The sequence below is a fragment of the Brevibacterium sp. LAARM2_SD2 genome, from assembly GCF_057364785.1.
Map to the genome: position 1 here is coordinate 1 of NZ_JBNFOM010000026.1, position 57,671 is coordinate 57,671.

The window sequence follows — 57,671 nt, forward strand, 5'->3', positions numbered from 1 at the left end:
GTAGGTCCCGCCGTCTATGACACGGGGTTCTCGTGGGAAGACGGGATCGGTATCCAGTCAGGATGGGGCGGACGACGTCGGTGACACACCCGGCACGGACACACTTTTTGGCCTATAACCCGCAGCCGGGCACGCAGAAGCCCCTGCGATCCGCTCAGACAAACGGATCGCAGGGGCTTCTCACAAACGCGGAGCCGGTGGGATTTGAACCCACGGTCCCCAGTTCAAGGGACTTCACCTTAGCAGGGTGATGCTTTCGGCCGCTCAGCCACGACTCCAGATTCTCGCCTCGGGGCGACACGCTCGACGCATGCCCCGAAACCACAGTTGACACTGCGAAGACCAGCCTATGCGAAAGGAACCTCCCAGAGCAAAGTTCACTGCGGCAGAGTGGGCTTGATCATAGTCGCTGGTACGAGGATCGTCGCATTTGCTGATGTTAGGGCGGTTTCGCAGGCGCATATCCGCGCGAATTCCAGCATTCGTCAATGTAGGGGCGTAAAATCGACCTGATGTGACCCGTGGTTCGCGCTCCGATACGCCCCCAACGACGGACATTGCGGGAGACATCTGCGCCGAAGACGAGGCGTCAACGGCCCGACACGCGGCGCACGAGATGAGCAACGAGGAGTTAAGAACTTGCCAGAGTTTCCCCCTGACAAGAGAGGACCTCAGGGGAGCGACCCCGATTCTCCATCTGCAGGCCGCCGCCTCCGCGCGTCATCCCGCCCCCGCTTCCGCGGCGAGGCCGCCGCCAGCTCGACCGAGAACCACACCGATGCACCGCCGCAGTCCCCGCGCGGCGCCGACTCGACCCGCCGGGCCTCCGAACCGGCCCCACCGTCTGCCGCCCACCAGCCTCCGCGTCCGTCCGGCTCCGATTCCCGCGGGGACTACTCCCTCAACAGCTCTCGCCGAGGCGGCTCCACCTCCGATTCGTCCGACGAGCAGTCGCCCCGGTCCAAAGCCCCGACCCCGCGTCCCGTCGCACCCCGCACCCGCCGTGAGGCAGGATGCTCCGCGCGGCTGCCGCCGGCGGGGCGAGCGCTGCCGGCGTCGCCGCAGCCGCCGGCAACGTTGACCGCGGGGCGCTCCTCCGCACCTGAGTCCCGAACCGCCTCGGCGCGGGCCGACGATTCCCGCGCAGATCAGGATCAGCGCTCCTCCCGGGACTCCGACTCCGGCCGTCGCCGCTCGCAGCGCGCAGCCGCGGCGGCGGCTCCGACAGCCGCAGCGGCAGCACCGGCAACCGCCGTCAGCGCCGGCTCCCCCGCCCCGGGCAACAGCTCCGGCTCCGGCTACAGCTCCGGCAACAACGGCAACGGTGACGGTGACAAGCCCGCCTCCGGCGGTCCCGAGCGCGCCCGCCGTCATTCCTCCCGCCTCGGCGAGGCCTTCCCCAGCCTTGTCGGATGGACGTCGCTGAGCACCCTGCTTCCGGGCATCGGACTCCTGCGCACGCGGTTCCGTCCGCTCGGCCTCATCGTCTTCGGCGGGTTCGTCCTCACGATCCTCTTCGTCATCGGCTACCTCCTCATCAAGGGACCCGTCCACGCGATCGGCACGATCATCGCGAGCCCCTCCCTGGTCAACTTCATCGCGTTCGCCGCCGTCGCCGTCGGTCTCATCTGGATCATCGTCGTCGTCCTCTCCTACCTCGGACTCCGGCGCGGGCATCGCTACCTGCCCTGGCAGAACCGCCTCTCCGGTGTGCTCATCGTCTCCCTCGTCCTCATCATCGGGATCCCCTTCGGCATCGGCTCCGTCTACGCCCGCGTCCAGAGCGACACGATCGCGAGCCTCTTCGGCGAGAGCACTGGAAAGACGGTCGACGCCAAGGAGCTGTGGAAGGACAAGCCCTACATCAACGTCTTCCTCATCGGCCGCGACAACGGCGACGACCGTCAGGGCACCCGCCCGGATACTATGCTCGTCGCCTCGATCGACACGAAGACCGGCAACGCCGCCCTCATCTCCGTGCCGCGCAACCTCGCGTTCCCGATCTTCCCCGAAGGCAGCCCCGAGGCCGAGGTCTGGCCCAACGGGTTCCGTCCCACCGGGGACTCCTCGGAGGACCTCATCAACGCCGTGTGGCAGTGGGGCGAGCAGAATCCCGACGCCGTTGGCGAAACGAACGGCCTCGAACCGGGGATGACGGCGACGATGGCCGCGGTCGAAGGATCACTCGGCCTCAATCTCGACTACTGGGCTTCGGTCGACATGGCCGGGTTCGAGGACGTCGTCGACGCCATCGGCGGAGTGAACATCGACGTCGAACGCCCCATCCCGATGGGCGGCGGCAAGTCGATGTCCGGAGTGCCGAACCGGGTCTTCGGCTGGATCGACCCCGGTCAGCAGAACCTCAAGGGCAAGAAGGCCCTGTGGTACGTCCGCTCCCGTGAGGGCAGCGACAACTACGACCGCATGTGCCGTCAGCAGCGGATGCTCAAGACGACGCTCGAGCAGATCGACCCGCAGGAGCTCGCCGCGGCCTACCCGAAGCTCGCCGGGTCGGCGACGAAGAACATCGCGACCTCGATCCCCCAGAACGAGATCCCGGCCTTCATCGAACTCGCCGTGGCCATGCAGAAGGGCGACGTGACGACGGTCCAGATCAACAACGACGTCACCCCCACCTACAACCCCGACTTCGATGTCCTCCACAAGTGGATCCAGGGCGAGATCAAGGGTGCCTCCGACGGCGCCGAATCGCCGCGCCCGACGAACGACCCGTCGAAGACTGACGGAGCCACCGACTCCGGTGACTCTTCAGAGTCCTCGGAGTCCTCGGAGGACCAGGGCCAGCAGGACCACAGCCAGGACGTCGAGACCGGCACCGATGCCCCGAGCGGCGACGGTGCGGGAACCTCGACCGATGACTCGGGTGTGCCCGGCGAACCCAACGCCGAGGGCAAGTGCTACCCCAAGGACTACCAGCCCGGTGACCCCTGGCCCGGCTACCCCGGCCCGGGCGCCGGAGACCAGGAGTGAGCGCCGACCACTCCGTCGCGATCATCGGGGTCGGCCCACGCGGGCTGAGCGTCCTCGAGCGACTCGTCGCCCTCGGTGCCCGCCGCTGGGATCCCGCGCGCGGACCGATCGTCATCCACCTCGTCGACCCGTACCCACCGGGTGCGGGCATCGTCTGGCGCACCGACCAGCCGACGAGCCTGCTCATGAACACGACGATCGGCGAACAGACGATCTTCCCCGACGGCAGCTGCTCCTTCCTCGCCGAGGCGATCGATGCCGGTGACGCGGCCCGCCCCGACGACCGCACCCCCGGGTCCACCGACAGCTCCTCCGTGGCGTCCGCCTCCTCCACCGGGGCGGCGGTCCCCTCCCCCGATGCGGCCGGCCGCTCTCCGTTCGGTCCGTCGATGGCCGAGTGGTACCGCGCATCCGGCGGCACCGAGCCCGTCGATTCGACGTTCCCCAGCCGCACCCTCTACGGGGAGTACCTCAGCGACGCCTACGCCCGGATCCGCGACTCCGCCCCCGATTTCATCCAGATCGTCGAACACCGCACCCGCGCCGAGTCGGTCATCGACCTTCCCGCCGTCGACCTTCCCGGTGACCCCGCCGAGGCGGTTCCCCCTCAGCTCATCCGGTGCGAGGACGGAACGACGATCATCGCCGCAGCCGTCGTCCTCGCCGTCGGCCACATCCCCAGCACTCCGACCGAGGAGCGTGCCCGTCTCGCCGCCTTCGCCCAGCGCTCAGGCGGGATCTACATCCCCCAGAGCCTCCCGGCCGAAGCCCCGCTCGACGAGATCCCCGCCCACGCGCGCGTCCTCGTCCGGGGCATGGGGCTCAACTACTTCGACGTCCAGACGCTGCTGACGATCGAGCGCGGCGGCAGCTTCGTCGACGCCGGCACGTCAGATGGCGCCGGCACGTCGGACGCCGGCGCATCCGCCGCGGAGTCCGCCGCGGAGTCCGACGCATGGTCCGATAACTCCGCGACCTCGACCGCCTCCGGGACCGTCCGCTACCTCCCGAGCGGGAAGGAACCCGCCCTCTTCCTCGGCTCCCGGCGCGGCATCCCCTACCGGAGCAAGCCGATCAGCCACGAGCATCCGCGCTCGGCTTGGCCGCTGCGGTACTTCACGAAGGAGAATGTCGCCCTCCTCGCCGGCATCGACGATCTCGAGGGCGAACGCCGGGCCGGGGCCCGCTTCAACGACCAGCTGTGGCCGCTCATCCTCGCCGACCTCCGCTTCGCCTACTACCGCACGCTCGCGCGCACGGATCCCGACGCGTTCGCCGACGATCCCGGGCGCCTGCGCGAAGCCATCGCCGAGGCGGTCTCCCGCCACCTGACCCGCCGCACCTGGCAGGAGACCCACCCGGAGGCCGAGTCGGCGAGCGACTCCTCCCGCCAGGGCCGTGTCACGCGTGAGGCCTTCGCCTGGGCGGAGATCGAAGAGGAGCTCGTCCCCGATCCGGCTCACCGGATGTCGCTCCACGATCTCCTCGACCCGCTCGACGGGCTCGAGTTCTCAAGCCGCGAACCCGGCGAACCGGACTCCCTCCACGACTGGATGCTCGACTTCCTCCGCACCGACCTGCGCGACTCGCTCGCCGGCCCCAAGGACAGCCCGGTCAAAGCGCTGTTCATGGTCCTCTGGCAGTCGAGGCTCCTTCTCAAGGAGCTCATCGCCGCTGGCCACATCGATCCGGTGAGCGTCGACATGGAGATCCGCGGCTGGTTCGAGGGCTTCGTGTCCGGAATCTGCGACGGTCCCCCGCCGAGGCGGATCGCCGAACTCATCGCCCTCGCCGAGGCGGACGTCGTCCGCTTCATCGGCCCCGATATGCACATCGGCGAGAACCCCGAGTACTCGGTGGAGACGGACCCGCAGAGTTCGACCGCACAGGATCCCGCAGCATCGGTGGAATCCGCAGCATCGGTGGACTCCGGTGCTGACGACGATCCTCTCCCGCAGATCTTCGCGGTAACCTCGGCGAGGATGGGAGGAACGATCACGGGAAGCGTCGTCATCGATGCCGCCTCCCCGACGAACTCCCTCGCTCTCGCCGCCGATGTCCTCATCCACGGGATGGTCGACCGCGGTCAGCTCACCCCGGCCCGCCTGACCTTGGACGACGGTCGCGAGAAGCGGCTGAGCGGTCTCGCGGTCACGGAGCGCCCCTACCGCACGATCGACGAGGAGGGTTCGGCCCATCCGCGTCGCTTCGCACTGTCGATCCAGCTCTCCTCGGTCCAGTGGGGTCTTGCGATCGCGGCCAACCCCGACTCCGATGCGACGACTCTCGCGGACTCGCACGCTGCCGCCGAGGCGATCCTCGACCTCATCTGAGGCCCGGGCCGACGAACCCGGTCGCTGCTGGAACAAGCTGATCGCTCCGGCACTCTCGATCCACGCGCAGCCGGGAATCCGCGTCGCGGGCGACGCGGAATCCGTGCCAACTGTGGATCGAGCGGACGGGTGGTTGCAACGAGCGGACGGAAGGCTGGATCGAGCGGGCGGGTGGCAGGCTCCGGCCTACGCCATGGCGAGGGCGGCCTCCGGCTTCGTCGTGCGCGCCCGCACGATCGCGAGCAGCGAGGCCACGAGGCCGATGACCGCCCACGCGAGCAGCCCACCGTACGCCGCGGCCAGTCCCGGGGTGCCCGCGGCGATCGCTGCGAACCCGTTCATCGCCGGGGTCAGCGGCAGCAGCGGGGCGATGAACGTGAAGAACTCGGGCACCGCGCCGATCGTGCGACCGGCGACGGCGAGGACGACCGCGATCACCGAGAGGAATCTGCCCACTCCCCCAAGCCACGCGACGAGCGCGAAGTTGAGGATCATGAACACGATCGCGGAGACGAACGTGAGGACCGCGATGTCGAAGCCCTGGATCGCGTCGATGTCCATGACGGTGACCGCGAGGATCGCGAGCACGAGCGCCTGGACGAGCCCGACGGCGACGCCCGGCACCAGCCCGCGCAGCCACACGAGGACCGAGGACTGCGTCGACAGCAGCGTCGAGGACGGGATGGGCTTGAGCACGGTGTAGGTGACGAGTCCGCCGACCCAGAGGGCGAGCATGATGAGCAGGGCGATCGTCGACCCGGTGAGCAGGTTCGTCACCGAATCCGTGTCCGGTGCCTCGATGTTCGCCGCGGCGACCGTCGACAGCGTGTCCCGTTCCGGGGCCGTGTACGAGGGCACCTCGTCGGCACCGTCCTGGACGCCGTCGGAGAACTCCCCGACGCCGTCGGAGTACTTCTCCGATCCGTCGGCGAGCTGGTCGAGTCCGCCCGCAAGGTCCTGCGATCCCGTCGCCGCCTGGGACACACCCGTCGTGTACTTCCCGACACCGCCGGCGAACTGGTCGGCGCCCTCGGCGAGCTTCCCGGCACCGTCATCGAGCTTCCCGGCACCGTCAGCGGCCTCGGCGATGCCGTCGGTGAGCTTGGGCATCCCGTCGGCGAGCTGCTGGGTGCCGTCACTGAGGTCGGAGGCTCCTTCGGCGAGCTTGGCATTGCCGTCGGCGACCCCGGACGCCCCCTCGCGCAGCCCCTTCGAGGCCTCGAGGAGCTTCGGCGCGTTGTCGGTGATGTCCTTCATCCCCTTCGCGAGGTCACCGAGGCCCTTCTCGAGCCCCTTCGCGAACTCGCTCATCCCCGAGCTGAGTTCGGCGCTGCCGTCCTTGAGGGACGCCGCCCCGCCGAGGAGGGACTGCTTGTCGTCGGTCGAGCCGAGGCCGTCGACGGCTGAGTCCAGCCCACCCGAGGTGCCGTTGAGCAGCCCCTGTGCGTAGGCTTTCTCCATCCCGGCGCAGACCTCGTCGGGGGTGCCCGCCGGGCACAGCTGTGCCCGGATCTGGTCGGCCTCGCCGCTCGAGATCATTCCCGCGCTGACAAGACCGTCGAGGCCCGGGTTCGACTGCGCCAGCTGGTCGGCATCGTCGGCGCCCTTCTGCAGCCCGTCTCGGTACGACCCCAGTCCGTCGGAGAGCCCGCTGGCCCCTTCCGCGACGCCCTGGGCGCCCTTGTCGAGGTCCTTCGCCCCGTCGATGAGGTCGTCGAGGCCGCCCTCACCGGAGCCCGAGCCGCCGGCCCCCGACCCGGAGAGTCCCCTGATGATCTTGTCGATCGAGGTCGTGTACTCGTCGACGCCGTCGGAGAGGTCCCCGGCCCCCTTCGAGAGGTCGTCGGCTCCGGTCGAGAGCTCGTCGGCGCCGTCGGCGAGCTTCTGCGCGTTCTCCGGCAGGTCCTTCGTCTGCGTCTTCATGGTGTCGAGGCCGGTTGCGAGCCCCGAGGTGCCTTCGGCAAGATCGCCCGCGCCCTTCGCGAGGTCCCCGGCAGCCTTGTTCAGCTCACCGCCCGACTCGTCGAGCTGGCCCATTCCGTCGGCAAGCTCTCCGGCGCCGTCGGCGGACTGCCGGGTGCCCGAGGAGAGCTGCTGGGCTCCGTCGTCGAGTTCGCCCGCGGCATCGCCGAGCTTGCGCATCTGCGTGCCGATGTCGTTGAAGCCGAGGTAGATGTTGTCGAGGTAGTTCTCGGTCATCGACGTGTTGAACGTCGTCCGGGCCACCTCGGCGACCGAACGGGAGATGAGCTGGTCGCTGGCCGGGACGACCCCGGAAACGTCGACGTCGAGCTGGGTCTGCGTCGCGGACTTCGCATCCGAGACCGAGGTGACCGCCCGGGAGAACCCCTCGGGGATCGTCAGCCGCGCCGCGTACGTGCCGTCGGCGAGACCCTTCTCCGCGTCCGCCTCGTCGGTGATGACCCAGTGGATGTTGTTCTCCGTCTCGCCGACGAGTCCGCTGGTCAGTTCACGGCCGATGGGCACGGTCTTCCCGTCGACCTCCGCGCCGTCGTCGTTGTTGACGATGGCCGCGTCGATCGTCTCGAGGCGGTCGCTGCTCTTCCACGTGGCGAGGATGAATCCGGCGGCCACGATGATGGGGATGAGCACGAGGCCTGCGAAGGACACCCAGGTCACAGGCCTCTTCGAGTTCGCTCGCTCAAGTCTCATGACTGTACGCCTTCCCTGTTGAAGTCATCGGCGCGCACGCCGGGTCCATCGCCTCTCTCGCCGAGGCGGTCCTCGCCTGCCGTGGGGCTCCCGCCGAGGCGGTCGTCCGGATCGTCGACCGCGGTCGCTTCGCCGTCGGCCGTCGCACCGACAGCGGTCGCATCGCCGTCGGCCGCCGCACCGACGGCGGCGGCCTCGAGATCGAGGTGGAGGTAGTCCGCGTTCGGTGCGAGGATGCCGCGCACGTCCGCGTCCGGCAGGGCGAGGACGAGAGCCGTGCCGTCGGCGGTGAGCTCGGGCAGGGCGTCGGCGAGGTACCGTCCCTGACTGCGCGCGAGCGCCTCGGCGCCGTCGATGACGAGGAGATCCGGTGGATCCGTCCGCAGTCGGGCGATCTCCCCGGCTCCCGGTGCCGGTGTTCCCACCCTGCCGAGGTCGAAGAACGGCACCGTGCGCCTGACCTTGCCCGCGTGTTCGGGGAGGACAAGGGATCCGATCTTCAGTTCGCCTGCGCTCAGGGGCACACGCCCGGTGAGCGCGAGGAGCAGCGCGGTCCGGTCGGTGCCGCTGACGACGAGCGTCTGCCCGGGCAGGAGTGCGAGGTCGACGTGGGAGAAGCCCCTGCCGCCGGCGCTCACCCCGAGACCGCGCCCGTAGATCCGGTAGGGCGAGTTCGGTTCGGGCCAGTCGCGCAGCGCCACCTCGTGGGCGAGCCCCTCCCCTTCGACGTCGAGGCGGGGAAGGATCCGGTCGAGCCACGTCGGCAGCCACCACGCCTTGTCGCCGAGGAGCTGCATGATCGCGGGCACGAGCGACATCCGCACGAGGAAAGCGTCGACGAAGATGCCTGCGGCGAGCGCCAGCGCGATCGATTTGATGATCGGCTCACCGGCGGGGACGAAGGCGGCGAAGACGGAGAACATGATGACGGCGGCGGCGGAGACGACGCGGGCCGAGGACATGAAGCCCGCCCGGATCGCCGCGGTCGCACTCGCCCCGTGGACGTAGGCCTCGCGCATCCCGGAGACGAGGAAGACCTCGTAGTCCATCGCGAGGCCGAAGAGGATGCCCATGAGGATGATCGGCAGGAAGCTGATGACCGGCCCGGTCTGGTCGATCCCGAGGGGGCCGGCGAGGAACCCCTCGTGGAAGACGAGGACGACCGAACCGAAGGAGGCGAAGACCGAGAGGAAGAACCCGCCTGTGGCCTTGAGCGGTACGGCGATCGAGCGGAAGACGATCGTGAGGAGGATGATCGAGAGGCCGACGACGAAGATGCCGAAGGGCACGAGCGCCTTGCCGAGCTGATCGGAGACGTCGATCTGGATGGCCGTGGCCCCGGTGACGGCGGTCTCGAAGCCGTAGTCGTCCTCGATCTGGGTGCTCAGGTCCCGGAGTCGGTTGACGGTGTCGAGGGTCGCCGGGTCGTCCGAGGCGGTCGTCGGGATGATCTGGAAGAGCGCGGAGGTCGCATCCCGGTTCGGTGTGGCGAGCACGACCTCGTCGACGCCGGGGACCGCGGCGATGCGCTCCTCGATGTCCTCGACGTCGCCGAGCGGGTCGTCGGAGGTGACGATCTGGCTCGTCATCACCAGCGGTCCGTTGAAGCCGGGGCCGAAGTGCTCCTCGATGAGGTCGTACGTCGTCCGCGCCGGGCTGCCCTCCTCCTGGCTGCCGGCGGTGGGCAGGGAGAGCTGGAGCTGGGAGGCGGGGATCGCGAAGAGGCTGAGGCCTCCGACGATGAGGACGATCGTCACGATCGGCGCCTTCGTCACCAGGGACAGCCAGCCGGCGAAGAACCGGTCGGTGCGGGTGGCCGGATAGGGCTCGCCCGCCTCGGCGAGGACGGCGGGATCGGTGCGGGGATCGGGTCCCCCGGAGGCGGCGGCCGCCTCGGCGCGGGCCATGGCCTTCCGGTACCGGCGGGAGGGCTTCGGGGTGATCTTCCCCTTCGCGATGCCGAGCAGTGCGGGGACCATCGTCAGGGAGATCATCACGGCAATCGCCACGGCGCCCGAGGCGCCGATGCCCATGACGGTGAGGAACGGGATGCCGGCCAGGGAGAGGCCGAGGAGGGCGATCATCACGGTGAGCCCGGCGAAGACGACGGCGGATCCGGCGGTCGCGGTCGCCCGTCCCGCAGCCTCCTGGGGTTCGAGGCCTTCGGCGAGGAGCGAGCGGGCGCGGGAGACGATGAAGAGCGCGTAGTCGATGCCGACGGCGAGGCCGAGCATGAGGGCGAGCATGATCGACGAGGAGTTCACCGGTCCGAACGCCGTCGAGCCGACGACGAGGAGGACGGAGATGCCGACGCCGATGAGCGCGGTGATGAGCGGCATGCCCGCGGCCCGGAACGAGCCGAGGGTGAGGAGGAGGACGATGAAGGCGATGACGACGCCGACGCCTTCGACCCAGGACACGTGCACCCCGGTGATCTGGAAGAGCTCACCGCCGGCCTCGACCTGGGCGCCGGGCAGGTCCGCGCGGATGGGGTCGAGGGCGGCCGTCAGGGCGTTCGAGGCGGTCTCCCCGCCGACCTCCTGGAGGGTCCCGTCGTATTGGACGGAGATCATCGCCGCCTGCGCGTCGTCGCTGATCGCGCCCTCGACCATATCGTCGAACGGTGAGGTCACGGCGTCGACGTTGGGCAGCTCGCCGAGGTCGTCGACGGCCTGCTCGATCCCGTCCCGGTAGTCGGGGTCGGTGACGGACTGTCCGTCGGGGGCGACGACGATGACCGACGCCGAGGTGCCGGCCGCCTCGGGGAAGGTCGCCTTCATCGCGTCGAGGGCGACCTGCGCCTCCGAGCCCGGGAGCGTGAAGTCGTCATCGAAGTCCTCGGCGAAGGCGGCGACGCCGGCGGCGACGAGGCCGAGGATGACCAGCCAGAGAGCGATGAAGCGCACCGGCTGGCGGAAGGCCCGGCGCCCGAGGGCGTAGAGAAATGTCGACACGAAGACCTCGATACAAAAGTGTATTGGATACAGTCATGTATTCTTGTGGACAACGCCTCTCGAGCGCAAATCAGTATGAGAGAATCGTGTGATTTCCCATGGGATGCCCAGTTTCGGCCGGGCCGTCCCGGCCGGGAGGCGGACCAGCCGGGTGACGAGAGACGGGCGAGACTGACACGCGATGAACACCGAGAACCTCAGCGACCGCAGGCGACGGACCCGGTCCACCCTCGTCGAGGCCGGCGTCTCCGTGTTCGCGGTCAAGGGCATCGAAGGAGCGTCGATCGAGGAGATCTGCGAAGCCGGCGGCCTGACCCGCGGCGCGTTCTACTCGAACTTCTCCAGCCGCGACGACCTCGTCCTCGCGACCCTCGAGATCCGTGCCGCCGAGACCCTCGACCGCCTCGATGCGACGATCCAGCGGTGGAAGGAGCAGCTCGACGACACCGACGCCGCGGAGATCAGGCCGCTGCTCACGCAGTTCGTCGAGGAGATCTTCACCGAGAAGCTCCACACCGTCGCCGATGCGATCGCCGAACAGGAGGTCGAGCTCTACTGCCTGCGGGTCCCGGAGCTCTACGCGCGCTATCAGGAGATCGACGCCGGTCGCCGGGAGAGGCTCGCCCGGCTCGTGCGCACGGCGATCGAGAACGTCGGCGCGGTGCCGACGATCCCGCTCGACAGCCTGCTGACGATCCTCATCTCCCTCTTCACCCACCTCTCGCTGCAGTCCGCCGCCGGACGCGAACTGCGCGACCCCGTCGACATCGACCCGGGCCTCATCGTCGAGGTTCTCCTCCGGTTCCTCGATTTCACCGACTGCGCGACCCCTGAGGCCTGAGCTCCAGCGGCTAAGGTGGAGGGCGTGACTGAACTTCAGCGTGAATACACGGCCTTCATCAACAACATGGACGTCCGCCTCGGCGCGTTCGTGCTCGCGGACCTCCCTCAGTCCGTCGAACAGGAGGACGGCACCCAGGCGCCCTTCCGCAAGGACATGAGCCCGGAGTCCCTGCCTCTCATCGAGCACTTCGTGCTCTCCCGGTTCGCGAACCCCGACGAGGTCGTCTCCCCCGACAACCACCGCTTCGTCGAAGGGCTCATCCGCTACCTCGGCGAGACGTATCTGCGCGCCATCGGCGGGGCGTGGGACCACGATGAGACGACGGGCAACGGGATGCCGTTCATCCGCCCCGACAATGCCGACGGGCCGACCAAGGGCGAGCCGATCCCCCTCGTCGCCGTCGTCCTCACCGCCGTCGACCAGCGCACCGGCGGGATCTTCACTGCCGTGCTCGACCGTGCCCGCCAGGAGCTCGGCGGCGACGGCAGCCCGCGGCGGACCTCGACGGGTCTGTCGATCGGGATGCTCACGTCCGAGAACTCCTCCGAGGAGGAGGTCGAGTTCCTCTCCCGCTTCCTCGGCACCGTCGAGCCGGGCATCGCCTCGTGGACGAAGGAACAGGCCGACCCGCAGTCGTGGGCCCTCGACCGCGACAGTCTCATCCGGCTCGGCAAGCAGCTGAACGTCCGATACGACTCCCGCGACGAGATGATGGCCGACGACGAGATCGCCTTCGTCGGCGGGGCGATGCGCTTCATCGGCGAGACGATCCGGCGCATCGGGCTCGGGCAGTGGCGCTACGGGGCCGAGCTCGAAGCCGACGACCCCCGCAGCCAGCAGCCGTTCATCCGCTTCGTCATCGGCGACCAGAACCTCGACATCGTCCCGTGGAAGCTCGCCCAGGCCGCCCTGGACGACCCCGAGGCGATCGCGAAGGGCCTCGACACGATCATCGAGATGCGCACCGAGGAGGCGGAGAAGTCCGCCGAATGAGGTGACGGCCCGCGCTCGTCAGGCCCCGGGGCGGGTTTGCGCGTGTTGAACGCGGATTTGCGCCAGTTGAACCTGAGATGGCCACGACCGGTACTGGCCATCTCAGATTCAGCTGGCGCAAACTCGTCAGGCCCCGGAGCGGCCGGCGCCGGGTCAGAGCTGGAAGCGGCGGTTGCCGTGGAGGCCGTCGGCCGGTGACCCGGGTGCGAGCTCGATCGTCTTCGCACCCGGGTCGATCTGCACCGTGACGAGGGTCGCCGGCCGATCCCCGTAGGCGGCCCCGGGCTCCGGTGTGCAGCTCACCGGCGGATCCCCCGGCCCCGAGGTGAGGAGGGCGACGAGGTCGGCCGTCGTCTCCGGCGGGTTCCCCGCGGCGATTGCGGCAGCGGTGCGGGCGGCGAGGAAGTCGTAGCGCGGCCGTGAGCTCGAGTCCGCGCGCAGCTCCATCGCTCCGGTCTGCAGGTCGGGGTGGAGGAAGTGGTTCGTGTGGAGGAGGACGTCGGCCTCGGCGAGCGCCGCCTCGGTGTCGGCAGGCCTCGCGTCGCCGGTCCCGCGGGGTCCCCGGGGCGGAGTTCGCGCTTGGCCTCCCCGGCGATCTCGACCTGGACGGCCGCCTCGGCGGTGACGACGGTGATGACCGACGACGATGAGGTCGGGGCGGAGCGGATGATCTCCACCGCCTCGGTGAGGGTGTGCGCGGTCGAGAGCACCCGGTCGAGGACGGCGTGGACGGGCACTCCCCCGGCCCGGTCGTCCGCGTGCTTGAGGATGTTGAGGTGGACGCCGACGCCGGCTTCATTGAGGCCGATCTTGCCGAGCATCCCGTACTCGGCGATGCCGACGTGGCGCAGCTGGCCGGGCACGGCCCCGACGTCGCCGATGTGCCACAGCGTCGAGAAGTCGGCGAGCCAGTCCCAGGTCTGCGCCGAGACCGTCGCCCCCGGCACGACCCGGGTCACCGTCGAGCACTCGGTGGGGGCCGCCTTGGCGAGCGTCATGATCTCCGTGCGGGCGATGACCTCCATGATCTCGGTGACGGTGCGCCCGGAGCCCTCGGCGACCGCGGAGATCTCAGCGGCGGCCTCCGGTGCCCACGCCTGCAGGCGCGCATAGCTGTCGTCGGCGGCATGGCGGGCGTCGACCTCGGTGATGCCGAGGTGGGCGAAGTACCGCTGGTAGCCGGCGATCGCCGCGCCGATCCCGGTGCGCAGTTCGCGGCCGCGCTGCAGCCCGCGCTGGATGTGGTCTCCGGCGCGGGAGACGAAGACCTCCGGACGCACCGCGGCGGCGGGCACGAAGTCCGCCGTCATCCGCGCATCGGGCTCGACTGCATGCCCGGGGCATCGTGGGACTCGGTCGCCGACTGCGCGGCATCGGCGGGTCGCTGTGTCGTCACGGGAGGCTCCTCCGTTCGGGTTGCCGGTCATCTTCGCGCATCGCGGGAGCAGGTGACCCACGTGCCCACATCGCGGTCTGTTCGCGCTCACGCCGAGGCGGTGGGCAGTGAGGCGCTGCGGTGCCGGTCCGCACGGTCACCGGGAAAACGGTGCCGGCGGGTCCTTCCTCACCGATTCCCGACGAGGGAGCCCGTGCCGACGTCGAGGTCGAGGTAGTGCATGTGCGCGGCGGTCTCGGCGAGCGCGGCGAAGAGGTTGAAGTGGTGGAGCTGGTCGAATCCGCGGGCCCAGTGCAGGCCCTGGGCGATCGAGTAGACGGAATGGTCGTCGGTCTCGCTCATCCGTGCGTCGATCTCGGCGAGGCGCTCGCGGTGGTGCTCGACGAGCTCCCGCTGGCGCTCGTGGAGGCCGCGGAACCGGAAGCCGTGCGCGGGCAGGACGGCGATGTCGGCAGCGAGCGTGCCCATCTTCTCGAGCGATCCGAGATAGTCGCCGAGGCTGTGCGTGATCGAGCCGCTGTCGAGGCCGATGTTCGGCGTGATCGTCGGCAGGACGTGGTCGCCGGAGAAGAGGAGTTCGCCTTCGCGGACGAAGGCCGTGTGCCCGTAGGTGTGGCCGGGGGTCCACAGGGCGTCGAGGCGTCCGGTCTCGAGCGGCAGGGTCGCTCCGTCCTCGAGGATGCGCAGCGTGTCCGGCAGCTGCGCGAGTTGGAGGGCGAAGGGATCGCGCTCGCGTCCGGGTCCGTCCTCGCGCTTCGCCGGCCTGCTGACCTGGAGGGATTCGACCTCGTGCCAGCGCTCCTCGGGCACCCCGTAGGCGCGGGCGATGTTGAGGTTCGGATCGGTGCCCGTGCCGAGGTCGACGGCCCGTGAGGCGAAGCGCTTGACCGCGCGCAGGTCCTCGCCGTGGAGTGCCACCCACATCGCCGGGTTCTCCTTGATGAGCGCGGGGACGAGTCCGATGTGGTCGCGGTGGTAGTGGGTGATCGCGACGCCGTGGATGTCGCGCACGGCGAAGCCGAGGTCGGCCAGCGCCGAGGTGAGCGCGAGGTACTGGTCCCACCCGTCCCAGCCCGGGTCGATGAGGACGACGCCGTCGCCGTCGGCGAGCGCGTAGCAGAACGTGTAGACGAGCGGGTTGTTCGGAATCGGCACCGGGATCGCCCACACTCCGTCGGCGGTCTGCTCGACCGGTGGGAGGACCCTGTCCTGCCACGCGCGGGACTGTTGGGGGCTGAGCGTTTCGATCGGCATCGGTGCGGGTCTCTCCTCGTCGAGCAACGGTGATGGCGGTGAGTTCCTCCGCCCAACCTACTCCCAAACCCGGAAAACTGAAAGATCGTTCGACAATTGATTGCACCACTGACCTTGTGATCACTCAAGCCGCATCAGACGCAACGGATTTCGCACACCTCAAGCGCCGCCTCGGCGAGGTGGTCTTCTCTATCCGTGGTCACGATTTCGCTTTTCGTTGAAGTGCATTACCATCGGCATGGCGCAGGTCACATCTGCGCCCGCGTGGGGACGCTGCTCAGCGCCGCTCACGGCAAGACTCATCGGGGAGGATTGATATGGCGGCATCAGGATCGCTCAAACGGAACCTGGGACTGTGGTCCATCGTCGGGCTCGGGCTCGGGTACATGACGCCGACGGTCGTCTTCGACACGTTCGGGATCGTCTCGGACGAGACGAACGGGGCGTGCCGGCGGCCTATCTCACCGCGCTCGTCGTCATGGTGTTCACGGCGTTCAGCTACGGGAAGATGGTCCGGGTCTTCCCCACGGCGGGCTCGGCGTACACGTACACGCGCGAGACCATGACACCGGGGCTCGGGTTCCTCGTCGGGTGGACCTCGCTCATGGACTACCTCCTGCTGCCGATGGTCAACTGCCTCATCATCCGCCTCTACATGGAATCGATGGTGCCCGACGCACCGCCGTGGATCTGGGTCGTCGCCTACACGGTCATCATGACCGGCATCGTCCTGTCGTCGATGCGGGGCACGGCGAACATCAACGCGATCCTCCTCATCTTCTCCCTCGTCCTCATGGTCACCTACTGTGCGCTCGCGATCGCCCAGCTCAATGCCGGTGAGGGCGCGGGCACGGTCTTCAGCCCCGAGCCGTTCATCCACGACGGGGTCGAGTTCACCGCGGTGCTCACCGGGGCGACGGTCGTGTGCTTCTCCTTCATCGGCTTCGATGCGGTGACGATGTATACGAACGAGGCCAAGCACGTCAATCTCATGCCCAAGGCGATCCTCATCACCGTGCTCGCCGGCGGCGGCATCTTCCTCATCGCGAGCTACATCACGCAGCTGCTCTACCCGGACAACTCGCAGTTCACGATCGTCGACGATCCGCTGCCGGAGATCGGGCTGCTCACCGGCGGGCCGCTGTTCCAGCTCTTCTTCGTCGCCGCCGCGTTCGCGGCGACCGTGGCCTCGGGGCTCGCCTCGCACGCCTCGGTGTCGCGCATGCTGCTCGTCATGGGACGCAACGGGGTGCTGCCGCGCAAGGCGTTCGGCTACATCAACCCGAAGACGCACACGCCGGTGTTCAACATCGTCCTCGTCGGCCTCGTGTGCCTCTTCGCGATGTCATTCAGCCTCGAGTTCATCTCCGCGCTCATCAACTTCGGGGCGCTCATCGCGTTCACCTTCGTCAACCTCACGGTCATCGCCCACTACGCGTTCCGCACCCGTCAGGTCGTCGACGCCAAGTCGGCGTTCAGCTACGTCGTCATGCCCGCCATCGGGGCGATCCTCACGGGAGTGCTCTGGGTGAGCCTGCATGAGACGGCGCTCATCGGCGGGCTCGTGTGGTTGGCCGTCGGCGTCGTCTACCTCGCGGTCCTCACGCGCGGCTTCAAGCGCACGGTCCGCAGCTTCGACGATCCCGAGGCCGACGCCGACATGTCGGAGCCCGAGGTTCCGGAGGACGGTGCGGCAGCGGACGCGGGAACCGGCTCGGGGCCTGGTGCGGGGTCTGCTCAGCCCGGGAAGACGGCCGACTGACGGGGCGGGCCGGGCAGTGGGTTCTGGTCCATCAGTCCGCGGACGCTGAGTTGCGTCGGCCCACGGATGCTGAGGGCCGAACCGCGGACACTGGGGCATCCGCTGGGGCGATCGCGCAGGCTCGGAGCGTCGTTGCGCCGCCTCGCGGTGGGGATTGCGCCGGGTCGACGCGGGGGTGCTGCACAGCCGCTGCGCGGGGGCGCAGCGACCAGACCTTCGTAAGGTACCAACGTTCTCGACCGGCCGCCTCACACAAAAGTATGAATTCGGTCCGGTTTCGCGTCACATTATGTCGCCGAGGCGGCCGGCCGTGACAGGGCACCGTCCGGCATCCTTCCGAATCGGTCCGGAACGCAGAAATGCGCTGCGACATCCGTCGATGTCGCAGCGCATTTCGTCAGCGGAAGCGGTGGTGTTGAGTCTCACGACATCGTCAACACATGTCTCAATACATCGTCAACACCCCAGCAGCCCATGATGGGGAATGAGCACCCGAGCACAGATCATCCGCGCGGTGACCACGGGAACCATGACCCAAGCCCAAGCCGCACGCGCCTACAACGTCTCCCCATCGAGTGTTTCCAAACTCCTGAGACAGTGGAGACGAGAAGGCGACGCCGCGTTCTACCCCAAATCCCGCAGACCCCGCACCCACCCCGCAGCCACACCCCCGCCGACCATCGCCGAGATCAGACGAATCCGCACCGAACTCACCGAAGCAGGCCTCGACGCCGGACCCGCCACCATCCACGCCCACCTCATGGCCACCCCCACCGTCGACACCATCCCCTCACGGGCCACGATCGCCCGCATCCTCACCCGCGAAGGACTCGTCACCGCACAACCGAAGAAGAAACCCAAAACCGCTCTCACCTGCTTCGAAGCGGACCTGCCCAACGGTTGCTGGCAATCCGACGTCACCCACTACCGCCTGCTCAACGGCGACAGTGTCGACATCATCACCTGGCTCGACGATCACTCCCGCACCGCACTGCACATCAGCGCCCACGCAACCACGACCGTCAACACCGTCGTGTCGACCTTCACCGCCACCGCCAAACAGCACGGCTGGCCGGCCGCGACCCTGACCGATAACGGCCTGATCTACACGGCCAGGTTCCGCGGCGGGGTCAACCGGTTCGAGAAACTGCTGCGCACCCACGACATCGCCCAACGCAACGGACGCGGCGACCACCCGCAAACCCAGGGCAAAGTCGAACGCTTCCAGCAGACGATGAAGAAATGGCTCGACGCCCGACCCGCACCACAGTCCCTGTCCGAACTCAACACGGCCCTCACGGACTTCCAGACGGTGTACAACACCCAACGGATCCACTCAGCGAAGAAGACCACCCCCTGGGCCGCCTACATCAGCGCGCCCAAGGACTCCCCGTCCCCACTGCCCGAGGACACGCCTCGCTTCCGTGTCGACAGGATCGATCGGCAGGGCAAGGTCTCGTTGCGCTATGACTCGAGAATGTACTCAATCGGCGTGGGACGAACCCACGCCCGAACCCGCGTGGTCCTCATCGTCAAAGACCGACACATCATTGTCGTGGACCAACGCACCGGGGAGATCCTCAAGGACTTCACCTTGGACCCCACACGCCGGTACCAGAGGCAATGAAAAACACCCCGAACCGTGGGTTCGGGGTGTTTCCGATGTACTGAGACATCACATCAGCGGAAGCGGTGGGATTCGAACCCACGGTACGGGGTTGCCGCACAACGGTTTTCAAGACCGTCTCCTTCGGCCGCTCGGACACGCTTCCAGTGGTCAACCCGGCCTGCTCAGCGCGGAGCTGAGCCAGAACAGTTTCTCACAGTCGCGCGAACAACTGCCAATCGCCGAAGCTCGCAGGCGGTCGGCACCGCACCGTGATCGGTAGGGTCCTGCGATCGAAGCCGATCAGTGCTTGTTCTTGCCGTTCTTCGGCTTCTTCTCCCCGGGCACCTCACGTGCCGGTCCCCCATCGTGCTTGTGCCGCTCGGCCGGGGCGCGGCCGGTCGAATCCGCATCCGCCGAGGTGGCACCGCGGGCAGCGAACGTCGCCGGAACACGGGAGACGACGAACTCGGACTCTTCCTCTTCGTCGAACTCGTCCTCGTCGGTGGTCACACCGCCGGGCGCCGGACGGCCAAGGCGCTGCGCGGGCCGAATCGGGGCTTCGGCGACACCGGAGTCCTCCGACGCGGCACCCGCGTCAGCGGAGTCGGCGACCCCGTCAGCGGTGTCGGTGTCACGGGCCGGAGCCGGAACACTGTCGGCGCTGTCCACGCTGTCAGCACCGTCGATACGGTCGGCAGAGTCTGCGCTGCCGGCGACCGGCTCGTCGGCGGCAGGCACCGCTGACGCAGTCTCGTCTTCGGCCACGCGTGGTGCGTCGGGCAGCATGTCCGGGGCGTACTCCGGCGGTTCGGGCGGCAGCGGCGGCGCGTCCGGCATCGGCGCGGTCCGCTCGACCGGCGGCTCTTCGGCCAGCGGCGGGGCATCGGCGTCGACGCTCGATTCGGACTCAGAGGCAGGCCGCGATTCGAACTCGGTGTCGGACTCGGTGTCGGTCGTCGTTTCGGACTCAGCGACAGGCCGCGTTTCGTCCGAATCTGCCGGCTCGTCGATCGCTTCGACGTCGGCCTCGACGAGACCATTGACGCTCGAGTCCCCGGACGCCATTTCGCTGACGATGGGGTCGACCTCGGGCACGCGTTCGTCGACCGGTTCGACCGCCTCGGTGGTCACTCCGTCGACGTACGAGCCCTCGGTGGTCAGATCCGGTCCGGCGGGTCCGCCCTTGGTCGACTCGTGCTGGATGAAGAGCGTCCGCGTCACCGTGGTTCCGCGCACCGAGGTGGTCACCGCCTCGTCTGCAGACGCATCATCCGCGGGGTCAGGGTCGGAGGTGCGGCCGCCGGAGCGCTCGCCGCCGGCCTGGGCGTCGGTGGGTGCCTCGACGCTCGGCTCGGTGAAGCCTCCGCCGTCGGCGACCATATCGGCGATCGATTCGTCTGTGGTCGACACTGCCTCCGCCGACACGGCGTCGACCGGGGTGTCATGAAGCCCGACATCTCGTGAGGTCGTGGTCGCGGACTCGGAGCTCGCCGAGGCGGTCGCAGCCTCATCCGTGCGCTCGGTGTCGGGCCCGTCAGAGCCGGAGCGCTCAGCAGCGGATTCCTCCGAGGAGGCTGCCGTTGCGCCGGCGATGCCGGCCGCCCCGACGACTCCTGCGGCACCGGCGACGAAGGCCGCACCGGATCCCGAGGAGCGTTCGTCATCGCGGGCTGCACCATCACGCACCTCGGCGTCGTCACGCGGTGCAGCGTTGTCACCCTGTGCAACGTCATCACGCAGCTCAGCGTCGTCGGCCTCCGTGTCATCCGTCGTCTCGGACCGATCGGCAGCCGATTCGGGCGAGGCCGATCGTTCATCGGCGTCGGTCTCGGTGTCACCGACTGCGTCAGCAACATCAGCCGAGCCAGCAGACGTCGCTGTGTCTGCACCTACAGCGCCTGCACCGCCATCGCCGCTCTCGCTCGCGGCACCACCCGCGCCACCATCACCGGCACTCGCGCCGCTCGCGGGCACACTGAGCTCCGCCTCGGTGGGGTCGCCGGCACCGCGGGCGGGCTTGCCCTTGAGGATGAGCGTGAGGGTCGCCAACGGCACCGACAGCCAGTTCGGGCGGTTGCGCAGTTCGGTGACGGTCTCGACGAGGAGCCTGTCGATGAGGGCCGCGCGCAGCACCGGATCGCTGAGGCCGATGCTCTCACCGCGCGCCCGCGAGTACCCGCTGAGCAGCGAGTTCTGCACCTGCGAGGCCCACAGGTACTCCGGCGAATCGTAGATCGCCCGCAGCGCTGCGGGCTTGTCGCCGAAGCCGTTGACGACGAGGCTGCCGTCCTCGGCGTTCAGCGCATCCGTGCGCTGGAGCCGCGCGAACCCGGCGGCGTAGTCGACGCTGCGAAGCAGGGCGACGAGGTCGAGGGCGACCGGCCTGGGCTCCGAGTTCGACGCATCGCTGAACTTGACGACCGCGTAGCCATCGCTCGGCGAGCTGACGACATGGTCGAGCGTGAGCTCACCGTGGATCTTCTGCAGCTGCCCGATCGTGTCGAGCGAGCGCAACTTGGCCTTGTGCTGCTTGAGCTCGGGCACGAGCGCATCGAGCGCCAGCGGTGCCCGGCCGAGTGCCCAGTCGATGCGCTCGACCCACTTGTCGACGAACTCCTTCGTCGGCGCACCCCGGCCCTCGACGATGCCGAACTCGGCGGCCATGTCGGCATGGAGTTCGCCGATCCGCCGGCCCATCTCCGCGGCCTGCGCGTTGTACCCGCCGATCGATCCCGAATCGACGGCGCACACGATGTCGACGGCTTCGCGCCACGCGGGCTCGGCCTCGACGTCGGCGCGGGAGAGCAGCGCCATCGGCGCCTCCATCTCCGTGACCTCGAACATGTCGTACCAGCGACCCGAACTCCAGCCGATGACCTCCGGCACGCTGCGCGATCCCGCTTCCGTCAGCAGCACGGGGATCGTCAGCGATGACGGCATCCCGTTCTCGAGCACGCGGAAGAAGCTCAGCTCGATCGGCTCGTAGGCGTCGTGGATGACGACGGTCGACTTGTTCGCCCCCGAGTCGGCGACCTCGATCGGGCGGATCTCGACGTCGATCTCGTCCTTGACCTCGGTGAGCGGGGGTGCCGTTTCCGGCTTCGGGGGGACCGCCTCGGCGCCGGAATCGGCCGTCGATGCTCCTGCATTCGCCGAGGTGGCCGACCCCGACGTCGACCCGGTCCGTCCCGCGGTCGGCAGGCTCCCCCGCTCACGGCTGTGCCGGAGGGATTCGGTGCTCAGCTGGCCGCCGTCGAAGACCTTGCGCTTGGTGATCGCGTCGGCGAGGAGATTGACGAACACGGGGTCGGCGGCGCCGTCGTAGACGAAGACGCGGCCGAGGGCGAGGTCGTCGACGGTGCCGATGAGGGCGTGGCGGAGGTGGATGTCCTCGGCCCCGCGCAGGGAGAGGGGGATGTTGAGGCGGCGCAGGGTGGGGCCGTCGCCGACGGAGATCACGGTGACGAGGCCGGAGAATCCGCCGAGCTCCTCGGCGGTGAAGGTGAAGGCGCGAGCGACCGACATCGGCGTGATGTCGGGGTCGGTGCCGAAGTCAGCGGCGAGCTTCGGGAACCACGACTGCCGGGGAATCCAGCTGGCTAACAGTTGTTCCAGCTCACTGCTGATGGCCATGTCGCCTCCTTGAAGGGATTACGGGCATCTACCATCCAACCACGATATCGGCCTCCTGCGACCGAGGGCGCACCCGAAAACCCTGAAGTCAGCGGGGTCCCAGGGCCCCGAAGAGAGGCGCGACAGGCGGACAGCGCGTTTGCGATGCGGGACGGTTTGCCGAATAGCAAGACACAGGGCGCACAATGGAGGAGTGTTGAAACAAGACGAATCACCCCAGAAGCAATCACTCGCGCACGAGGTCGATGCGGCCGCTGCGCGAATTGCCGACTCCGTGATCACGTCACCGCTCCAGATTTCGGAGCGGCTGTCCGCCGCGACCGGTGCCACCGTCTACCTCAAGCGCGAAGACCTCCAGCCGGTGCGCTCGTACAAGATCCGCGGCGCCTTCAACTTCATGCTCCAGCTCGACGACGAGGAGCGCGCCCGCGGCGTCGTCTGCGCCTCGGCGGGCAATCATGCGCAGGGCTTCGCACTCGCGTGCCGGCAGCTGGGCATCCAGGGCACGATCTTCGTCCCGAAGACGACGCCGCGGCAGAAGGTCGACCGCATCCGCCACTTCGGCGGTGACCGGGTGACGATCGAGATCTCCGGGTCGACGTACGACGACGCCTCGGCGCTCGCGCACCGCTTCGCCGACCGGAACGCGGCCCTCCTCGTCTCCGCGTTCGACGACCCGCGCACGATCGCCGGGCAGGGCACCGTCGCCGTCGAGATCGCCGAGCAGCTCGACCCGCACCCCGATTACATCATCGTGCCCGTCGGCGGCGGCGGGGTCCTCGCCGGCATCGCCGCCTACGCGGCCGAGCACATGCCGAACACCAGGGTCATCGGCGCCGAGCCGTCAGGCGCCGCCTCGATGATCGCCGCGCTCAAGGCCGGCCACCCGGTGACGCTGGAGAACATCGACCGGTTCGCCGACGGCACCGCGGTCAAGCGCGCCGGCAACATCACCTACGAGATCATCTCCGACCTCGGCGTCGATGTCCGCCCCGTCCACGAGGGGGCGGTGGCCACGGAGATGCTCGCGATGTACCAGGTCGACGGCATCATCGCCGAACCCTCCGGGGCGCTGGCCTCGGCGGCGATCGGGACGGCCGGCAGCGGCAAACCCGTCATCGTCGAACCCGGGTCGAGTGTCGTCTGCCTCGTCTCCGGCGGCAACAACGACATCTCCCGCTACCCGGAGATCCTCGAGCGCTCCCTCGTCCACGAGGGCCTCAAGCACTACTTCATCGTCGACTTCCCGCAGGAGCCCGGCGCCCTGCGCCGCTTCCTCAACGAGATCCTCGGCCCCGACGACGACATCGCGATGTTCGAGTACGTCAAGCGCTCCGACCGCGAGACCGGGCCGGCGTTCGTCGGCATCCAGCTCGGCGCCGCGGAGGACCTGCCCAACCTCCTCGAGCGCATGGAGTCCTCCCAGATCGAGATCGAACGCGTGCACCAGAACTCCCCGATGTTCCGGCTCTTCGCGTAGGTCATCGGCCTTCCCCTCGCCGAGGTGGTCGTCCGTGGCCGTGCGCGCTGCGAGCGCGCGCGGCCAGCCGTTCACCGGTTGGCGGCGAGCACCGCGGCGAGCCCCGCCCGCAGGTCGTCGACGAAGTGCTCGGGCATCTCGAGCGACGGGAAGTGCCCTCCGCGCACGGGTTCGCGCCAGCGCACGATCCGCCGGTAGCGCTGCTCGGCCCAAGGCCTGGGACACTTCGACGAGACGTCGGCCGGGTACATCGTGATCGCCGCCGGCACGTCGATCCGCAGAGCCGGATCGAGGGAGTTGTGGCTCTCGGCGTAGATGCGGGCCGCTGAGGCGCCGGTGCCCGTCAGCCAGTAGAGGGTGATGTTGTCGAGCACACGGTCCCGCGACATCGTCTCGAACGGACCGTTGTCGGTGTCCGACCATTCGGCGAACTTGTCGAGGATCCACGCCATCTGCCCGACCGGGGAGTCGACGAGGGCGTACCCGACCGTCTGCGGACTCCATGCCTGCGCTTTCGCATACCCGGCGCGGTTCTGCCAGAAGTCGCGGTGGTCATCGACCCATGCCCGCTCTGCGGCGGTGAGGGAGTCCGGATCCAACCCGGGAGGCGCCTCGGCGAACGTCGAATGGATGCCGAGGACATGGTCCGGGAACCGGCCGCCGAGGATCGTCGTGATCACACCGCCCCAGTCGCCGCCGTGGGCGAGGAAGCGGTCGTAGCCGAGCCGGGACATGAGCTCGACCCACGCCGCCGCGGTCCTCTCCGTGCCCCAGCCCGTCTCCGCCGGCCGGTCGCTGAAGCCGAAGCCGGGCAGGGAGGGGATGACGACATGGAATACGGGAGCCTCGGGATCCGCCGGGTCGGCGATCTCATCGACGACGTCGATGAACTCGGCGATGCTGCCGGGCCATCCGTGGGTCATGATGAGCGGCACGGCATCCGGCCGGGAGGACCGGCGGTGAAGGAAGTGGATGCCGAGGCCGTCGATCGTCGTGCGGAACTGCCCGATCGCGTCCAGGCGGGTCTCGAACGCCCGCCAGTCGTAGTCGGCGGCCCAGACCTCGGCGAGCGCGACGAGGTCGGCGAGCGGAACCCCCTGCCGCCAACGCTCGGCTCCGACCGCGGTCGGCGGCAGAGGCTCGGGTTCGGGCCACCGGGTCGCGGCCAGCCGGGTACTGAGGTCACGCAGCTCCGCCTCCGGCACGGAGCTGTGGAACGGGCGGATGGCGCTGTCGTGCAGTGGCATGGGTCCTCCTCGACCGGATGCTCGCCTCGTGCTCCGAGACGTCGAACTCTCTGTCACCGGACGTCGACCGCGCCGGCAGGGGACGGCGACGACAGTTGATGAACCAGCTATGACGGTTCTACCATCGGACACCGGCCCCGCACAAGGGTCCCGCGTACGGGTCGACGGCGTTTAAGGTGAGTCCATGGGTGATGCATTTCCGGAGTTCCGGTTCGGCACGGTGCTCGCGACGAGTTTCACGGGGACGCTCACCGAACGGCAGGGCGAACGCCGTGAGCGGATCCCCACTCCGGCACGACTCGTCGACTGGCTGGCGGTCGTCGGCCTCGACGTCGCCGGGTGCACGGAGAGCGAACTCGCCCTCGCCCAGCAGCTGCGTGAGGCCATCCACCACGCGGCCACCGCAGCAGCACTCGGTGAGCCGCTGCCCGCCTCGGCGCTCGACATCATCAACGAGGCCAGCCGGCAGGGGTGGGCGGCACCCGTGCTCACCGGCGACGGCGAGCGCCGGTGGCAGCTGAGCAGCCCCGCCGCTGTCGCCGATGCGCTCAGCGTCATCGCCGCCGACGCGATCGACATCATCGCCGGCACGCGCGACGGACGCCTCGCCCTGTGCGCCTCACCGACGTGCCGCGCGGCGTTCTTCGACACCAGCCGCAGCCGCTCCCGGCGCTGGTGCGACATGAACACGTGCGGCAACCGGGAGAAGAAGGCCCGGTTCAACGCGAAGCATCGGTCGTGACCGCTCACCGGTTTCGGATCGGATTCACCGCCGAGCACTCCTGCCGGCCACTGCCCCACGGTCTACAGTGGTCACATGCGCGCTATCACGATTCCCACCCCCGGAGATCCCGAGGCACTGCAGCTCACCGACGTCCCCACCCCTGAGATCGGGCCGGACGAGGTCCTCGTCAGAGTCCACGCCGCCGGAGTGAATCGCGCCGACCTCCTGCAGCGGCAGGGCTTCTACAACCCGCCGCCGGGTGCCACGGAGATCCCCGGCCTCGAGGTCTCGGGCACGATCGTGGGGCTCGGCGCCGATGTGAAGAACTGGAGCGTCGGCGATCGCGTCGCCGCTCTGCTCTCCGGCGGCGGCTACGCCGAGGAGGTCGCCGTGCCCGCCGGTCAGCTCCTCGCAGTGCCCGACACCTTCGACCTCACCGCTGCCGCTGCCCTGCCCGAGGTGCTCGCGACCGTCTACTCGAACGTCGTCGGCCGCGGTCGCGTCCGCATCGGCGAATGGCTGCTCGTCCACGGCGGCGGATCGGGAATCGGCACCGCCGCGATCCAGGTCGCGAACCTCCTCGGGGTGAAGATCGTCGTCACCGTCGGCTCCGCGGAGAAGGCGGAGTTCTGCCGCGAACTCGGCGCCGACGCCGTCATCAACTACCGCGAAGAGGACTTCGTCGCCCGCGTCCACGAGATCTGCACCCACCCGGACGGGGCGACCGGCGCCGATGTCATCCTCGACATCATCGGAGCCAAATACCTCGAGCGCAATATCGCCGCACTCGCCACCGACGGCCGCCTCGTCGTCATCGGCATGCAGGGCGGCACGACCGCCGAACTCGACCTCAGCACGCTCATGCAGGGACGCAAGACGATCACCGCGACGACCCTGCGCGCCCGCCCGCCGGCGCAGAAGGCGGAGATCATCTCCGACGTCGGCGAACAGCTGTGGCCGGCGGTGATCTCCGGCGACATCCGCCCGATCATCGACACGACGGTGCCGCTCGCGGACGCCGCGAAGGCGCACCGCATCCTCGAGGACGGAAAGACCATCGGCAAGGTGCTCCTCCGCGTCGACGACGATGACTCAGCACACGATGACTCAGCCCAGGACGAAGGAGCGCGCTCATGACCGCAGACGCCACGCCCACCGCGCCCGGTGCCGCTGATCCGCAGAGAGCCCAGGACGGCCCGCAGAATGTCCAGTCCGATGAGCAGGGCGCACAGGCCCAGCAGGGAGCCCAGCAGAACACCGGCACCGAGGCGACCGGCAGTTCCGCAGACCGCGCCGGGGTGCCGGTGACGGCCGACTCCGAAGCGGACCAGGCCGGTCTCGCCCGCGGCGAGACGCTCACCGATGCCGCCTCGCATCCGGACCCCGCGACCGCGGCGCGCACCGGTGACACGCGCACGGCCGAACCGGCACCCGCATCCGCGACCGGGTCTGAGCCCGATGCCGACCCCGAGACCGAGGCCGACTCCGAGGCCGAGGCCGCCGAGGAAGGCGACATCGCCTCCCCGGGCAAGGTGATGCGCATCGGCACGATGGTCAAGCAGCTGCTCGAGGAGGTCCGCAGCGCCGACCTCGACGAGAAGGGTCGACAGCGGCTCGCAGAGATCCACCGTCGGGCGATCGCCGAACTCGAGGACGGCCTCTCCGCCGAACTCGTCGCCGAGCTCGGCCGCCTCGACCTCCCGTTCGACTCCACCGACGAACCCCCGTCGACCTCCGAGCTGCGCATCGCCCAATCGCAGCTCGTCGGCTGGCTCGAAGGCCTCTTCCACGGCATCCAGACGGCGATCATGGCCCAGCAGGCGATGGCGAAGCAGGAGACTCCCCCACCCGGCGGGCTCGTGCCCCCGGGCGCGCAGGCTGGGTCCGCGGCCGAGGGCACCGATGACAAACGCAGGACCGGCAACTATCTGTGAAGAAGCTCTTCTCGTTCCGCAGGCGGCGCGCTGACGGCCCCGACGAACAGTTCGGCACGGGACTGTGGCGCCACAACCACGACCGGTTCCTCCGCGCCGTCGACCGCTACTACACGACGGCCCTCGCGATCCACACCGCCGCCCCGACTGACGCCGCAGGTGAGGGCTCGGCCCCGACCGAGCCGGCAGCCGCCAGCCAGCCCACGCACGAGCCCGGCGCGACAGCACCCGAGCCGGCAGCCGCCTCGGCGCGGGATGCGATCATGGCCGGCACCCACCGCCTCAACGACCTGGCGACGCAGATCGACGAGATCACCGCGTGGCTGCACACGCACTGCCCCGTCGACGGCCAGGTCGTCCCCGGCCCCGTGCGCCGGGTCGTCGGGGACACCCCCGAACTGCTCACGCGGGCATCGTCGAAGGTCGCCGAGGCGGTCCTCGCGGCCTCGATGGCGCGCGCGGGAACCGCGACGCTGACCTCGACGGCGACCGCCGCCGACCGCTACATCACCGATGCCGCCGAGCTGCTCGCTCAGGTCAGGCGCATCCTCGCCGAGGCGGACGCCCGATGAGCGCGCTCACCTCACCGCCGCCGGACTTCGACCTCGGGCTCGTCGCCAGCGACATCGACGGCACCCTGCTCCTCGACTGGCAGCCGATCTCCCAGGTGACGATCGATGCGATCCACCGCTGCCAGCGGATGGGGATCCCGTTCGTCCTCGTCACCGGGCGCCCGATCCGCTGGCTGGCCGCGATCGCCGAGCAGATCCCCGATCTCGGTCGCGTCGTCTGCCTCAACGGCGCCGTCGTCTACGACATCGCCACGGACACCGTCGTCGATGCGCACCCGCTCGAGCAGGCCGGGGTCGAGGAGATCGTCGCGGCCATCGGCGCCGCCCACCCCGAGGCGCGCTTCGCGTTCGAAACGCTCACCGGGCTCTACGTCCAGGACGGCTTCGCCTCACGCTCTCCGCACGAGGCCACCGTCATCGGCGACCTCGGGGAGCTCGCCGACACCGACGTCGTGAAGATCCTCGTCAGCCTCGGCACGACCGACTCGGAGGCCCTCCACGACCTGCTCGGACCGATCGTCACCCGCTCGTGCCACGCCTCGTTCTCCGACCCGGACAACGGCCTCGTCGAACTCGCCCCCGCCGGGATCACGAAGGCGAAGACGCTCGAATCGGTGTGCGACCACCTCGGCGTCGGTCGGGACCGGGTGATGGCGTTCGGCGACATGCCCAATGATCTCGAGATGCTCACGTGGGCGGGGCTGGGGGTCGCGATGGGCAATGCGCTCGATGTCGTCAAGGACACCGCCGACGCCGTCACGGACCCGGTCGATGACGACGGGGTGGCGCACTTCCTCAATGCGGCCCTCGACGCCGTCCCCTCCCGCTGAGGGCGATCACGCTCAGCACTCCCGGTGTCCTCCGTGTCCGCCGTGTCCGCGACCCGAAGAGCACTGAGGACTGAGTGCTGAGCGCTACGGGCCGGTGGACCGGGACCCTTCGACGTCGAGCACCGCGGGGTCGAGGTCGAAGTGATCGACGAGGGCGACGGCGAGCCCATCGTCCTCGACCGGGTCGGTGACGACGCTGCCGAGGACCTTGAGCTCGTCCTTCGCCTGGCCCATGACGATCGAGTGGTCGGCCCATTCGATCATCTCGAGGTCGTTGAGGCCGTCACCGGCGGCGACGGTCAGACCGTGGTCGATGCCGAGCTCCGACTCGACGAGCGCGAGCCCGCTGGCCTTCGACACCCCGTCGGGGGCGATGTCGAGCCAGTTGCTCCACCCCACGGAATAGCTGACTTCGTGGAGCCCGAGCCGGTCGACCGCCTCGGCGAACTCCTCCGCCGTGCCGTTGACGTCGCGCATGACGATGCGGGTGGCCTGCTTCGTCAGCAGCTCGTCGAAGCCGACGATGTCGAGGGTGTCGGATTCGGAGAGCTCCCCGGGCGGGAACGCCCCGGACGCCCACCGGTGCAGGTCGGGGTCCTCGACGAGGAAGAGGGCCGTCGGCAGCACAGCGCGCATGCGCTCGAGCGCGGGCCGCGGGTCGAAGGAGACGACGTGGTGCATCTCCCAGCCCCGCGGCAGCGCGGGGTCGAGCTTGACGACGACGGAGCCGTTCGAGCACACGACGAAGCCCTCGGTGAGTCCGAGCGCCCGGACGATCTCGAGGGCTCCCGGCAACGCACGGCCGGTCGAGATGACGATGTGGTGCCCCGCCTCGGCGAGGTCGATGAGAACCTGCCTCACCGCCTCCGACAGCGTCCCGTCATAGTCGATGATCGTGCCGTCGATGTCGAGGGCGATGAGGTGTGCGGGCACTGCTTCTCCTTGGCCGGCGGTGGGGCTGCTCAGAATCGCGGACCCTCCGGTCCCTGGGCCACCATGCCGCCGAGGTAGGGGCGCAGGGCGACGGGCACCGTGACGGAGCCGTCGGCCTGCTGATGGTTCTCGAGGATGGCGACGAGCCAGCGCGTGTTCGCCATCGTGCCGTTGAGCGTCGCCACCGGACGGGTCGCGCCGTCATGGCGTTCGCGGATCTGCAGGCGCCTGGCCTGGAACGTCGTGCAGTTCGAGGTCGAGGTCAGCTCGCGGTACGTCTCCTGCGTGGGGACCCAGGCCTCGTTGTCGAACTTCCGCGCCGCGGAGTCCCCGAGGTCGCCGGCGGCGACGTCGATGACCCGGTAGGGCAGCTCGCACAGCTGGAGCATCTTCTCCTGGAGTTCGAGCATGCGGGCGTGCTCGGCCTCGGCGTCCTCGATCGCGACGTAGGAGAACATCTCGACCTTCTGGAACTGGTGGACGCGGATGATGCCGCGGGTGTCCTTGCCGTACGACCCGGCCTCGCGGCGGTAGCACGAGGAGATGCCCGCGTACCGCAGCGGTCCGTCGCTGAGGTCGATGATCTCGTCCATGTGGTAGCCGGCCAGCGGCACCTCGGAGGTGCCGACGAGGAAGAGGTCGTCGGCTTCGAGGCGGTAGACCTCGTCGGCGTGCTCGCCGAGGAAACCCGTGCCCCGCATCACCTCGGGCTTGACGAGGGTCGGGGTGATCGTCGGACTGAACCCGGCCTCCTCGGCGACGTCGCGGGCGAGGTTGAGCAGCGCCATCTCGAGCTTCGCGCCGAACCCGGTGAGGTAGTGGAAGCGCGCTCCCGAGACCTTCGTGCCGCGCGTCGTGTCGATGGCGCCCAGCGTCTCGCCGATCTCGAGGTGGTCGCGCGGGGTGAAGCCCTCGGCGGCGAAGTCACGGGGCTGGCCGACGGTCTTGAGCGTCACGAAGTTCTCCTCGCCACCGGCGGGGATGCCGTCGATGATGAGGTTGGGCAGCTTCGAGGCGAGGCTGTCGAACGCGAATGCGGCCTCGTCGGACTCCGCCTGCAGGGCTTTGACCTTGGCGGACTTCTCCTTGCCCTCGGCGATGAGGGCGGGCTTCTCGTCCTTGGGAGCCTTGGCGATCTGGGAGGAGAAGGACTTCTGGTCGGCGCGGGCGTCTTCGAACGCGGTGATGGCCGCCCGCCGCGCGGTGTCGGCTGCGAGCACCTCGTCGACGAGTTCGACGGAGGCTCCGCGAGCCCGCTGCGATGCTCTGAACAGGTCCGGGTTGTCTCTCAACTGCGCTAGATCGATCACCTCCTCAGCTTAACGGGGCGACCTGGGTTTGCGATATTCGACCACTGGGCACGCGCTCAGGTGGCCCGGAGTAGATTTGTGCCATGACCTTCGACCTCGATCCCGCCATGATGTGGCTCGTCATCGTCGGTCTCGTCGTCATCGTCTGCGGTGCGTTCCTCCTCGGCAATCGCATCGGCTCGCGCCGCATCCTCAAACGGCTGCGCCGCTACTCCCGGCGCCCCGAACTCGACGACGACGGAGTCGAGGAGTACGCCCCCAACCGCTACCGCGCCGCCCTCATCGTCAATCCGACGAAGGCGAGCGCCGGGCGGATCGCGTCGACCGCCGAGGCGATCTGCCGTTTCGAGGGCTGGAACCCTCCGCTCATCCTCGAGACCACTCCCGAGGACGCCGGGGAGGGACTGGCGCGACTCGCCCTCGAGGAAGGGGTCGACGTCGTCATCGCCGCCGGTGGGGACGGCACCATCCGCGCGGTCGCCTCGGCGCTGGCCGGCACGTCGACGCCGATGGGGATCGTCCCGCTGGGCACGGGCAACCTGCTCGCCCGCAACCTCGACCTCGTCCTCGACAAGCCCGAATGGGCGCTGCGGATCGCCCTGTGGGGGCGCAACCGCGCCGTCGACGTCGGCACCGCGCAGATCAGCCCGGGCGGGCCGACGCTCGTCTTCATGGTGATGACCGGGCTCGGCTTCGACGCCGAGGTGATGGCGAAGACGACGGCGAACGCGAAGAGCCGACTCGGCTGGCTGGCGTACCTCGAGGCCGGGTCCCGCACGCTCGTCGGCCGCCCCAGCCACGTGAAGATCACGTACGACGACGACTACCGGGTGACGGCGCGCGTGCGCTCGGTCATCGGCGGCAACTGCGGCAAGCTCCAGGGCGGGATCCAGCTGCTGCCCGAGGCGATCATCGACGACGGGCTCCTCGACGTCCTCGTCGTCAGCCCGAAGAACCTCGGCCAGTGGGTCGGTGTCGTCGCCTCGATCATCGGACGCCGGACGACGAAGGGCCTGCACACCGACATCCGCAAGTGCCACAACGTCGTCATCGAGTCCAAGGATCCGCTCGAGGTCCAGCTCGACGGCGATCCCCTCGGCACAACCGGGTATCTCGCGATGGCGGTGGACCCCGGTGCTATCACCGTGCGCGTGCCGACGACCGAGCAGCGCCGGGAGATCCGCGCCGAGGCGTGGCCCGTGTGAGGCCGGGACGCTGAGCACGGCCGGATTCCGGCGCCGAGGTGGGGCCTATGACCAGGAACAACGTCGCTCCGGTGGGGCAAGGTCACGAACAGGTCGCGAAAGCACCCTTGTGTTCACCAAAGCGTTACCGTAATTCCGCTCGACCAAAACGTACAAAAATAGTTCTGAGAATTGCCTGTACCTAGGATGACTTCCAGATGTGCACCCCCTCACACAGATAGAAGGCACTCCAATGAAGAAGCTCATCCTCGCGCCGGCTGTGGCCCTCGCGTTCACCGGACTCGTCGCCGCCCCTGTCGCCGCGGCCGAAACCCCCTCCACCCAGTCGGCTCCGACGAAGGCCGAGAAGGAGCAGGCGGAGAAGGAGAAGGCCGAAAAGGAAGCGGCTGAGAAGAAGGCTGCTGAGAAGAAGGCCGCCGAGAAGAAAGCGGCAGAGAAGAAAGCCGCGGAAAAGAAAGCCGCGGAGAAGAAGGCGGCTGAGAAGAAAGCTGCGGACAAGAAGGCGGCTGAGAAGGAGGCGGCCGATAAGAAGGCTGCTGAGAAGAAAGCCGCCGACAAGAAGGCGGCTGAAGACAAGGCTGCGAAGGACGAAGCGGCCAAGGACGCGAAGTCGACACCCAGCCCTTCCCCCAGCGACAAGGGCGCTGAGCAGCCGAAGGATGAGGAGAAGCCCGAGGAGATCAACGCCGATCTCAGCGTCTCCGCCGGCGAGGTGTCGGCCGAGGACCTCGCGAATTCCTCGAAGGGCGTGACGGTCACCGTCACCGGCCTGGAGAAGGGCGACAAGCTCAGCGTCTCCGGCCTCACGGCTCAGGCGGCGACCGCAACGGGCAGCTCGAAGTCGCTCCGCGTCTACTACGCCGGCGATGCCGAGGACCTCAAGTCCGGTGCGAAGTCGTTCTCCGTCAAGGTGCAGCGCGCCGGCGTCTCGAGCGCCACGCTCCAGGAGTCGGTCACGGTGCAGGCGACCGATCAGGCTGACCCGGTTCAGTCCACAATGACGATCGAACCGAAGCAGATCACGGCTGAGGATCTCACGGACGAGTCCAAGGGTCTGACAATCACGCTGACGAATCTCAAGAAGGATGACGTCGTCTCCGGTTCGTTCCTCAAGGGCGACAAAGTGGTCTCCGCCGACGGAGACTACACTTACACCGCCTACTTCTCCGGCGATCCGAACGACTTCAAGCCAGGCGACGAGGTTCCGGTCTACGCCTACGTGACCCGCGGAGATGCCGAGCCTGTGACCGTCGAAGGCAATGTGACCATTGTCGACGAGACGAGGTTGACCCGATCGAGGCCACGCTCAAGGTCGATCCGACGGAGATCACCCCTGACGATCTCGTCGACAACACCAAGGGCATTGAGGTGACGGTCTCCGGCGTGCAGGCAGGCGACATTGTGACCGACTCCCTCACGGGCGAGAAGAGGGAGGTCGACGCGGACGGGGACTTCTCGTTCAGGGTGTATCGGGAAGGCAGCGCGGACGACGTCGAACCCGGCAAGATTCCCTTCACGGTGACCATTGACCGCGAGGGCACGAAGTCGGTCACGCTCAACGGCGAATTCACCGTCGTCGATGATGACGCTGTCGATCCGATCGAGGCCTCGCTCAAGGTCGATCCCAAGGAGATCACTGCGAAGGACCTCGCGACCAAGGAGAAGGGCGTCTCCGTCACGGTCTCCGGTGTCAAGGCCGGCGACAAGATCACCGACTCCCTCACCGGTGAGACCGAGACTGCGGAGAAGGACGGCGACTACGTCCTCCACCTGTGGTACGACGGCAACCCGGACAACCTCGAGCCCGGCAAGGTTCCGTTCACGGTGACCATCGACCGCGAAGGCACCGAGTCGGTCACGCTCAAGGGCGACATCACCGTCATCGACGAGAAGCCCGAGGCCCCGGCCGAGGCCTCGCTCACCGTCTCACCGAAGTCGATCGAAGCCGACGACTTCATCAACGAGAAGAAGGGTGTGACGCTCTCCGTCAAGGACTGCAAGCCCGGTTCGGACGTGCGCTTCATGGTCATGGCGGACGGCAACTCGCGCATCACCGCCTACGATCGCACCGTCCAGGCGGACAAGGACGGCAAGGCCTCGGTGAGCGTCTTCGGCACCTCGTCGGACGCCTCGGCGTACGTCGGCGGATACTCCGTGACCGCGACCTGCGGCGACGACACGATGAAGGACTCCTTCAAGGTCACCGCCGGAGCGAACGCCGGCGGTGGCGGTGACCACGGCAACGGCGGCGGTGACAACGCCGGCGGCGGCAGCGGCAGCGAACTGCCCCGCACCGGTGCCGAACTCGACGGCCTCGCCGCAGGCGCCCTGCTCCTGCTCGTCGGTGGAGCCGCAGTGACGATCACGATGCGCCGCCGCAAGGGCGACTTCTCACCGTCGTACGTCTGACACGACTGCGCTGAGTCGCTCCCTGCCTCGCCGAGGCGGGACAGGCCAGCCAGCCTGAGCTGAGTGAAATGGGTCGGGAATCTCTCCCGGCCCATTTCGCGTGCCCGGACGTCCACGCGTGCGCAGAACCGGACGACCACGCGTGCGCAGAAACTGTGATCGGGCCGTGATCAAAACGCCGGCCGCGACTATAAACTTCTGTAGTTGCCGAATTCCGGCATCCATCCCCCCGAGAGGACCTCATAGCCCCATGCCCAAGAAACTTGCGCTCATTCCCGCGCTTGCTCTGGCCATCGCCGGCCTCGGCGCGGCCCCGGCAGTCGCGGCACCCGCCGACGCCGACACCTCGCTCTCCGTCCCTGCTGCGGCGACGACCCCCGACACCGCAGCCGACGAGACCCCCTCGTCCGCGGACACGACCCCGGCCGCTCCGGCACCCGAGGTTCCCGAGACCGACGGCGCGGACGACACCGACACCCCGGCACCGGAAACCCCCGACACCCCGGCTCCGGACGAGTCTGCGACGGGATCGGACGAACCTGACGACGAGGTCACCGAGGATGAGGAACCGACTGAAGCCGCCTCGGCGCCGATTGCCGCCAAGGTCGACGTCGAACCGGGGACGATGACGGAATCGGAGTTCTACTTCGACGGTGTCATCATCACGGTCTCCGGCCTCGAGCCGGGCGACATCGTGACGAACTCGCTCACCGATGACGTGAAGAAGGCCAAGGGCAGCTCGGTCGAGTTCGAGTACTACGACGAGGAGGGCACGATCGAGGGCCCGCAGACCGTCGATTTCACGGTCACCGTCGAGCGCAAGGATCAGGACCCCGAAGAGTTCCCAGGGAGCTTCGAGATCACCGAGGATGAGGAGATCGAGGAAGGCTCCCTCACTCTCGGCACCGACTCGATGAGCGTCTCCGAGTTCATGAAGAAGGGCATCCCCTTCACCGGTGAGGGCTTCCTCCCCGGTGAGCAGGCGTTCGCCGTGGCCGCGAAGTTCGAGACCGACGAGATCATCTACCTCGACGAGAACGTGGAGGTCTCCGATGAGGGCGTGGCCTCCGGGGTCATCCGCCCGACGGAGACCGACGACGTCAAGCCCGGTGACTACATCGTCTACGCCGGCGGGGAGGAATTCGGTGCCACCGCCGAGTTCACCCTGACCGTCGACGCCGCACAGGCCGCCTCGCTGACAGTCTCCCCGAAGTCGATCGAAGCCGCTGACTTCGTGAAGAAGGACAAGGGAGTGGTGCTCACGGTCACCGACTGCACCCCCGGCAGCGACGTCCGCTTCGTCGTCAACCCCAAGGGGAACTCGAACGTCACCGCCTTCGACAGCACGGTGACCGTGGATGAGACCGGCACCGCCTCGGTGAACGTGTACGGCACGTCGTCGAACGCGTCTGCCTACGTCGGCGACTACTCGGTGTCGGCGACCTGCGACGATGACGTCCTCAAGGGATCGTTCGAGGTCACCTCGGGTGCCGCGGCCGGCGGCTCGGGCGGCAGCGACAGCGGATCCGGCAGCAAGGGCGGCCAGCTGCCGCGCACCGGCGCCGAGCTCAGCGCCCTGGCCGGCGGAGCCGCGCTGCTCCTCGTCGGCGGCGCCGTCGTCGCCCTGACGGTGCGTCGCCGGAAGTCAGCCGACTCGCTCTGATGCGACGCTGAACGCGAGAACGGCCTGTGGCCCCGACTTCGGTCGGGGGCACAGCGTTCTCGGTCATCGCAATGGGAACGACCGCCTCGGCGGGGTCATTGCACGGGAGGCGCTGATTCGGCGAGGTCGACGCACGCGCGCCACCGCCTCGGCGAGGTCACCGCACGCGCAGCGCCGCGGGTTCGATCGTCACGTCGATCTTCTCGGTCTCGCCGACCTCGTCGCCGTCGACCTCGACGACGCGCGGCTGCTCGAGTTCGATCGTCAGCGACGAGACCCGCTGATGGATCGCGCTCTCGCTGCTCTGCGCCGAGTCGTCCTTCGACATCATCCGGCGCAGACCGTTGTCCCACACCATGTTCTTCATCGTGTCGAGCCAGCCGGTGACGCCCTCGGCCTTGAGGATGAGGACGTCGAGCTCACCGTCCGAGGGATCGGCGTCGGGAAGCAGGGTGATCCCGCCCTGCAGGGTGCCGTAGTTGCCGACGATGAGAGTGTGCGCCGCCTCGTGGCCGATCCGCTCGCCCTCGCGCGACAGGTTGATCTCCATGACATCGCTGGCCGAGACCGCGCGACCGAGCGATTCGACGTAGGCCAGCCATCCCGCCTTGTCCTTGAGGTCGTCATTGGTCTCGGTGATCATGTGCGCATCGATCCCGAACCCGGCCATGACGACGAAGGGCTCACGGTTCGTGCCCTGCTCAAGGGTGACCTCGACCCAGCCCATGTCGATGTCGCGGGCCGTGCCGTTGAGTGCGCGATCCATCGCCTCGCCGAGGTTGTTGAGCGGAACATCGAGATTGCGGGCCAGGAGATTGCCCGTGCCCAGCGGCACGATGCCGAGCTCGGCCTCGGAGTCGATCTCCGCAAGGTGACCGGCGACAGCACGGACCGTGCCGTCCCCGCCTGCGGCGATGACCACCTCGGCGCCGGCATCGAGAGCGGCCTGGGTCGCGGACTTGCCGGGATCGTCCTCCTCGGTCTCATGCCAGGTGATGGTGAAGTCAGGGTTCTCCGGGAGGGCGGCCTCGAGGTCCTCCTTCTCGGTCTTCGACGGATTCCACACGATGCCGACGTGATTGGCTCTCATTTCAGGTCCTTTCGCAGACGGTACTGCTTGGTGGTGCTGCTCGTTCATCGGCCGCAGCGGGCGACCCCAGACCTCACACTAACGCAGTCCTCTGGGCGCCTTCGTGAAGCGCGCTTGTCGGGCGCCTGCGAGACGACGGGATCAATCCATCTTGTCGTATCGGGCGCGGAGGAAGAGGAACACGCCGTAGAGGACGAGTCCGACCCCGACGCCGAGGAGGAGGTAGGTGCCGAAGGGCTGTTCGCGCATGGCCTTGAGAGCGCCGTCGACGCCGGTCGACTTCTCCGGGTCGCCGGTGACGCCGGAGACTATGACGAGGATGCCGACGGCGATGAGCGTGGCGCCCTTGCCGAGGTAGCCGAGGACGCCGGTGATCGTCATCAGCTTCGCCACAGCGCTCGAGCGCGGGGTGCGCACATCGTCCTTCCAGTTGCGCCGGATGCCGTTGACGCAGAACACGATGCCGATGATCGTCACGACCCCGCCGATGACGACGAGGAGAAGGATTCCGCCGGGGGCCTGCGCGAGGGTCGACGAGGCCTGCTGCGACGACTGACCGGAGTCCGAGCCCTGGCCGAAGACGAACTTGCCGAAGAGCACAGCCACTGCCGCGTAGGTGATGCCCTGCGCGATGGCGAGGATGAAGTCCTTCCAGCGGTCGCGACCGTGCTCGTCGCGCGGATCGTTCGAGCCGTGTCCGCGCAGGGTGGCCGTGCCGAAGAACGCGTTGGCGAGGTTCCACAGCGCGAGCAGTGCACAGCCGAGCATGCACAGCCACAGCAGCACCATGCCGAAGGGCTGGGAGGCCATCTGCTGCATCGCGCCGGACTGTTCGGCTTCGCCGCTCTTGCCGAGCGCGAGGCCGGCGGCGGTGGCGCCGAGGATGATGTGGACGAGTCCGTTGGCCACGAAGCCGACTCGGGCGACCCGTTCGAACCACTTGCTGTCAGCGGCGTTGACTGCCGCATCGTCGGCCTTGCTGGCCGCCTTCTTCATCGTTGAGTCTCCAGTCACAGGACATATTGTGGCACTGTTTCGCCCAAGTGTCATTGGCTCCAAAGGCACTTTTCAGAGCCGGTGTGAGCGGGGGGTGGGGGGGGTGGGCGGAGCGGCGGCTCAGCTGGTGGGTGGCGTCGTTAGTGGCGTGGAGAAGCGAGCGGTGCGAGAGGTGGCGGCCGGAGCGGCCGAGATGCTGCCGGAACGGAGATCACGGGACGGCCAAGGTTTCGCAACGACCAGGCGACGGTGAGGGTCTCTGCGTTGTTTCCATGGCGGCATCGCATGCTCGCGCGAGCGCCCCAGCACTGCTCTCCCCAGTGCTGTTCTGAAGAATTCACGTGACCAAAACGTTCTAAACTATGTGCGTCGTGAATGTGTCATTACTGTTACTTTCGGAAGCTCTCCTCCCTCAGCCTTTCGAAGGACAGATATGAAGAAACTCGCCCTCGCCCCCGTGGTGGCCCTCGCCATCACCGGCCTGGCAGCATCCCCGGTCATCGCCGCCCCGAGCACCGACGCCTTCGGCCAGACGAACGTCCAGGCCCCGAAGAGCGCCGGCCAGCCCGACGCGACCGACGCTCCGACCGCGCCCGCTAAGCTCGACGCTTCGGTGTCGGTTTCGCCCGAGACGATCTCGCAGACGGATCTCGTCGAGAAGGGCGTCACCCTCACCGTGACGAACCTCGAAGCCGGGGACACCGTCACCGACGACGCCACCGGCGAGACAGTCACTGCCGAAGGCGACACGGTCTCATACGAGATCTACAACATCACCGGCGACCCGAAGGCCATTCCTGAGGGCCCGATCGAGTTCACCGTCACTGTGAAACGTGGCGAACAGTCTCAGACTTTCGACGAGAAGTTCACCGTCACCGCAGACGAGACCGAAGAGCCCACTGCTCCGGCCGTCGACCCGAAGGCGAGCCTCGTCGCTGACGAGATCACCGTCTCAGAGTTCGAAGGCGAAGGCCTGAAGTTCTCGGGCGAAGGCTTCACCCCCAACGGCACCGTGAGCGTCGAGGGCCAGGCACTCCCGGCACAGGTCGCCAAGCAGGCTGAAGAGCAGCTCAAGGCGGACGAGAACGGCAAGGTCACCGGCACGGTCGTGGCTCCGAAGGACAGCGTCAAGCCCGGCAAGTACACGGTCACGTTCATCGACGACGAGTCGGGCGAGAAGACCGAGCCGCAGGAGTTCACCGTCGTCGAGGATGCCACCGAGACGCCGACGACTCCCGCCGCCGAGGCGAAGCTGACCGTCTCTCCCGAGTCCGTCACCCCGAAGGACTTCGTCCAGAAGGACAAGGGCGTCAAGCTCGTCGTCGAGAACTGCGAGCCCGGCGAAGACGTGCGCTTCGTGGTCAATCCGAAGGGCAACTCCTCGGTGACGGCGTTCGATGAAACTGAGAAGGCCGACGATGAGGGCAACGCCTCCGTCACGGTCTACGGCACCTCGGCGTCGAACCCGAGCGCGTACATCGGCGACTACGACGTGACCGTGACCTGCGGTGACGACGAGCTCACCGGCAAGTTCTCGGTGGAAGAGGACCCGAACGCCGGCGGCAGCGACGGCAATGACGACGGTGGCTCCGATGGCGGCAACGGCGGCGGAAACGGTGGAGGCGACCTGCCCCGTACCGGTATGGAGCTCACCGGCCTCGCAGCCGGTGCCGGCCTCCTCCTCGTCGGCGGCACGGCGATCTTCCTGACGAAGCGCCGCAAGAAGGGTGTCCCCTCGCCCTCGGACATCTGATCCGGCCGGCCGGCTCACCTCGCTGAGCGGAGTCCCCGGCAACCCTGAGGCGCCTGGTTCGACACTGTCGGACCAGGCGCCTCAGTCAGTTCCAGAACGCGTGCGACTGGGCATGAGCGAAGAGACGACGGTCGGAACCCGCTGCGGATCAGGTTATTTTGAGCGGCTCTGTTCGAAAGGTGAGCTGCCCATAACAGGCTGAGCCGCAACCGGGTTCCTGCGGCTGAGGTCGAGCGTTCAGCCTGAACCCACAGTGATTTCGGCGGCGTAGTCACTTCCCCAGCCCTCCATCGCGACGATGACGGGGTGAAGGGCCGCGCCCAATTCGGTCAACCGATAATCGACTCGAAGCGGCAGCTCACCGTGATCGGTGCGGATGACGATGCCGTCGGCTTCCAGCTCCGTGAGCTGCCTCGTCAAGGTCTTCCGATTGACCTCCGGCACCTGCCGCTGCAGGTTGCCGAAGCGGATCGGACCGTCGAACATCGCCTTGACCACAGTGATCTTCCACGTGCCGCCGAGGACTGCCACGACAACCTCGGCGGGGCAGGTCTGAAGCGCCACCGCCACTTTCTCACGCATCGCCACCACTCATCTCTCTTGTTGCGCTGAGGACCACGACGCGTCCCCAGCCTCGATATCGGCTGCGCCCTCGACATCGCCGCGGCCGGCCAGGGACACGAATGTCCGTACTGTTGCGAGCCGTCATCTGCCTCCACGATAGAGGCATGGATGATTCCGCGTCGGTCCTGTGGGTGAGCGCCCACCCGGAACCGCTGTCTCTCAATGGTTCTCTTCGCCGGTTCGGCATCGACGCCCTCGAACAACGAGGCCACCCCGTCGAGCTGTCCGACCTCTATGCCATGGATTGGGACCCCGTACTCCGGCGTGAGCAGTTCCTCGGGTCGGAACTGCGCGCCTGCGAGAACCACTCCGGTCGGGACGGTGCCTGCGGCTCGCGATTCGATGCCACCGGCGATGTTCGCCACGCGTTCATCTCAGGCCGATTGCCTGCAGACGTCGCCCAGGAGCAGGACCGACTTCAGCGCGCGGATGCGCTCATCGTTCAGTTTCCGCTGTGGTGGTACGGCATGCCGGCGATGCTCAAGGGATGGTTCGATCGGGTGTTCACGAGCGGTTTCGCGTTCGGCAAGGAGCCCGAGACCGGGAGGAGGCTCCGGTTCGAGAACGGACCGTTCCGCGGCCGCCGCGCGCTTGTCATCGTCACCGCCGGGGATCGCCCTGGAGCTCTCGGGCCGCGCGGCATCAGCGGCGATCCGGTCGACCTCATGTTCGGGCTTCTCCACGGGACTCTGGCCTACACCGGCTTCGATCCGCTTGCGCCTTTCGTCGTGCCCTCGGCGGACTTCCTCGCCGGAGCTGATTCCGCGGGCATCAAGGCGCAACTGGGCGATCGGCTGTCCCGGCTGTTCACTGACGAACCACTGAGAGCCCGACCGCAGTTCACCGGCGACTACACCGACGACTGGGTTCTCCGCAGTGATGTCGCGCCCGGTGCTCACGGCTTCGCCGCCCATTGGCTGTGATGGCGGGGCATTGTTCGGTGTAGCCGCGAGGCAGCGCCCACCTCTGTCGATCGACCCTGGTCGTGACACTGTACTCCGGGCCCAGGCTCTCTTTCTCAGAGAATCGGGTCCTGCTGCCCGCGGCGAGCAGAGGTCCGATCGCCGTTGCGGCTCAGGTTATTTTGAGCGGCTCTGTTCGAAATATGAGCCGCCCGAACCAGCCTGAGCCGCAGCGACATTCGGGCGGTTGGTCGGGGTTACCCAGGACGAGCGGGCCGGCGGCGCGTGCCGGACAATCGACCTCCCCGCGCCTGTTTGCCCGTGGAATCCGAGTCGGGCCCCGGTTTGCGCCAGTTGAGACTGAGATGGCCAAGGCAGCCTTGGCCATCTCAGAGCAAACTGGCCCAAACCTGAACTGGCCACAACCCGGTCCGGCCGCGACGGCGTGCTCCCATGACCCGAAGGCGAGGCCGACCAGAACATTGAGGCGACCACCGCCGCCGCGCGGCGCCCGTCACTCGTCGCGGGACTCCTCAGCCACCTCGGCGCCCAGATCTTGCGCCTCGTCCCTGCGTTCAGCGGTTGCCGCCCGGCGTCGCGCTGTGAGAAGAGCCGCGACAGCGATGACCACGAACAAGCCGGTGGCGACGAACCCGGCGTACTCCGTATCTGGGGCGGGAAGGGTGAACGTCGCGGTCTCCGCCCCCGCCTCGGCGACTCCGGCGATGACGACGATGGCCGCGATGAGCACTGAGAGCCCGGTGACGATGAGGTTGTAGCGGCGGAATCGCCCGCCGTCACCAGCGGCCCAGCGATAGAGCCTCGCCATCATCACGCTGTCCCCGGTGTCGCACGCCGCCATACCTGCGGCGAAGAGCAGCGGAAGCGAGAGCGCGAGCAGCGGCGACGTGCTCGCGGCCGTCGCACCGGCCGCGATCATCAGTCCGATCGTCGCCGCGGTGTCAAACCCGAGCCCGAAGAGGAGCCCGATGGGATACATCCGCGCCGGTCGATCGACGGTGCCGATGAGCCGGGAGAAGACTGTCGTGAGAGGTCCTCGAGGTGCGGCACCGGCTCCGCTGTCACCGTTCGGATCTGCCGCGGGTGCACCCTCGGTGCGACGATCGCGCAGAAGGCGGATGAACGCGACGAGGTTGACGATCCCGAAGACCCCCACGACGCAGGTCGCGAACAGCAGTCCCCACATCCCGAGACCGGCACGCAGATCGGAATCCTCACTCACGACGAGGCTGCGAGCCGCGGCGGCACCGGTGGTGACGAGGGCGGCGGTGATGATGACGACGCTCGAGTGCCCGAGCGCGAACCAGAATCCGACGGCACCGCCGCGAAGCCGGGACTGGTCAGCGGTCGCGAGTCGCCGGGTGACGTTGTCGATGACGGCGACGTGGTCGGCGTCGAAGGCATGGCGAGCGCCGAGGAGCACAGCTGTTGCCGCCAGACCCCAGGCCGCGGCGTGGCCGATCTCGTTCGTCGAGGCGAGGACCAGGCTGAACCCTGCGATCGCGAGCCCCGCGATGACGATCAGCGGCGTCCGCATCCGCCACCAGTCCGCATCGAATCGGGTGCCGTCCACCTGCCCCGTTCCCGGCCGTCCCGCTGTAGTGGTATCCATTGTCGGTCTCCTCGTCTCCATCTTCGGTGTGCCTGTATCCATTGCGTCCCTCACTTGTTCACCTTCCCGGTCAGGTGTGACACCCCGGGGTCCGGGGATCGTATTCCACGCCCCGGCAGCTCACCGTGAGCAGCTGCCGCATGCTCACTCGGCCGGTCGGGTCCACCGCTGCCACACGGAGTCGACATGTGATTCGTGAGCAGCGGCACCGATCGCTCTCGCGATCGTCCCGGGCCGTGAGAGCTCGAGCATTCGCACTCTCGTGGAGTCGCCCATGTCGTCACCCGCCGTCGGACCGGCGGCGTCGTCTCTCCTGCCGAAGAGCATCGCCGTATCGAGCACCGAGGCGGACCCGAGGACGCCCGGCAGCGGATCGGTCCCGTCGACATCGAGGTCCTCGACGAAATACGGCCTCCCCGCGCAGTCGCGCACATCCGTGCTGCTCCGCAGAGCCCCGCCGACCTCGCCCGAGCGCCCGAGCACGATCGTCTCCCGCAGATACACCGTCGCCTCGGCACCGATGCGCACCCGCGTCGACCGGCGCACCCGCGCCCCCGACGCGACGACGAACGGGAACGTCTCCCAGATGAGACCGCCGGCCGCGCCCACCTCGATGTCGACGTCCCACCGTGACTCCGCGCCATCGGCCGGGTAGGCGACCGTGCCCCCGACGTCTTCGATGACGAGCCGGCATCCCTGCCCGACCCGGATGCCGATCGTCACCGCATCCCCGCCGAGGAGCGCCGCGCCTCCGGCGACGATCGCCACATGCGCGCGCCCTCCGGCCGCGCGGGAGATCAGCCGCGGCTGCATGAGACCGGGAGCCAGACGCACCTGCGGAAGCTCGCGCCCGGCGACCAGGTCGACGGCGATGTGCGTCATCCCCGGCCATCTGCAGGCACCCGATCCGCTGGGATCCGAACGCCGCCGTCTGCGTGCTCCAGAGGGTCGGGGCCGCCGGCACCGTCGTGGCCGGCACCGTCAGCGTGCCCGTGGCCGGCACCGTCAGCGTGCCCGTGGCCCTCGCCGTCAGCGTGCCCGTGGCCCTCGCCGTCAGCGTGCCCGTGACCCTCGCCGTGGGCGTGCGAGTGCATGTATCCCCCGTCCTCATCGGCATGAAAATGCGGTGCCATCGGACCCGGATCCTGCGGTTCGTGCGCCCCGGACCGATGCGTTTCGAGCAGGGCGAGCAGCCATGACCGCAGGCGCGCGACGGACTCCTCGTCGGTGCGGGAGAGCCCGAGCACCGGGCCCTGCTCACGTGCCGCCTCGGCGTCGGAGATCATCTGCTCGACGTCGACGCCCACGTACGGCGCGAGATCGGTCTTGTTGACGACGAGGAGATCCGCGCGCCCGATGCCGGGCCCGCCCTTGCGCGCCACATCGCCACCGCCGGCGACGTCGAGGACGAAGATCTGGGCGTCGATGAGAGCCGGCGAGAACGTCGCAGTGAGGTTGTCCCCGCCGGATTCGACGAGCACGAGGTCGAGCGGATCGAAGTCGGCTTCGAGCTCCTCGACTCCCGCGAGATTGGCCGTGACGTCGTCGCGGATCGCCGTGTGAGGGCAGGCCCCGGTTTCGATGGCGCGGATCCGGTCGGGGTCGAGGACCCCGGCGGCCCTGAGCAGCCGGGCATCCTCGTCGGTGTAGATGTCGTTGGTGATCACCCCGATGCGGATCTCGTTCGCCAGGGTGCGGCAGATCATCGCGATGAGCGAACTCTTGCCGGTGCCCACGGGGCCGGCGACTCCGAGTCGCAGGGAACGATGCGGGGTGGGGAACTCAGGCACGGAACAGCCTCCTCGGCAGTGCGGACTGGGCCTCTGCCCAGTCCTCGATGAGCGGTGCCCCGGCAGCGGGAATCGCTGCGGGGTCGGTGAGCGTCGCCAGATCGGCGACACTGGGCTCGAAGGCGGTGCACGCCTCGAGCACCCAACCGGTGGCCGCAAGCGGGTCCATCGGTTCGAGTTTGAGCATCGCCGCGGCGACCGTCTGCGCATCGTCGTAGGCGACGAGGCGCACGAGGTCGGTCGCCGGAATCCCGGCGGCAGCGGCGATGGCGCCGAGCACCACAGGGCGCGGAAGTCCGCGTCGCGGCAGCACCGGGTCCAACTCGGGCCACAGCGTGACCGCCACGCGACGCAGTCCCGCACCGAGCACCTCGGCGATCTCCCGCAGTGCCGGGCTGGGAGTGCGGGCCGCCCATTCGTCGCTGATGTCGGCGAGGACCGCACCGGACTCCCGGTCGCGCCCGCCGCCGCGGTCGATCTCAGCTCCGGCGACGCGAGTGCCGATCAGGGCATGGCGGGTGACGACGGCGGTGCCGGCCTCCACGCGGACGACGGTGCGCATCCGCGCGCGCATGTAGGCTGCGACCTCCCTCGGCGCGAGCCCATGGCGCAGTCCGGCTTCGACGCCGTTCGAGGTCACGTGCGCCCCCGCGGGCAGGCGGGCGTCGGCGAGGAGCATGATGATCGCCGAGGCGGCCCCGGGCCCCAGCGCGCCGAGCGTCACCGTGTCCATCAGAACATCTGGTAGAGCTGGGCGAGCGGCAGCGCGTGTGCGGGTGCCGCAGTGACGAGGTCGCCGTCGATGGCGATCTGGAACGTGTCCGGGTCGATGTCGATGGTGGGACGGACGTCGTTGTTGCGCATGTCCGCCTTCCCGATCCCCCGCGTCGGCGCGACGGCACGCAGTTGCCTACGCAGACCCAAGCTCTCCCGCAGCCCGCTGTCGACGGCGGCCGGAGCGACGAACGACACCGAGGTCGTCGCCCCGAGGGCATCCCCGAACGCCGGCCGCATGAGCACCGGCTGCGGCGTAGGGATCGACGCGTTCGGATCGCCGAGGCCGGCCCAGGCGATCGTCCCGCCCTTGATGACGAGGTCGGGGCGGACGCCGAAGAAGCGCGGATCCCACAGCACGAGATCGGCCATCTTCCCGACTTCGACGGAACCGAGGTGCGCATCGACCCCATGCGCGATCGCCGGATTGATCGTGTACTTCGCCACGTACCGGCGTGCCCGCTCATTGTCTGCCGGCATCGTCTCGCCGAGGCGCCCCCGCCGTAGCTTCATCGCGTGGGCGACCTGCCAGGTCCGGGTGATGACCTCGCCGATGCGGCCCATCGCCTGAGCGTCCGAGGAGGTGATCGACAGTGCGCCGAGGTCGTGGAGGATGTCCTCGGCGGCGATCGTCGTCGCCCGGATGCGCGATTCGGCGAAGGCGAGGTCCTCGGGCACGCTGGGGTTGAGGTGGTGGCAGACCATGAGCATGTCGAGGTGCTCGGCGACGGTGTTGACGGTGTGGGGAAGAGTCGGATTGGTCGAACCGGGGATGATGTTCTCCAGCGCGGCGATCGAGAGGATGTCGGGGGCATGGCCGCCGCCGGCACCTTCGACGTGGAAGGCGTGGATGCTGCGCCCGGCGATCGCGGCGATCGTCGACTCGACGAAGCCCGACTCGTTGAGCGAGTCCGAGTGGAGTGCGACCTGCAGGCCGTGATCGTCGGCGGCCCGCAGCGCGGCGTCGATCGCGGCCGGTGTCGCGCCCCAGTCCTCGTGGATCTTGTACCCTGCCGCCCCGCCGAGGGCCTGTTCGGCCAGCCCCGCGGCGGAGACGGTGTTGCCCTTGCCGAGGAGCAGGACGTTGACCGGCAGTGCGTCGAGTGCGCGCAGCATCATCCCCAGATGCCACGCCCCGGGCGTGACCGTCGTCGCCTTGCTCCCCTCCGACGGGCCCGTTCCGCCGCCGACCACGGTGGTGATTCCGGTGGCGAGCGCCTCATGGATCTGCGATGGCGACAGCAGGTGGACGTGCGAGTCGATCCCACCGGCGGTGAGGATCCGGCCCTCGCCGGAGATGACGTCGGTCGACGGGCCGATCTGCAGACCCGGATCGACCCCGTCGGCGATGTCGGAGTTGCCCGCCCGGCCCAGAGCCGTGATCACGCCGTCGCGGATGCCGATGTCGGTGCGGATTATCCCCCACCAGTCGAGGACGATGACATTCGTGATCACGGTGTCCGGTGCACCGTCACGCGCGTCGTCGTGCCCTGGAGCATCGATTCGCGAATCGACTTGCCCCCGCCGAATACCGCTTCGTCACCGCCGAATGTCCGATCGTCCTCGATCTCGATCCACAGGTCGGTGTCGCCGAGGCGGACCTGGTCCCCGGTCGTCGGTCCGTAGAGGGAGGCGTAGCGCTGAGCGGAGATCTCAGCCATCAGTGCCGCCCGTGCGAATCTGCAGTCCGGGTACCCGGGCACGCCCGCCGAGGCGGACGATCGGCACGGTCCGCGACGCCCCGTCGACGATCGAGGTCCCTGCCGGAATGTCGAGCCGGCAGCCCTCGGCTCGTGCCCGGTCGAACGCCAATGCGGCGTTGACGTCGGGCAGGTGGAAGTGCGATCCGATCTGCACCGGACGATCTCCCGTGTTCTCGATGGTGATGCTGCCGGTGTCTGCCTCGGCGGCGCGTGCGTTGAGGAGGCGGGTGCCCTCGCGCACCCGCACGGCTCCCGGCCCGTGGTCTCTCGTGCCTGCCATGACGCGGTCCTGTCAGTCGATGGGGTTGTGGATGGTGACGAGCTTGCGCCCGTCGGGGAACGTGGCCTCGACCTGGACGTCGTGGAGCATCGGCACCACATCGTCCATGACGTCGTCGCGGCTGAGGACCTCCCGTCCGGTGACCATGAGCTCCTCGACCGCGGCCCCCTCACGCGCCCGCTCGATCGCCCACGTGCTCAGCAGCGCGACGGATTCGGGATAGTTGAGCGGCACTCCCCGCTCCAGACGATCGCGGGCGACCATGCCGGCGACGGAGAGCAGCAGCTTCTCCGTGTCCCCCGGTGTGAAGTGCATCAGCGCTCCCGGACGGGGTCGGCCGGCAGGACATGTTCGCCGAGGCGGTCGGTCGACAGTGCCAGAGAGCTGAGATAGAGGGTCTCCCCGTTCGGTCCGGTCTTCGCCGAGGCGATCATGTCGGGACGCTCGAACTCCATCTCCGTGACGTGGCACCACAGGGTCGCATCCGTGGGGTTGCCGTGGTCGTCATACATCGGCACGTCGATGCCGTCGTCCTGTCGACGCAGGTAGAAGCGCCCCCGGGTGATGATCGCCATGAGCGGTGTGGCGACGATCGCGATGCCGACGGCGAAGAGCGGGGAGAACGGCTGGACTGCGGCCCCGAAGGCACCGAAGTAGATGGCGATCGACACCCCACCGGAGAGCACGAGGGAGACGACGCCGACCGGGTTCCAGTCGTAGAGCATGCCGCGGCGGAACTCCGGAGTCTTCGGCGAGAGTCCCAGCACGTACTTGTTGATGGCGATGTCCGCGGCGACGACGCAGATCCACGACATCGCGAGGTTGGCGTAGAAGCTGAGGATCGCGTTGAGGAAGTCGAACATGTTGAGTTCCATGAGCGTCAGAGCGAAGAGCAGGTTGACGACGAGGAAGGTGATCCGCCCGGGGTAGTGCTTGGTGATCCGGGTGTAGGCGTTCGTCCACGCCAGTGACCCGGAGTAGGCGTTCGTCACGTTGATCTTCACCTGGGAGATGACGACGAGGACGACGGCGAGCAGCAGGGCGAGCCATTGCGGCATCATCTGCTCGTAGGTGGCGAGCAGCTGCTGGACCGGCTCGGTCGCGAATCCGGTGGCCCCGGGCACGTTGGCGATGAGGTAGACGGCGAGGAACATGCCGATGATCTGCTTGATCGCCCCGAAGATCACCCAGCCCGGACCGGCGAGGATCACCGCCGTCCACCAGCTGCGACGGTTGCCCGGAGTGCGCGGGGGCATGAATCGCAGGTAGTCGATCTGCTCGGCGATCTGGGCGATGAGCGAGAGGCAGACTCCGGCGGCGAGCATGGCCGAGGCGAAGTTCGCGCTCTCGCCGCTCTCGCCCTGGTACGCGAAGAAGGTGCTCACGGTTTCCGGTTGGAAGGCGATGAGGTAGCCGACGGGGACGACCATGAGGACGAGCCAGAGCGGTGTCGTCGAGACCTGCAGTCGGGCCAGCGCCTTCATGCCGAAGATGACGAGCGGGAAGATGATGACGGTGGAGAGGAGGTAGCCGAGCGGACGCGGGATGCCGAGTCCCAGGTAGAGCCCCTGGGCCATGATCGAGCCCTCGAGCGCGAAGAAGATGAACGTGAAGGTGGCGAAGATGATGTTCGTGATCACCGAGCCGTAGTACCCGAACCCTGCGCCGCGGGTGATGAGATCGAGGTCGAGGTTGTAGCGTGCGGCGTAGAAGGCCAGGGGCCAGCCGGTGAGGAAGATGATGATGGCCGCCGTGAGGATGCCGAGGATGCCGTTGGCTGTGCCGTGCGCCAGGCCGATGCTCGCGCCGATCGAGAAGTCAGCGAGATACGCGATGCCGCCCAGTGCACTCGTCGCCACCACGGCCGGTGCCCACGTGCGGTAGGAGCGCGGCGCGAATCTCAGAGTGTAGTCCTCGAGACTCTCGCGCGCTGCGGCCTTCGCCTCGCTGCTCGTCCCCGGTGGCGCCGTCGACTTGTCTGCAGACATCGTCATGGTGGTCTCCTCGGTCGCTCGTCGATCTCAACAGCGCCCATCCTGACAGTCGATTGTTTCGTCCCGTGGCGGGCAACGTTTCGCCCGTGTTTCGACAGCGGGCAACGCCGCGCACAAGGTGCCCTGGTAGGCGCAGTGCGCTCACACGAACCTGGCCGCCGGAGGGTTGCCCGTCGTGAGTTCTCGCACCCCATGACTCGCGCCCTCTGAGGCTCCCACCCTCGCAGCCTCACGCTGCGGCTCATCCTGGTTCGAGCGGCTCTGTTCAAAACGTGAGCCGCCCGAAACAGGGTGAGCCGAAGCGCCGTTCGGGTGGTTCGGCGGGGTTGCACAGATCGAGCGATGTCGGCGAAACGGGCGTGTGCCGGACATGCCGCGCAGTCGGTTGCCTGTCGCGGACGTGCGACCCGCAATCGACGACGATCGCGCCGAGACCAGCGCTCTCCCCAGTAGCGGCGCCCGTGGAGTCCGGGTCGCGACCGGTTTGCGCCAGTTCGCTCTGAGATGGCCAAGGTTGCCTTGGCCATCTCAGAGCGAACTGGCCACAACCCGATCCGGGCATGAGAAAGGGGCGGATCGCTCCGCCCCTGGAATGGTGCTCCGCCCCTGGTCACTCCCGCGCTGGGCCGCTCAGGTTGCCGTCACAGCCGCTCGGTACCGCTCGGATCGCCCTCACGCCTTCGCCGGACCGCGGACCCTTCGGGTGGTGAAATCGTCGTAGAGCACGACGGCACCGGCCTCGGATTCGGCGGTGACCTTGGGTCGCCGGCCGCGCGCGATCGAGACGACATCGCCGCCGGAACCGGCAGCGAAGACACGCGAATCGCGTTCGCGTGCCGCCGCCTCGGCGAGGACCTCCTCCTCGAGTTCCCGGTTCCGGCTGCGCAGGGCGTCGATCTGGTTCTGCATCTCCATGATCTTCTTGATCCCGACGAGGTTGACCCCCTCGTCCTTCGAGAGATGCTGGATCAGGCGCAGCTTGGCGATGTCCCGCCCCGAGTAGCGTCGGCCCTTGCCGGCCGTGCGCTGCGGGGTGACGAGACCCATCCGGTCATACTGCCGCAGGGTCTGCGGGTGCATCCCCGCCAATTCCGCCGCCACCGAGATGACGTAGAGCGCTGCGCTCTGAGAGAACTGCATCCTGCCTCACTGCCTCAGCTTGCCTTGGCCCGATCGAGCAGGCCGGCACGCGGGTCGTCGGATTCCGTCGCCGCCTTGTAGGCTTCGACGGCTTCCTTCGCTTCCTTCGAGAGGTTCTTCGGCGCGACGATCTCGACGGTGACGAGCAGATCGCCCGTGCCCTTCTTCGTCTTCACGCCCTTGCCGCGCACCCGCAGGGTCCGACCCGAGGGCGTGCCCGCGGGGATCTTCACCTTCACCGGCTGACCGCCGAGCGTGGGCACCTTGACCTCGGCGCCGAGCGCCGCCTCGTCGAAGCTCACCGGCAGGTCCATCCGCAGGTTGTCCCCGTCGCGGGTGAACACCGGGTGGGGCTTGACGTGGACGGTGAGGATGACGTCACCGGGATCGCCGCCGTTCGGGCTCTGCTTGCCCTTGCCGGCCAGTCGGATCTTCTGTCCGTCCTTGACGCCGATCGGGGTGCGCACGGTCAGCGGCTTGCCGCCGGGCATCTGCAGCTTCACGGATGCGCCGTTGGCCGCCTCGGTGAAGCTGAGGTTCGTCGAGGACTTGATGTCCCCGCCCTTGACCGGTGGCGAATATCCGCCGCCGAAGCCCGTGTCGTAACCGCCGCCGTAGCCGCCGTACGACCCGCCGCCGAACCCGTTGAGGAGATCGGCGAGATCCGGGGGCACGTCGCCGTAGCCGCTGCCGCCGCCGAACCCGCCGCCGCTGTAGGTCGTCCGGGTCCGGGTGCGCCCGCCGCCTCCGAAGAGGTCGGAGAACACGTCGTCGAAGCCGCCGCCGGCTCCCCCGGCACCACCGGCGCCGGCGCTGAACCTGGCACCGCTGCCCATGGCGCGGACCTGGTCGTACTGTTCGCGCGATTCCTTGTTCGACAGCACCTGGTGGGCCTGTCCGATCTCCTTGAACTTGGCCTCCGCCTCGGCGTCCCCCGGATTCGCGTCCGATGGTACTTCCGCGCGAGCTTGCGGTAGGCCTTCTTGATCTCGGAGTCCGACGCGTCCTTGGAGACGCCGAGGGTCTTGTAGAAGTCCTTCTCGAACCAGTCGTTCTGCGGTCCGGTACTCATCTGGCACCTCCCTTCTTCTCAGTCCTGTTGTGCCTGCCGGTGCGTGTCCGCCCCGGCTCTGTCATTCGTCCGTTCATCTGTCTGCTCACAATCCGCAATCCCCGCGAAGGCTTCCCTCCCGGTGATTCCGGACCGTCGCCGAGGCGGTCCCCGCTCCCAGCGTCCGTGGCCGGACGCTGGGGTGGCGGGTCACCTCGGCGAAGGTGGAACGGTCAGTCCTCTGGCTGCTGCACGCCGACGCGGGCCGCGCGGATGATGCGATCACCCATGCGGTAGCCCGGCTGCATGACCATGAACACCGTCGGCACCTCGACTTCGTCCGACGGCTGCTGCATGAGAGCCTCATGCAGGTGCGGATCGAACTCGTCGCCGACTGCGCCGTACTGCTCGACGCCGACCTTGGCCAGCGCGTCGATGAGCTTGTTCACGTGGGCCTCGAAGGGCCCGGAGACGTCGCCGTTCTCCTGCGCCAGACGCACCTCGTCGAGGACGGGAACCAAGGCCTCGACGACCTTGACGGTTCCGCCCACGGACGCCCGCTCGCGTTCGCGATCGGCGCGCATCCGGTAGGCCGCGTACTCGGCGTTGATGCGCTTGAGGTCGGCGAGGTGGGCCGCGGCCTCGGAGCCGGGAGCGGGTTCGCTGCCGGCCGCCTCGGTGTCGTTGAGCGATGAGGCGTCGGCCGGGATCTCGACACCGAGGTCGCTGGCGTCGGCCAGCACCTCCTCGGTGTCGGCTCCCTCACCGGACTCCCCCGAAGCCGACTGCGGGTCGGCTTCGGGACGGAGCTCACCGGTCTCGGGATCGACCCGACGCTTGTCATGGAAGGTGAAGCCTGGCTCCTCGGACGACGGATCGTTGCCCTCGGTCGTCATTACTTCTTCCCCTCGTCCTCATCATCATCCACGACCTCGGCGTCGACGACATCGTCGTCGGCACCGGTGCCTGCGTCGCTGCTGCCCTGGTCGGCACCACCGGCAGCGCCACCGGCCGCGCCGGACTCCTGCTGCTGGTAGATGGCCTCACCGATCTTCTGCTGCTTCTCGGTGAGCGTGTCGAACGCCTTCTTCACGGCGTCGTCGTCTTCGCCGTTGAGAGCTTCCTTGACAGCATCGACGTCGCCCTGGAGCTCGGTCTTGATGTCCTCGGGCAGCTTGTCGGCGTTGTCGTCGAGCAGCTTCTGCGTCTGGTAGGCGAGGTTCTCCGCGTTGTTGCGGACGTCAGCGGCCTCACGGCGCTTCTTGTCCTCTTCCGCGTGCTCCTCGGCCTCACGCACCATGCGCTCGATGTCCTCCTTGGGGAGGGCCGAGCCGCCGGTGATCGTCATCGACTGCTCCTTGCCGGTTCCCTTGTCGGTGGCCGAGACATGGACGATGCCGTTGGCGTCGATGTCGAACGCGACCTCGATCTGCGGCACGCCGCGCGGAGCCGGCGCGATGCCGGTCAGCTCGAAGGTGCCGAGGTTCTTGTTGTCGCGCGTGAACTCGCGCTCACCCTGGAAGACCTGGATCGACACCGACGGCTGGTTGTCCTCAGCCGTGGTGAACGTCTCCGAGCGCTTCGTCGGGATCGGGGTGTTGCGCTCGATGAGCTTCGTCATCACGCCGCCCTTGGTCTCGAGTCCGAGCGAGAGCGGGGTGACGTCGATGAGCAGGACGTCCTTGCGTTCGCCCATGAGCACACCGGCCTGGACGGCAGCGCCGATCGCGACGACCTCATCGGGGTTGACGCCCTTGTTGGGCTCCTTGCCTCCGGTGAGCTCGGTGACGACCTGGGTGACGCCGGGCATGCGGGTCGAACCGCCGACGAGGACGACGTGGTCGATGTCCTTGACGGACACGCCGGCATCCTTCATCACCGCGTGGAACGGGGCCTTCGTGCGCTCGAGGAGGTCCTTGGTCAGATCCTCGAACTTCGCCCGGGTGAGGGTTTCGTCGAGGTGGATCGGACCGTTCTCGCTCATCGAGAGGTACTGCAGGGAGATGTTGGTGCTCGTCGCGGACGAGAGCTCCTTCTTCGCCTGCTCAGCGGCCTCCTTGAGGCGCTGCATCGCCGTCGAGTCCTTCGTCAGGTCGACGCCGTAGTTGTTCTTGACCTGCTCGACCAGCCAATCGACGATCCGCTGATCCCAGTCGTCACCGCCGAGGCGGTTGTCACCGGAGGTCGCACGGACCTGAATGGTCGAGAAGCCGTCATCGTCCTTGCCGACTTCGAGCAGCGAGACGTCGAACGTACCGCCACCGAGGTCGAAGACGAGGATGAGCTCGTCTTCCTTGCCGCGCTCGAGGCCGTAGGCCAGAGCAGCAGCGGTGGGCTCGTTGATGATGCGCAGGACGTTGAGGCCGGCGATCTCACCGGCGTCCTTCGTGGCCTGGCGCTCTGCGTCGTTGAAGTAGGCCGGCACGGTGATGACCGCGTCGGTAACCTTCTCCTGCAGGTACTCCTCAGCGTCGTGCTTGAGCTTCTGGAGGATGCGGGCGGAGACCTCGGGAGCGGTCAGCGTCTTGCCGCCGATCTCGGTGTTCCAGTCGGTGCCCATGTGGCGCTTGACGGACGCCACGGTGTTCTTCACGTTGGTGACAGCCTGGCGCTTGGCGATCTCGCCGACCAGGGAGTCTCCGTTCTTGTTGACTGCGACGACGGACGGGGTCGTGCGACCGCCTTCCATGTTCGCGATGACCTTGGGGTCGCCGCCCTCGAGGACAGCGACGACGGAGTTCGTGGTTCCGAGGTCGATTCCAACTGCACGTGCCATATCGTTTCTCCTTAACTCTCAGAGTCGTCTCGGGCTGAATGCGAGCGGCCGAACCGGAGGGCCCGATCGCGCACATTGAGTCTGATGGACTCAAGTATTCTCTTCCCGGCTGAGATCGTCAATCCCCGCCTCATCAAAGTTGCGTACACTAGACTCAACTTTGTGGAGCGCCGAGTTATTCCACATGTGGAGAATTTTTCGCAGAATTTCTTCGCCGAGGTGGCTGAGGCGCATTCGGGCGCGCCAGCACTGGGCAGGCGGCTGGGTCCGCGGAGGGTTGCGGGCAAGCCCCGACCCTCGAAGGGTCTACCAGACCGATCACCCAGATCCTGTGCACGTCAGCGTCATTACCCAGGTCTGGTCTGCGACCACGGGCGGCCACGTACCGCATGAAAGTCGGTTAGGGCTCTAACCGGCAAGAGCTGAATGGGTCAGGGTCGCCGGCAAGGGTCTGGTTTGTTCGAGTAGTACGCTGGGCGCAGGCCTGCGGTACTGCCGGGAGCGCTGAAGTGTGTACCTCGGGCGGATTTCGTTGCGTTCTGGTGTTCATATCGTGGAAGTCATGATTACAGCTGAGAACTTGACCAAGAGATATGGCGCGACGACAGCCGTCAATGATCTCTCTTTCACTGTTCGTCCTGGGGCTGTCACTGGGTTCCTTGGGAGGAACGGTGCCGGGAAATCTACGACGATGAGGATGCTTGTTGGGCTTGATCGGCCGACGGCGGGACGAATCAGCATCGATGGGAAGGACTACCGTGAGTTCAACGATCCGCTTCGGCACTTGGGTGCGATGCTCGATGCTCGGGGTGTGCACCCGGGCCGCAGCGGTTACGACCACTTGTTGGCCGTGGCGTATTCCAACGGGATACCGAGGCGGCGCGTCGAGCATGTCGTGGAAATGGTCGGTCTCCGGTCGGTTGTCTTCCGGCGAGCTGGTGGTTTTTCCTTAGGGATGGGGCAGCGTCTCGGGATCGCGACTGCGCTGCTCGGAGACCCGGAGATTCTGGTGCTCGACGAGCCGACGAATGGTCTCGATCCGGACGGCATCTTGTGGTTGCGCACGCTGCTCAGCCGGATAGCGACGGAGGGGCGGACGGTGTTCTTGTCCTCGCATCTCATGAGCGAACTCGCCCTGATCGCCGAAGACCTCGTAGTCATCGGCGGTGGAGAGTTGCTGGCCGTCGGATCGGTTGAAGCGGTCGTTTCTTCGGTTTCGCCGGAGACTGTCCGCGTGATCACGCCCGAAGCCGGGGCGTTGGCCAGAGCTCTGCAGGGGCCGGGCGTGAGTGTGTCATCGACCGATTCCGAATCTCTCGATGTGCGAGGTCTCGCTGCGCGCGAGATCGGCAGCATCGCCGCGGGGGCACGTATAGTTTTGTACGGGCTCGAGACACATCGGGCTTCGTTGGAGGAAGCCTTCATGCAGATCACGCAAGGCGCCCCTGTGCACGGCGCGCACCTTCAGGAGGCTGCGGAATGAACGGCGCGGCACAGAATTCCCTGGCCACGACTCTCTCGAGGCCACATCAGGACGACCTGGGAGCCGCCCGGGTCACTACGCTCGGGCTGTTGCTCTCCGAATGGACGAAGCTGCGGTCGGTGCGTTCGCTCGTTTACACCGTGCTGACGGCGTTTGCGGCGACCACTGCCGTGACAGTTTGCCTCATCATCGATGGGACGAAGTTCTCCAGCGGGCAGGCCGGGGATATCCCCTTTGCCTTCACGTCAGTCTACCCTCTCGGGATGATCGTGCTGATTATCGCGGGCGTTCTCGCGATAACCAGCGAGTACAGCAGTGGCTCCATAGGAATGAGTCTGGTTGCTGTCCCTCGCCGCACCGGAATGTTCATGGCGAAGGCGGCTGTTCTCGCGGCTGTGACTGCGGTTTTGGCGATGGTGATGTCGTTGCTGCTATATGTCATCTTGCAGATCACAGGCACTGTTCCCTCGGCCGATGGGATGTCATTGTTTGATCCTCGTATGTTCTGGGGCGTTCTCGGAGCTACAGCTACCATGCCGTTCGGGGCCGTGTTCGGCCTGGTGCTGGGAGGTCTGACGCGCAATGCCGCCGCGGCCATCTGCCTGTACTTCGGCGTCTTCCAGCTTGGACCGCAGCTCTTACCCTCTCTCGTGCCCGACAATGTCGCTGGCCTCGCTGACTTCATGCCCCTGACCGCGATCAATGTGATCCGCTCCGGTGGCTTGATTGCCGATCCGTATGGCAGCGGGACGGCAGCCATTGTCCTGCTCGGTTGGTTGGTTGTGCTCGGCGGGGCGGCCTGGTTGTTGTTGAAGCGGCGGGACGTGTGATCGTCCCGGGTGGTGGGGTAACGTGAACGGATTATTGCGTTGGGTGCGTGCTTTCGACCGGAGGCACCCGTTGTGGTGGGATGTCATGCCCCGGGGATAATAG

Annotated in this window: 41 protein-coding genes, 2 tRNA genes and 4 pseudogenes; 21 read left to right on the plus strand and 26 right to left on the minus strand. The window is 67.9% G+C overall.

All coding sequences use genetic code 11. The annotated features are described in order from the left end of the window. Positions 1–189: 189 nt before the first annotated feature. Positions 190–278, minus strand: a tRNA-Ser gene (locus AC2W7K_RS14750). Positions 279–1,077: 799 nt separating this feature from the next. Here AC2W7K_RS14750 and AC2W7K_RS14755 point away from each other — a divergent pair. Then, positions 1,078–2,991, plus strand: a complete 1,914-nt coding sequence (locus AC2W7K_RS14755; protein ID WP_486006336.1) for an LCP family glycopolymer transferase — start codon at positions 1,078–1,080, stop codon at positions 2,989–2,991. After that, positions 2,988–5,324, plus strand: a complete 2,337-nt coding sequence (locus AC2W7K_RS14760; protein ID WP_131247852.1) for an FAD/NAD(P)-binding protein — start codon at positions 2,988–2,990, stop codon at positions 5,322–5,324. The genes AC2W7K_RS14755 and AC2W7K_RS14760 overlap by 4 nt, the downstream gene beginning before the upstream one ends. Before the next feature lie 186 nt (positions 5,325–5,510). Here the strand turns inward: AC2W7K_RS14760 and AC2W7K_RS14765 are convergent, their stop codons facing one another. Together AC2W7K_RS14765 and AC2W7K_RS14770 are read right to left on the minus strand one after the other, a co-directional pair. Continuing rightward, entirely contained in the window at positions 5,511–7,997 is a 2,487-nt protein-coding gene (locus tag AC2W7K_RS14765; RefSeq protein WP_040342535.1) for a YhgE/Pip family protein, read from the minus strand. Beyond that, positions 7,994–10,951: an MMPL family transporter gene (locus AC2W7K_RS14770; RefSeq protein WP_486006337.1), complete on the minus strand. Its 2,958-nt coding sequence runs from the start codon at positions 10,949–10,951 to the stop codon at positions 7,994–7,996. The genes AC2W7K_RS14765 and AC2W7K_RS14770 overlap by 4 nt, the downstream gene beginning before the upstream one ends. Before the next feature lie 181 nt (positions 10,952–11,132). Between AC2W7K_RS14770 and AC2W7K_RS14775 the strand changes: the two genes are divergently transcribed. Continuing rightward, a complete protein-coding gene (locus tag AC2W7K_RS14775; protein ID WP_198499742.1) occupies positions 11,133–11,792 on the plus strand; it encodes a TetR/AcrR family transcriptional regulator in 660 nt (219 codons plus the stop codon). 24 nt (positions 11,793–11,816) lie between these two features. Next, entirely contained in the window at positions 11,817–12,788 is a 972-nt protein-coding gene (locus AC2W7K_RS14780) for a hypothetical protein (protein WP_198499743.1), read from the plus strand. A 153-nt stretch (positions 12,789–12,941) separates the two neighbouring features. Here AC2W7K_RS14780 and AC2W7K_RS14785 read toward each other — a convergent pair whose 3' ends face one another. From AC2W7K_RS14785 to AC2W7K_RS14795, 3 genes are all read right to left on the minus strand, one after another. Then, on the minus strand, positions 12,942–13,091 hold the full coding sequence (locus AC2W7K_RS14785) for a hypothetical protein (protein WP_486006338.1): 150 nt from the start codon (positions 13,089–13,091) through the stop codon (positions 12,942–12,944). Beyond that, positions 13,088–14,098 carry a C45 family autoproteolytic acyltransferase/hydrolase gene (locus tag AC2W7K_RS14790; protein ID WP_486006339.1) on the minus strand — a complete coding sequence of 337 codons (1,011 nt, stop codon included), beginning with the start codon at positions 14,096–14,098 and terminating at the stop codon, positions 13,088–13,090. Before AC2W7K_RS14790 ends, AC2W7K_RS14785 begins: the two co-directional genes overlap by 4 nt. 254 nt (positions 14,099–14,352) lie before the next feature. Continuing rightward, the gene (locus AC2W7K_RS14795) at positions 14,353–15,438 is read right to left on the minus strand and encodes an MBL fold metallo-hydrolase (RefSeq protein WP_198499744.1); all 1,086 of its coding nucleotides are present in this window, start codon (positions 15,436–15,438) and stop codon (positions 14,353–14,355) included. 317 nt (positions 15,439–15,755) lie between these two features. Here AC2W7K_RS14795 and AC2W7K_RS14800 point away from each other — a divergent pair. From AC2W7K_RS14800 to AC2W7K_RS14810, 3 genes and pseudogenes are all read left to right on the plus strand, one after another. Then, positions 15,756–17,200 (plus strand): annotated as a pseudogene (locus tag AC2W7K_RS14800) (APC family permease). A 484-nt stretch (positions 17,201–17,684) separates the two neighbouring features. Then, a pseudogene (locus AC2W7K_RS14805) lies at positions 17,685–17,840 on the plus strand (helix-turn-helix domain-containing protein); the annotation flags it as partial. Between the two features lie 120 nt (positions 17,841–17,960). Next, positions 17,961–18,827, plus strand: coding sequence for a DDE-type integrase/transposase/recombinase (locus AC2W7K_RS14810; protein ID WP_376870296.1), 867 nt, complete (start codon positions 17,961–17,963; stop codon positions 18,825–18,827). Between the two features lie 57 nt (positions 18,828–18,884). On the opposite strand, the gene AC2W7K_RS14815 is transcribed toward AC2W7K_RS14810, so the two are convergent. Beyond that, positions 18,885–18,972, minus strand: a tRNA-Ser gene (locus AC2W7K_RS14815). Between the two features lie 137 nt (positions 18,973–19,109). After that, entirely contained in the window at positions 19,110–22,442 is a 3,333-nt protein-coding gene (locus tag AC2W7K_RS14820; protein ID WP_198499746.1) for a maltokinase N-terminal cap-like domain-containing protein, read from the minus strand. A gap of 196 nt (positions 22,443–22,638) precedes the next feature. On the opposite strand from AC2W7K_RS14820, the gene ilvA reads away from it, so the two are divergent. Further along, entirely contained in the window at positions 22,639–23,922 is a 1,284-nt protein-coding gene (ilvA, locus tag AC2W7K_RS14825; protein ID WP_198500802.1) for a threonine ammonia-lyase IlvA, read from the plus strand. A gap of 71 nt (positions 23,923–23,993) precedes the next feature. Here the strand turns inward: ilvA and AC2W7K_RS14830 are convergent, their stop codons facing one another. After that, positions 23,994–25,169: an epoxide hydrolase family protein gene (locus AC2W7K_RS14830; RefSeq protein ID WP_344251601.1), complete on the minus strand. Its 1,176-nt coding sequence runs from the start codon at positions 25,167–25,169 to the stop codon at positions 23,994–23,996. 184 nt (positions 25,170–25,353) lie between these two features. Here AC2W7K_RS14830 and AC2W7K_RS14835 point away from each other — a divergent pair, with 184 nt between their 5' ends. The 5 genes from AC2W7K_RS14835 (at position 25,354) to AC2W7K_RS14855 (ending at position 29,229) form a co-directional block, all read left to right on the plus strand. Beyond that, a complete protein-coding gene (locus AC2W7K_RS14835) occupies positions 25,354–25,911 on the plus strand; it encodes a CGNR zinc finger domain-containing protein (RefSeq protein ID WP_376871648.1) in 558 nt (185 codons plus the stop codon). Between the two features lie 75 nt (positions 25,912–25,986). Further along, positions 25,987–27,030: an NAD(P)H-quinone oxidoreductase gene (locus AC2W7K_RS14840; protein WP_376871651.1), complete on the plus strand. Its 1,044-nt coding sequence runs from the start codon at positions 25,987–25,989 to the stop codon at positions 27,028–27,030. After that, positions 27,027–27,827 carry a proteasome activator gene (locus AC2W7K_RS14845; RefSeq protein ID WP_376871654.1) on the plus strand — a complete coding sequence of 267 codons (801 nt, stop codon included), beginning with the start codon at positions 27,027–27,029 and terminating at the stop codon, positions 27,825–27,827. The genes AC2W7K_RS14840 and AC2W7K_RS14845 overlap by 4 nt, the downstream gene beginning before the upstream one ends. Further along, positions 27,824–28,399 (plus strand): hypothetical protein, encoded by a 576-nt coding sequence (locus tag AC2W7K_RS14850; protein WP_376904027.1) that lies wholly within the window; start codon positions 27,824–27,826, stop codon positions 28,397–28,399. The genes AC2W7K_RS14845 and AC2W7K_RS14850 overlap by 4 nt, the downstream gene beginning before the upstream one ends. After that, a complete protein-coding gene (locus AC2W7K_RS14855) occupies positions 28,396–29,229 on the plus strand; it encodes a Cof-type HAD-IIB family hydrolase (RefSeq protein ID WP_198499752.1) in 834 nt (277 codons plus the stop codon). Before AC2W7K_RS14850 ends, AC2W7K_RS14855 begins: the two co-directional genes overlap by 4 nt. A gap of 84 nt (positions 29,230–29,313) precedes the next feature. On the opposite strand, the gene AC2W7K_RS14860 is transcribed toward AC2W7K_RS14855, so the two are convergent. Together AC2W7K_RS14860 and serS are read right to left on the minus strand one after the other, a co-directional pair. After that, a complete protein-coding gene (locus AC2W7K_RS14860) occupies positions 29,314–30,162 on the minus strand; it encodes an HAD family hydrolase (protein ID WP_376871660.1) in 849 nt (282 codons plus the stop codon). 29 nt (positions 30,163–30,191) lie between these two features. Then, entirely contained in the window at positions 30,192–31,472 is a 1,281-nt protein-coding gene (gene serS, locus AC2W7K_RS14865; protein WP_198499754.1) for a serine--tRNA ligase, read from the minus strand. 83 nt (positions 31,473–31,555) lie between these two features. On the opposite strand from serS, the gene AC2W7K_RS14870 reads away from it, so the two are divergent. The 4 genes from AC2W7K_RS14870 (at position 31,556) to AC2W7K_RS14885 (ending at position 36,749) form a co-directional block, all read left to right on the plus strand. Next, positions 31,556–32,677, plus strand: a complete 1,122-nt coding sequence (locus AC2W7K_RS14870) for a diacylglycerol/lipid kinase family protein (protein ID WP_376871663.1) — start codon at positions 31,556–31,558, stop codon at positions 32,675–32,677. A gap of 232 nt (positions 32,678–32,909) precedes the next feature. Then, the gene (locus AC2W7K_RS14875) at positions 32,910–34,049 is read left to right on the plus strand and encodes a hypothetical protein (RefSeq protein WP_486006340.1); all 1,140 of its coding nucleotides are present in this window, start codon (positions 32,910–32,912) and stop codon (positions 34,047–34,049) included. A 29-nt stretch (positions 34,050–34,078) separates the two neighbouring features. Beyond that, positions 34,079–35,086, plus strand: coding sequence for a hypothetical protein (locus AC2W7K_RS14880; protein WP_486006341.1), 1,008 nt, complete (start codon positions 34,079–34,081; stop codon positions 35,084–35,086). Between the two features lie 250 nt (positions 35,087–35,336). Next, complete coding sequence (locus AC2W7K_RS14885) at positions 35,337–36,749, plus strand: MYST family histone acetyltransferase (RefSeq protein ID WP_376871669.1); 1,413 nt, start codon at positions 35,337–35,339, stop codon at positions 36,747–36,749. Between the two features lie 157 nt (positions 36,750–36,906). Here AC2W7K_RS14885 and AC2W7K_RS14890 read toward each other — a convergent pair whose 3' ends face one another. Together AC2W7K_RS14890 and AC2W7K_RS14895 are read right to left on the minus strand one after the other, a co-directional pair. Next, a complete protein-coding gene (locus AC2W7K_RS14890) occupies positions 36,907–37,839 on the minus strand; it encodes a diacylglycerol/lipid kinase family protein (protein WP_486006342.1) in 933 nt (310 codons plus the stop codon). Positions 37,840–37,980: 141 nt separating this feature from the next. Beyond that, positions 37,981–38,853: a DUF1206 domain-containing protein gene (locus tag AC2W7K_RS14895; protein WP_198499758.1), complete on the minus strand. Its 873-nt coding sequence runs from the start codon at positions 38,851–38,853 to the stop codon at positions 37,981–37,983. Between the two features lie 415 nt (positions 38,854–39,268). Between AC2W7K_RS14895 and AC2W7K_RS14900 the strand changes: the two genes are divergently transcribed. Continuing rightward, a complete protein-coding gene (locus AC2W7K_RS14900; protein WP_376871675.1) occupies positions 39,269–40,588 on the plus strand; it encodes an LPXTG cell wall anchor domain-containing protein in 1,320 nt (439 codons plus the stop codon). 237 nt (positions 40,589–40,825) lie between these two features. Here the strand turns inward: AC2W7K_RS14900 and AC2W7K_RS14905 are convergent, their stop codons facing one another. Next, complete coding sequence (locus AC2W7K_RS14905) at positions 40,826–41,170, minus strand: winged helix-turn-helix transcriptional regulator (RefSeq protein ID WP_376871678.1); 345 nt, start codon at positions 41,168–41,170, stop codon at positions 40,826–40,828. A gap of 146 nt (positions 41,171–41,316) precedes the next feature. On the opposite strand from AC2W7K_RS14905, the gene AC2W7K_RS14910 reads away from it, so the two are divergent. Further along, complete coding sequence (locus AC2W7K_RS14910) at positions 41,317–42,135, plus strand: NAD(P)H-dependent oxidoreductase (protein ID WP_376871681.1); 819 nt, start codon at positions 41,317–41,319, stop codon at positions 42,133–42,135. Between the two features lie 493 nt (positions 42,136–42,628). Here the strand turns inward: AC2W7K_RS14910 and AC2W7K_RS14915 are convergent, their stop codons facing one another. The 12 genes and pseudogenes from AC2W7K_RS14915 to dnaK all read right to left on the minus strand — a co-directional run bounded on the left by AC2W7K_RS14915 (position 42,629) and on the right by dnaK (position 55,255). Continuing rightward, positions 42,629–43,747 (minus strand): HoxN/HupN/NixA family nickel/cobalt transporter, encoded by a 1,119-nt coding sequence (locus AC2W7K_RS14915; RefSeq protein ID WP_376871684.1) that lies wholly within the window; start codon positions 43,745–43,747, stop codon positions 42,629–42,631. 144 nt (positions 43,748–43,891) lie between these two features. Beyond that, on the minus strand, positions 43,892–44,629 hold the full coding sequence (locus tag AC2W7K_RS14920; RefSeq protein WP_376871687.1) for an urease accessory protein UreD: 738 nt from the start codon (positions 44,627–44,629) through the stop codon (positions 43,892–43,894). Beyond that, entirely contained in the window at positions 44,626–45,537 is a 912-nt protein-coding gene (gene ureG, locus AC2W7K_RS14925) for an urease accessory protein UreG (protein WP_376871690.1), read from the minus strand. The genes AC2W7K_RS14920 and ureG overlap by 4 nt, the downstream gene beginning before the upstream one ends. Beyond that, complete coding sequence (locus tag AC2W7K_RS14930) at positions 45,530–46,270, minus strand: urease accessory UreF family protein (RefSeq protein ID WP_376904029.1); 741 nt, start codon at positions 46,268–46,270, stop codon at positions 45,530–45,532. Before AC2W7K_RS14930 ends, ureG begins: the two co-directional genes overlap by 8 nt. Next, a pseudogene (locus tag AC2W7K_RS14935) lies at positions 46,270–47,972 on the minus strand (urease subunit alpha). Before AC2W7K_RS14935 ends, AC2W7K_RS14930 begins: the two are co-directional and overlap by 1 nt. Next, entirely contained in the window at positions 47,965–48,294 is a 330-nt protein-coding gene (locus tag AC2W7K_RS14940; protein ID WP_486006343.1) for an urease subunit beta, read from the minus strand. The pseudogene AC2W7K_RS14935 and the gene AC2W7K_RS14940 overlap by 8 nt, the downstream one beginning before the upstream one ends. Before the next feature lie 12 nt (positions 48,295–48,306). Then, the gene (locus tag AC2W7K_RS14945; protein ID WP_486006344.1) at positions 48,307–48,609 is read right to left on the minus strand and encodes an urease subunit gamma; all 303 of its coding nucleotides are present in this window, start codon (positions 48,607–48,609) and stop codon (positions 48,307–48,309) included. Then, on the minus strand, positions 48,609–50,282 hold the full coding sequence (locus AC2W7K_RS14950; RefSeq protein WP_376871728.1) for a purine-cytosine permease family protein: 1,674 nt from the start codon (positions 50,280–50,282) through the stop codon (positions 48,609–48,611). Before AC2W7K_RS14950 ends, AC2W7K_RS14945 begins: the two co-directional genes overlap by 1 nt. A 678-nt stretch (positions 50,283–50,960) precedes the next feature. Further along, positions 50,961–51,428 (minus strand): heat shock protein transcriptional repressor HspR, encoded by a 468-nt coding sequence (locus tag AC2W7K_RS14955; RefSeq protein WP_137824518.1) that lies wholly within the window; start codon positions 51,426–51,428, stop codon positions 50,961–50,963. Positions 51,429–51,442: 14 nt separating this feature from the next. After that, positions 51,443–52,500 (minus strand): annotated as a pseudogene (locus AC2W7K_RS14960) (DnaJ C-terminal domain-containing protein). Between the two features lie 212 nt (positions 52,501–52,712). Continuing rightward, entirely contained in the window at positions 52,713–53,375 is a 663-nt protein-coding gene (locus tag AC2W7K_RS14965) for a nucleotide exchange factor GrpE (RefSeq protein ID WP_137824516.1), read from the minus strand. Then, positions 53,375–55,255: a molecular chaperone DnaK gene (gene dnaK, locus AC2W7K_RS14970; protein WP_376871707.1), complete on the minus strand. Its 1,881-nt coding sequence runs from the start codon at positions 55,253–55,255 to the stop codon at positions 53,375–53,377. Before dnaK ends, AC2W7K_RS14965 begins: the two co-directional genes overlap by 1 nt. Before the next feature lie 562 nt (positions 55,256–55,817). On the opposite strand from dnaK, the gene AC2W7K_RS14975 reads away from it, so the two are divergent. Both AC2W7K_RS14975 and AC2W7K_RS14980 read left to right on the plus strand, forming a co-directional pair. Then, the gene (locus AC2W7K_RS14975) at positions 55,818–56,738 is read left to right on the plus strand and encodes an ATP-binding cassette domain-containing protein (RefSeq protein WP_344251612.1); all 921 of its coding nucleotides are present in this window, start codon (positions 55,818–55,820) and stop codon (positions 56,736–56,738) included. Further along, positions 56,735–57,568 carry an ABC transporter permease gene (locus AC2W7K_RS14980; protein WP_344251613.1) on the plus strand — a complete coding sequence of 278 codons (834 nt, stop codon included), beginning with the start codon at positions 56,735–56,737 and terminating at the stop codon, positions 57,566–57,568. Before AC2W7K_RS14975 ends, AC2W7K_RS14980 begins: the two co-directional genes overlap by 4 nt. The last annotated feature ends 103 nt before the right edge of the window (positions 57,569–57,671 follow it).

What these genes read in the sequence shown, in the direction of transcription:
- AC2W7K_RS14765 (WP_040342535.1), bottom strand. Translation starts at nt 7,997, where the DNA reads ATGAGACTTGAGCGAGCGAACTCGAAGAGGCCTGTGACCTGGGTGTCC.
- AC2W7K_RS14775 (WP_198499742.1), top strand. Translation starts at nt 11,133, where the DNA reads ATGAACACCGAGAACCTCAGCGACCGCAGGCGACGGACCCGGTCCACC.
- AC2W7K_RS14790 (WP_486006339.1), bottom strand. Translation starts at nt 14,098, where the DNA reads ATGACGGCGGACTTCGTGCCCGCCGCCGCGGTGCGTCCGGAGGTCTTC.
- AC2W7K_RS14795 (WP_198499744.1), bottom strand. Translation starts at nt 15,438, where the DNA reads ATGCCGATCGAAACGCTCAGCCCCCAACAGTCCCGCGCGTGGCAGGAC.
- AC2W7K_RS14810 (WP_376870296.1), top strand. Translation starts at nt 17,961, where the DNA reads ATGGCCACCCCCACCGTCGACACCATCCCCTCACGGGCCACGATCGCC.
- AC2W7K_RS14820 (WP_198499746.1), bottom strand. Translation starts at nt 22,442, where the DNA reads ATGGCCATCAGCAGTGAGCTGGAACAACTGTTAGCCAGCTGGATTCCC.
- AC2W7K_RS14830 (WP_344251601.1), bottom strand. Translation starts at nt 25,169, where the DNA reads ATGCCACTGCACGACAGCGCCATCCGCCCGTTCCACAGCTCCGTGCCG.
- AC2W7K_RS14835 (WP_376871648.1), top strand. Translation starts at nt 25,354, where the DNA reads ATGGGTGATGCATTTCCGGAGTTCCGGTTCGGCACGGTGCTCGCGACG.
- AC2W7K_RS14840 (WP_376871651.1), top strand. Translation starts at nt 25,987, where the DNA reads ATGCGCGCTATCACGATTCCCACCCCCGGAGATCCCGAGGCACTGCAG.
- AC2W7K_RS14845 (WP_376871654.1), top strand. Translation starts at nt 27,027, where the DNA reads ATGACCGCAGACGCCACGCCCACCGCGCCCGGTGCCGCTGATCCGCAG.
- AC2W7K_RS14855 (WP_198499752.1), top strand. Translation starts at nt 28,396, where the DNA reads ATGAGCGCGCTCACCTCACCGCCGCCGGACTTCGACCTCGGGCTCGTC.
- AC2W7K_RS14870 (WP_376871663.1), top strand. Translation starts at nt 31,556, where the DNA reads ATGACCTTCGACCTCGATCCCGCCATGATGTGGCTCGTCATCGTCGGT.
- AC2W7K_RS14875 (WP_486006340.1), top strand. Translation starts at nt 32,910, where the DNA reads ATGAAGAAGCTCATCCTCGCGCCGGCTGTGGCCCTCGCGTTCACCGGA.
- AC2W7K_RS14885 (WP_376871669.1), top strand. Translation starts at nt 35,337, where the DNA reads ATGCCCAAGAAACTTGCGCTCATTCCCGCGCTTGCTCTGGCCATCGCC.
- AC2W7K_RS14890 (WP_486006342.1), bottom strand. Translation starts at nt 37,839, where the DNA reads ATGAGAGCCAATCACGTCGGCATCGTGTGGAATCCGTCGAAGACCGAG.
- AC2W7K_RS14900 (WP_376871675.1), top strand. Translation starts at nt 39,269, where the DNA reads ATGAAGAAACTCGCCCTCGCCCCCGTGGTGGCCCTCGCCATCACCGGC.
- AC2W7K_RS14905 (WP_376871678.1), bottom strand. Translation starts at nt 41,170, where the DNA reads ATGCGTGAGAAAGTGGCGGTGGCGCTTCAGACCTGCCCCGCCGAGGTT.
- AC2W7K_RS14910 (WP_376871681.1), top strand. Translation starts at nt 41,317, where the DNA reads ATGGATGATTCCGCGTCGGTCCTGTGGGTGAGCGCCCACCCGGAACCG.
- AC2W7K_RS14915 (WP_376871684.1), bottom strand. Translation starts at nt 43,747, where the DNA reads ATGGATACCACTACAGCGGGACGGCCGGGAACGGGGCAGGTGGACGGC.
- AC2W7K_RS14920 (WP_376871687.1), bottom strand. Translation starts at nt 44,629, where the DNA reads ATGACGCACATCGCCGTCGACCTGGTCGCCGGGCGCGAGCTTCCGCAG.
- AC2W7K_RS14930 (WP_376904029.1), bottom strand. Translation starts at nt 46,270, where the DNA reads ATGGACACGGTGACGCTCGGCGCGCTGGGGCCCGGGGCCGCCTCGGCG.
- AC2W7K_RS14940 (WP_486006343.1), bottom strand. Translation starts at nt 48,294, where the DNA reads ATGGCAGGCACGAGAGACCACGGGCCGGGAGCCGTGCGGGTGCGCGAG.
- AC2W7K_RS14945 (WP_486006344.1), bottom strand. Translation starts at nt 48,609, where the DNA reads ATGCACTTCACACCGGGGGACACGGAGAAGCTGCTGCTCTCCGTCGCC.
- AC2W7K_RS14950 (WP_376871728.1), bottom strand. Translation starts at nt 50,282, where the DNA reads ATGTCTGCAGACAAGTCGACGGCGCCACCGGGGACGAGCAGCGAGGCG.
- AC2W7K_RS14955 (WP_137824518.1), bottom strand. Translation starts at nt 51,428, where the DNA reads ATGCAGTTCTCTCAGAGCGCAGCGCTCTACGTCATCTCGGTGGCGGCG.
- AC2W7K_RS14965 (WP_137824516.1), bottom strand. Translation starts at nt 53,375, where the DNA reads ATGACGACCGAGGGCAACGATCCGTCGTCCGAGGAGCCAGGCTTCACC.
- dnaK (WP_376871707.1), bottom strand. Translation starts at nt 55,255, where the DNA reads ATGGCACGTGCAGTTGGAATCGACCTCGGAACCACGAACTCCGTCGTC.
- AC2W7K_RS14975 (WP_344251612.1), top strand. Translation starts at nt 55,818, where the DNA reads ATGATTACAGCTGAGAACTTGACCAAGAGATATGGCGCGACGACAGCC.
- AC2W7K_RS14980 (WP_344251613.1), top strand. Translation starts at nt 56,735, where the DNA reads ATGAACGGCGCGGCACAGAATTCCCTGGCCACGACTCTCTCGAGGCCA.